Origin of the sequence: Corynebacterium aquatimens, assembly GCF_030408395.1 — a bacterium.
Taxonomy (GTDB): Bacteria; Actinomycetota; Actinomycetes; order Mycobacteriales; family Mycobacteriaceae; genus Corynebacterium; species Corynebacterium aquatimens.
Genome location: NZ_CP046980.1, coordinates 1,495,932 through 1,553,602, shown reverse-complemented (window position 1 = coordinate 1,553,602; position 57,671 = coordinate 1,495,932). Strand labels below are relative to the sequence as shown.

Here is a 57,671-nt window from a genome sequence, read left to right as displayed (position 1 = left end):
TTGCGAGAGCGTTAACGCGGAAAAATTGTTGTGAGAGGGATGCAGATGCCCAGGGTAATGGTGGTTGAGGATGAACAATACTTGGCCGAAGCGATCGCGAAAGTGTGCGCGCGGCAGGGGTGGGCGGTAGAGACCGCGCTGCGCGGCGATGACGCGGTGGCCTACCTTGCGCACAGTGGCATGGGAGTGGACGTGGTTGTGCTTGACCGCGACCTACCTGGCATTCACGGCGACGACGTATGCGCCACGATTACGCGTGAACACCCCCACATCAAGGTGCTGATGCTCACGGCCGCCGCGACCTTGGACGACAAAGTCGATGGCTTTGGCCTTGGTGCAGATGACTACTTAACCAAGCCTTTTGAGGTGCCGGAGCTCATCGCGCGCATTACCGCGCTGATGCGCCGCCACGCGCCCCGCCGGACGTCCGTGGTTGCTATCGGTGATGTGCGCGTGGACACCTCTACGCGGCAGATCACCCGCGCCGGGGAGGCGGTTCGGCTAAGCCCCAAGGAGTACGCAGTGCTGAGCACGCTTATCGACGCCGAAGGGGCGGTGATTTCCGCAGAGGAATTATTGGAGGAAGCCTGGGATGAAAACGCCGATCCGTTTTCCAATTCGATCCGCGTGACTATCTCCCACCTGCGGCGCAAATTGGGGGAGCCGTGGATCATCCACACCATGCCCGGGGCGGGGTACTACGTGGCGGAGGCGGCGTACCAATGAGCGTGGGGAGCGCGCGCCGCGACGAAGCGCTGACGGGGTCCGGCAACCGCTTGTCCTTGCGGGCACGCGTGACGCTGCTTTTCGTAGCGACGGTACTTGTGGTGGGCCTGTCATTGACCGCGATTGTGTACCTGTATTTGCGGCTTACCCCTGTGCCGTTTACCGCGGTGTTTCCGGGGGCGCCTGCGCCTGGTTCGTTTGACGGTCCGATTGATGGTTCGATTGATGTTCCGATCGATGGTCCGATTGATGGTTCGGTGGATGGTGGGGGAGTCCCCGCCGACGACGCGGTGATTGATGCGGCGGTGCCGTTCCCTGATGCGCTGCTGCGCGTGGTGGTGACGTCTTCACTGGTCACGCTGTTATTCATGACTGCACTATCCGGCATTATTGGGTGGTTTGCCGCCGGCTATGCGCTGCGCCCAGTGCGCGGCATGGCGGACGTTGCCCGCGGTGTGTCTGCTGGGGATATGTCCCACCGGATTAACTACTCCGGTCCCGCGGACGACATCGGTGACTTAGCCGTTGCGTTTGACGCGATGCTGGAATCCGTCGAATCACATGTGGAATCCCAGCGTCGCTTCGCCGCGAACGCGTCCCATGAACTGAAAACCCCGATTGCCACGATCCAGACCATGGCGGATGTGGCGCTATCTGATCCCGATGCCACCACCGACGAGCTCCGTGAGACACTCACCCGCGTGCGGGAAGTCACCGCCCACAATGGGGAAATGGTGAGCGCGCTGCTCGCGTTTTCCCAGGCCACCACCGGACGCATCCAACGCCAAACGGTTGACCTGTCTGCCTTGTTCCGTGACTCCGCCAGCGCCCACAGCATCCCCGCTGTTGTCCCGAACCACCCAATCACCGTCTCCGGAGACGCGATTTTGCTGCACCACGCCGTGGACAACCTCTTTGCTAATGCCGCCTCCCACGGGACCGCGGGTACCGCGCGCGCGGAACTGTCAACAGGGGATTCCGGCCCAGCGGTTATCACCGTCAGCAACGACGGCCCGGTCTTGGAAACCGCGGTGATCGCCCAGCTGACCGAACCGTTCACCCGCGCCCAGTCCCGTGTGGGCGACCGCGGCCACGGCCTAGGCCTAGCACTCGTGGACGCCATCGGCACCGCCCACAACGGCGCACTCACTCTCAGCGGGAAACCCGGCGGTGGGTTGATCGCGTCCCTTCAACTGCCCACCCGCGACTGAGCTGGGCCAGGGCCGGTCACGGGCCAGTCCCAGGTGAGTTCCGGGCTAGTCCCGGTCCTCAACGATCATGTCGCTAATCCGGTCGTGGGGAATCCAAGCCACGGCGGGTTCTCCGTACGGACCGCAGGATAGACGCATGTGCACGTGGGCTTCGGGATCACCCTGTAGGTGATAGCCCTTGTAACATTCCCACCCGTTGGGCGCTTCCCACCTCGCGCCGGACCCGAACGGCGGCTCGCCGGATGGGGATCCGAACAGGTAGTCCGTAAACGTTGCCATCGCGGCATCGCAATCGACTTCGTGTCGCACGGTCACAACCGCGTTTGTTTCACCAGTGACCTGATCTGTCACGTCCCCACACACCACACCGGACGGTGCATATTTTCGGTCGAATGCCGGGGCCGGCTCTGCCGCTGGTGCTTCGGAAACTTCTCCGCCGGAGTGGATGAACGCAACGCGGGTTCGGCTGTTCCAACAGTTCATGGTGTAACCGCCGGGTTCAACCTCGCCGACATCGACACCGCGGCCACACCGCCATCCGTTGATTGCTTGCCACGCTTCATCCCCGTCCTTGATCGCGCGCGAGTTTCCGGACAGGAAATCAGTGACCACCGTCATCGCCTCGTCGCAACGCGCCTCACCCCCGATGACCACGATGTCGTAGGTCTTCTGTGAGAAGTTTGAAAACGCCGTTCCGCACACGGTGCCCTGACCGTCCGCAGGGCTGCTTTCGCTCGTGTACTCCGTGACTGTTTCCTGCACTTGGGTGCGTGACTGCGTAGTCAATTCAGGTTCTTCCAGCGGCTCGCTGCGGGAGCAACCCACCATCGCAACAGTGGCCAGTGCACAAATGGCATAAAAGCGACGTCTCACAGTAAGAATGTTATCCTTTCGGCTATCTCGCGTAGGCTAGGCCACGATGAATAATGATGAGAACGCGCAGTTCGACGAGAGTGTGGATGTCGACAACGCGCAGGAGAATGTAAACGCTGCAGAAGCGACAGACACACCCGATGAGACCACGGAGCAGATTCTCACAGTGGACGATCTCGTCGGATCCGACTTGAACGATAGCTTGGCAGAAGAGACTGCCGATGGCACCGACGACAGTGCCGACTCGAGCACTAACGCCACCGAACTCCCCGAGATCCAGGTGGAGCCCGAAGGCCCCATCGTGGACGAAGCCGAAGCTGGCAAAGACTCCGAGACGCCGGAAATCCAGGTGGAGCCCGAGGGCCCGCTTATCGACGCCGAGGGCTACGACACTGCCGAGACTGTCGAGGGCGATGACGCTGCCCAGACTGTCGAGGGCGATGACGCTGGTGACGCCGATGATGACACCGATGACGATGACGCCGATGAATCTCGGGACGGAGACGGCGAGGGCTTTACTGGGTTAAGCCTGCCGTCGAATGTGCTTGCTGCCGTGGAGCGTGTGGGCTTTGAAAACCCGTCGCCGATCCAGGAACAGACGATTCCGCTGCTCATGGAAGGTCGGGACGTTGTTGGTCTGGCACAGACCGGTACGGGTAAAACCGCCGCGTTCGCGTTGCCGATTCTGTCCCGAATCAACAAGGATGAGCGCCACCCGCAGGCCCTGGTTCTGGCGCCGACGCGCGAACTTGCGCTCCAGGTCGCGGATTCCTTCCAGTCCTTTGCGGACCACTTGGGCAACATTTCGATCCTGCCGATTTACGGTGGTCAGGCCTATGGCGTGCAGCTGTCGGGGCTGCGTCGCGGGGCACAAATCATCGTCGGTACGCCAGGGCGCGTGATCGACCACCTTGAGCGTGGCTCGCTGGACATCTCTAACCTGCGCTTCCTCGTGCTCGATGAGGCCGATGAGATGCTCAACATGGGTTTCCAGGAAGACGTGGAGCGCATTCTGGAAGACACCCCGGATGAGAAGCAGGTGGCGCTGTTCTCGGCAACGATGCCGAATGCGATCCGCCGGATCTCTAAGCAGTACCTCGATGATCCGGCAGAGGTCACCGTGAAATCGGAGACCCGCACCAACACCAACATCTCCCAGCGCTACCTGTTCACGCCGGGCCGCAACAAGATGGATGCTTTGACCCGCGTCCTTGAGGTCGCCGAGTTCGAGGCAATGATCATCTTCGTGCGTACGAAGAACGACACCGAGGAAGTTGCGCAGAACCTGCGTGAGCAGGGATTCGCTGCCGCAGCCATCAATGGTGACATTCCGCAGCAGCAGCGCGAACGCACCGTCGATCAGCTTCGCGACGGCCGCATTGACATCCTCGTGGCCACCGACGTTGCCGCCCGTGGCTTGGATGTGGAGCGCATCTCCCACGTTTTGAACTACGACATCCCGCGCGATACCGAGTCCTATGTGCACCGCATCGGACGCACCGGTCGTGCCGGCCGCAGCGGTAAGGCGCTGCTGTTTGTCACCCCGCGTGAGCGCCGCATGCTGCGCTCAATTGAAAAAGTCACTGGAGCGCGCATCGAGGAAGTCGACCTGCCGACCGTGGACCAGGTTAACGACGCCCGCAAGGCGAAGTTTGCGGATTCCATCACGGCCTCCCTGGACGCAAAGCAGATCGACCTGTTTAAAGAACTAGTGCAGAACTACTCTGAGGCCAACGGCGTGGCCATGGAGGACATCGCAGCCGCCCTTGCCGCCCAGGCCCAGGGTGAGGCCGAGTTCTTAATGAAGGAGCAGCCGAAGTCCAAGAAGGACAGGCGCGATCGCGAAAAGTGGGACCGTGAGGATCGCTTTGACCGTGACCGTGGTGATCGCGGCGGCCGCGGCAAGCGCGACCGCTTCGACCGCGATGACAGAGGCGACCGTGGCGGCCGCAAGTTCGACCGCCAGCAAGACAGTGAGAACTTTGACACCTACCGCCTTGACGTGGGTAAGCGCCAGCACGTCCGCCCCGGCGGCATCGTCGGTGCGCTCGCAAACGAAGGTGGGCTGACTAACAAAGACTTCGGCCGAATCACCATCGGCGGCGACTTCTCCCTGGTGGAACTACCGAAGAACCTCGACCCGGCTGTGCTTGATCGCCTCAGCGATACCCGCATTTCCGGCCAGCTAATCAACATCAAGCGCGACACCGGCGCCCCGTCCCGCGACCGTGGAGGCTACCGCGATCGTGGTTACCGTGACCGCGATGACGACCGCCGTGGAGGCTACCGCGATCGTGGCTACCGCGACCGCGATGATCGCGACAACCGCGGCGGCAGAGGTGGCCACGGTGGATTCCGCGGGCGTGACGACGACCGCCGGGGCGGCTACCGCGACCGCGACGATGACCATCGCGGCGGCTACCGCGGTGGCCGGGACCGTGACTGGGATTCCCGCGATCGCGGGCGCAACAAGAAGAAGGGCTGGCGTGATTAGGGGTTCTCGGACGTCGGGTTGAATTCCAACTCGATGTCCCAGTTTCCATATGGGCCGGGTTGGCCCAGGAAATAAGAAAGGACCCTTCTACTGCGTATACATGCGGCAGAAGGGTGGGGGTTTTTGGGCTTGGACGCGGGATTTGCGCAGCTCCCCGGAGGTCCGACCAACCGAACAGCTCTGCTTCCACGGCTACCGCACGGGGCGAGGCCTTCGTCCAAGGCGGCAGGTTGTCCAAAATGTGGGCTTCCTAAGGTGCTGGGGCGGTGAGTGTCGGGTCGTCGTCAAGCTTTGCGGAGGGGTGATTCGCGAAATTTTGCTTTGCTGATGTGTTGCCAAAAACCCTTGACTCGGTGACCTGCGTGTTTAAGAAGAGTATCGATAGTTGGATACAAATTTCGCGAACGGGGGTTCATCTTGATCCCGCTGGTGCTTCAGCTGGGACGGCAGTTCCTTCGGTAAAACGTTAGCGTTAAAAAGGCCGACCGCATTGGCGGTCGGCTGAAGCTAAACGGGTGGGAAACCGCGTTTGGGTACTGTTGGGGGGGTCAGTTCTAGATGAACATCAAGACAAGAACGATCACCCACAGCAGGTTGAAGATTCCGGCGGCGATGGTGGCGGTCTTTTTGGACTTCTCAAAGTCGTCGGTGTAGTCCTTTTCCGGGTCGGCTTCGGACGGGTCAAGTTCACCAAGGGCGCCCATCAGTTTGCGCTGCTGCGGGATGACCACGAACAGCAAAAGGAGCCAGGCAATAAGCGCGAGGGCCAGGGAAGCGTGGAACTGGCCCTGGGACTTGTAGGTATCCCAGTCGAGGAACAGGACCGCAGCGCCGATCAGCGGCACCAGCATAGAAATCATGCCGTAGGAACGGGAGATGCGGTGCAGCAGTCGAGCTTGACCGACGAATCGCTGGCCGCCGCCGCGACCATGCTGGCCGTCGAACTCAGGTCCAGCGTTGCGGGCATCAGCCGCAGCACGGGGGAACATGGACACTGCCACGGCGACCGGACCCAGCAACAGGATCGCGGCACCGACGTGGAGGATTGTAAGAACGGTTTCAAACATGTTGGTCAGTGTATGCGAAGCAATTGTTTGCTGCCCGAGGGCAGGTTAGGTACGCGGTCAGGATAGAACGCATTGCGTAGCCCAGCGCACGAGCTCTTCATCACCGCGGCGTCGGCGCGAGACAGGGGAAGATCGTATTTGTTCGCGACCTTGGCCAACTGCTTGGAGTACGCGCACCGTGACGCCGCGCGCGGGGGCATCCATTCAGCGGGAAGCATGTCTTTCTTCGCTTGGTTGACCTCGCTTGCGGTGACAACCAGGTTGTCTGGGTCGTTGTAGAAAGCCAGGCGTTTTTCCGCAGGCCACGTGTTAGCACCCATGTCCCACGCGGCTGAGATGGGATAGAGGTGGTCCACTTCCACGTCCTTGGGTGGAAGGGGTTTGCCGGTGTACGGGTCTTTGATCGAATCCTTACCGCCTGAGGTCGTGGACCACGCTGAGTAGCGCTGCATGCACGACGGTTGGTCATAGGAAACAGCCATCACGTAATCGCGGGTGTTGCACCCGTTGGGTTGTGTTCCCCAGGTTTCCGCGAACAGAGCGCGTTTGTATCCCGGGACATCTGTGCGGACGGGGATGACGGTTGCGATCTCAACACCGTCGCGGCCGGGAAGAGGCCACGGGATGACGATCAGCGTTGCGATCATCAGGATGCCGAGGAGGAGCTTGTAAGGCGTCGATAAGCGTTCGCGTGCGCGCTTTCGTGCGCGACGCGGAACCGCGGTGCTGCCCCCGCGTGGCGCAATGAGTGGCGCGTGCGGGGGAGGCGCGGGAGGGGTTTCGAAGTGCGGTTGGAAGCGTGGGTCAGGACGGTACTGTTTCATACCTATTTAGACTTCGCGGGAGCCCCCAAGGTTCCCTTCGCCGGCAAGATTTTTCTGGGCGGTGCTTCCATTACCACTTCCTTTGTTACTGACGTGGAGCTCCTCGCCCGGGGTAGCGGTGGCGTTGAAAGCTTCCTCGAACGTGGCGTCAGGGTGTTCCATGGAGTAATCGGTGACCGCCAAGTGGCGGTCAAACTCCGTGTCCACGCCGGGCTTCGGCTGAGTCATAAGCGAGACCGCAACCATAGCGATGGTGGCCAGGATGAAGCCCGGAACCATCTCATAGATCAGGCCGCTCAGTGCATCGACGTTGCCCCACACCAGCACCGTGACCGCGCCGGTGATCATGCCAGCCATCGCGCCTTGTGAGGTCAGGCGACGCCAGAAGAGGGAGGCGATGATGATCGGACCGAACGCGGAACCGAAGCCGGCCCACGCGAAGCCGACCAGGTTAAGGATCGTGTCAGACGGGTTGGCCGCCATGATGATGGCGATGATTGCAACAACGATCACCATGCCGCGGGAGGAGATGAGAAGCATGCGTTGCGACGGCTCTTTTTTGCTGAATACCTTGAACAGATCCTCGACCAACGCCGACGAGGTGACCAGCAGCTGGGAAGACATCGTTGACATGATTGCTGCGAGCACAGCGGTGAGAACCAGACCGGCGAACAGCGGGTGGAACAGGATGCGGGTCATGTCCAAGAAGATGGTTTCAAACCCTTCGCGGTCCACAACGGAGTGCTGGGTTTGACCGAAGAAGCTTGCACCGATGATCGCGGTGAAGATGGCGCCGATGTAACAAAAACCCACCCAGATCAGGCCGGAATTGCGGCCGGATTTGGCCTCAGACGGGCTGCGCAGCGCCATGAAGCGGGTGATGATGTGCGGCTGTCCCATGTATCCCAGGCCCCACGCCAGGTTGCCGATGATTCCCGCCGCGGTGGTGCCAGCGATGATGTTGAAGAAGTCCGGGTTGCCATCAGGGTGCGGGCCGTAGGCGTTATCCACCGGGTAGGAGAAGATGTCGCCGGGATTGTCGATAGCAAACAGAGCCATGATCGGGACGATGAGAAGCGCTGCGAACATGAGCAGACCCTGCGCCACGTCGGTGTAGGACACAGCGAAGAAGCCACCGATGAAGGTGTAGACCACCGTGATTGCGCCCACGATGAGCATGCCGGTGAGGTAGTCACCTTGGAACGTGGATTCGAAGTAGCGGCCACCAGCCACCATGCCGGAGGAAACGTAGAAGGTGAAGAAGAAGATGATGATCAGCGCGGCAATGACGCGCAGCGCACGGGAGGAATCATGCGTGCGGTTTTCAAAGAAACTCGGCAGCGTGATCGAGTTATTGGCCACTTCGGAATACGCGCGCAAACGCGGTGCGATCCATTGCCAGTTCGCCCACGTACCAATGAACAGACCGATGACGATCCAGATTTCGCTCATGCCGGCCACGAACAGTGCGCCCGGCAGGCCCATGAGCAGCCAGCCTGACATGTCCGATGCGCCGGCAGAAATTCCCGCCACGAACGGCGGGAGGTTGCGTCCACCGATCACGTAGTCGTCATACTCGGAGGTTTTACGCCAGCCGTAGTACCCGATTGCGAGCATCACGACAAAGTACAAAATCACCGCGATGATGATCCAAGTGTTGTCTGTCATTCGGTTTCCCTTTCACGCTCCACGCGGAGCCTTACGCAAAAAGTTTCATTAAGCGTACCGAATGCCCCCGACATGCGTGACCATTATCGGGCAGGGATCGGATTTCCGCCCGCGCGGGCCCGTGGGCGGGTGTGAAAATTGGTTCCACCTTGTAGGGTCACAGACTATGCGGACTACGCGCGATGGAAAAGGCACGGATCGGGGCACGAGGTATGCCCGCCTCGCCTTTCTTTCCGGGGCTCTCACCGCCTGCACCGCCGCGACGGTGGCGTTTACCTTTGCCGCGACGCCATCGGATTCGCCTACTCCTACGCCACCGAGTACGGCCCACAGCACGCCCGCGGTGGTGACCACGGTGCAGCAGGCTCCGTCGACAAGCGTTGTGCCTGAAGTTGTTACCCCCGAACCGGACATGGCTGAGGGCACTGAGCTGGAAGCGCCGGTGGCGCCGGAACCTGCGGCCGCAGACGTTGATGCTTCCGCGTCCTTTGATGAAGCGAATGTGGATCAACTGGTTGATGATGGTGCTCCGGAGCCACCCGTGCGTTCGCGGAAGCAAACAGGACGCGCGCCGCTTCTGGTCCAGCAGGGAACGCGGTTTAGTACGCGCAAGCTTGGTGCGGAGCGCGCCAAATCCGCCTGCACTGTCGGTTACATCGACGCGGCCAACCGGAGCGGATACTCTGCTGCTCACTGTGGCAACAACGGCGATGCCGTGTACGTGAAGAACTCCAAAGGGGAGTGGGCGCTGGCCGGGAAATTCCAAGTGTCTTCGGCGTACGACAAAGCCACCAACACCAATGATTGGGCCCGCATTAAGTGGAACAGCCGCGTCACGTATGGCAAGAACGGCTTTTCTGGCGACGCGATTATCTCACCCGACTCACTCGATATCGGCGACAAACTGTGTCTGCGTGGCAGCGCGAGCCACAAGGAGACCGCCAACAATGTGAGCTGCGGGCGCTACGCAGGCCGCGTCCGCACAACAGTGTTCATGGACGGCGGCGGTGGTGTCCAAGGTGATTCCGGCGGCGCAGTGTACGCGCCGGGCAAAGGCTTCGTGGGCGTCTATTCCGGACACAACGAACACCGGAAGGTACACAACGGCGACCGCCGCCTCGAACGCGTCTCCATGATCGGCAACGGCGCTCCCGTATCCCGCGCCGAACAACGCGCCATCGCCGAGGCCCTAACCAAGTAGCGCCTTTAGCTCCCGGGGTTGGATTCGGGGATTGGGGACGGAGTTAGGGTGGCCAAATAGTGTGGTTTCACTAAGAGAAAAACTTGTTTTTATATTCGTTCACTGAGCGCGAAGTTCACAAGTCCAAGAAGCATCCAATAATTGCTTAAGAATATCCGGTATCCGCTGTTCAGCGGTGGTTTTTCGTGCGTTCCTACATATCATGAACCGGTAAACATGATGGTGACGGAAGGCAGTCAATGTCACGCGTGGGGGCGTCCGCAAGGACGGTACTAACTTTTTTAGCAACGGCGTCTATCGTGACACCGCTTATCGCTGTACCTGAAGCATCGGCAGGAATTGTTGACTGGGCGTCGCAGGCAACCAAGGTCACTATTGAAGCGCGGCAGGGTTATGACTTCTACAGCGCGGGCGGCACGGGGCGGTGCACGATCGCGTATAACGATCACGTGTCGCGGACCAGCCTTACCGCGGCGCACTGCGGGGTCTTCGGTGAAGATGTGTTCTTGAAAGATTCCAGCGGAAGGAAGGTGAAGGCGGGGACGCTGGAACCGTCGTTAAGCTTTGATCGCGATGCCACGTCAAACGATTGGGCCGTGATCAAATGGGATCCCAGCGTGAACCTTGGAGATAACTCCTTTTCTGGTGACGCGATCGTGCCCTTAGAGGATCTTGTCATGGGAGACACGCTGTGCGTTCGCGGCAGTTCGTCCCACGGCACGACCGACAAGGTGTCGTGCGCGCCGTATGTGGGCAACGTGAACAACTCGGTGTTTTTCGAAAATACTGCTGGAAAACCAGGTGATTCGGGCGGCACGGTTTTTGTTCCGGGTAAAGGATTTGTGGGCATCTACTCCGGGGCAACGGAGTTCTACGACGCCGAGGGGACTCGCCGGAAGATTGAACGCGCTTCACTGCCGAGCGACGGCCCGGACATCACAATGAGGCAGTTGAACCACTTCCTCGATGTGTACTTGGAGGGCGCATTCCGCATCAGCGCGACGGAGATGCGTGTGGTCCCCCTTGGTTCTGTGGTAGAGGCCGCTACCACGGCCAGTGACGAGGTGAATTCGCCGACAGTAGGCAGAGGCGGAATCGTGGGAATCGTCGTTGCGGTGCTCGCGATCGTTCTGATGGCTGCTGGTGGCGCGATGTTTATGGCAGCAGCGCGCTAACTAGGCGCTAACTAGATAAGCGCTTCTGATCCGCGGATTGTGTTGCGGATTGTGCTGTGAATTTTGTTGTGGATTTTCTTGTGGAAGATCCGGTGTCGGGGGCGGGTGGTAGAAAAGAATCTATGCCTAATTTCCTCCTGCACGGACTGCTGTTGAGCCAGTCTGGCTTTTGCGTGTGGGTGGAACGCGTGGAAGGCCACAAGCTGGTTCTGCCATCGCAGGTTCCGTCGGGGACGTTTCCACCGGGGATTGAGGCGATGCTCAATGATGCGAAGTTCCGGCAGCGCGAACCGGTGAAGCTGCGCACACCGCGTGGTAAAGAGCTCACTTTGCGGATCCCGTCGGCGGCGCTCTCACCGGAAGACACGGTGCGGTTTTTAGATCAGCTCGTCCACGTTGATCAGGCCGGCCCCGGGGTTACGGCGGTGCACAAGGGCTCGATCGCGCCGGATCTTTTGTGGTTCATCCACCTCTACCGGGGGCTCAACAGGTTCATCAACGCTGGGCGCGTGAGCGTGCACATGCCGAATGAATCGACGCAGTGGTACCCGCAGTGGAAGCTCGGCGCTGGTCTGGACGAACGGACCTGGTTGGCGGATATGGTCTCCGCCGCGCCGGGAGTAATCACTATCAACAACCCTGAGTTGATCGAAGATCTAGCGCACACTTTCGTGCACTGGATCGTGTCCACGCGGTTGGCGCCGCTGTTGGAGATGCGTCGGGCGTACCCATGGCATGAGTTCGCGGAATCGCTGTTGAAATCGGAGCCGCTGCGCCGTGGTAATTCGGACGTGGCGCGTGCGTTGAACCAGTGGAACGGGTCGATCACGGCGGTGAATACGCAGCTGGTGTTCATCGTGGAGGAGCCGTGGGAGGATTATGAGACCGCTCGTTGGCCAGTGCGTGCGCGCGTGCGCGCGGGTACTGATGCGCCGCAGCCGATCCGCTTGGACCGGTTGGATCCGGCGGTGATCGCGGCGCTGCGCGAGCAGCTGAATAAGGCGATTTCGATTACGAGTTTGCTGGACCCGATGGAGCACCCACGCATGCTGTGGGAAGAGGGGGTCGGTCCGGGCTTCGGTGCGGATGTGGGTGATGGTGGCGGTTCCCGCATTGATGTCGGCTACGCGGCGGGTCCGGCATCGCCGGAGGACGGGGACTGGGATTGTTACCTCACCACGGCGGAGGTCGCGGAGCTGGTGGCCACGCACGCGCCGAGACTTCGGGTGAACAATATCCCGTTGATGCTGCCGCGGTCGTGGTCGAAGGCGGAGACTACGGCGCGGCTGAAGATCAGCCGTGAGGCGGACGGGCCGGATTCGTTGAAGGCGCCGAAGCTTGGCTTTGACCAGTTGCTTACCTACGACTGGTCGGTGTCCGTGGGGGACATCGAGCTGAGCGAGGAGGAAATGAGGAAACTGATTGCCTCCAAATCCGGGCTGATCCGCTTGCGCGGCCAGTGGGTGATGGCGGATACGGACTCGCTGCGATCGTCGCGTAAGTACATGGAGGCGCTCGCCGGTAAAGAAGTCGAAGAAGGCGTTATCACCGCCCGGGAGTTGCGCCAGCTTGCGCTTGAATCAGCAGTAGACAACCCGGTGGAAATCACGGGGGATGCTGGCTGGATCACCAGTCTTGTGGGCGGGACTGATAGGCCTGCGCCCGAGCGCCAGGACATCCCGGAAACGGTGGAGGCGGAGCTGCGGGATTACCAACGCCGCGGGGTGGACTGGCTGTACTTCATGTCCCGCAACAACGTAGGGGCCGTGCTGGCCGATGACATGGGGTTGGGCAAAACCCTGCAATTGCTCATTCTTTTAGCAGTCGAGCGTGCGCACGGCACCAGCACCGGCCCGACGTTGGTGATTGCCCCGACATCGGTGGTGGGCAACTGGGCGCGAGAAGCGGCGCGGTTTGTGCCGGATCTCACCGTCGCGGTCCATCATGGGTCATCGCGGGCCAAGGGCAAGGCTCTCGTCGATAAGTGCGCTGGTGCTGATCTAGTGATCACGTCGTATGGCGTGGCCAGCCGTGATCACAAGGACCTGGCGCAGATTAGCTGGGACCACGTCGTTTTGGATGAGGCGCAAGCGATTAAGAATACGGCCACCAAGGCGTCGAGAAGCGTGCGTGCGATTCCGGCGCGGCACCGCATTGCGCTCACCGGAACGCCCGTGGAAAACCGCTTGAGTGAGCTGCGCAGCATCCTTGATTTTGTGAACCCGGGCCTTTTGGGCTCAGCGACGTTTTTCCGTAACCACTTTGCAAAAGCCATTGAGTCACGCAGGGATGAGCAGCTGGCGGACGCGATGCAGGAACGGTTGCGGCGGCTCACCGCGCCGTTTGTGATGCGCAGGTTGAAGTCTGATCCCGCGATCATCGATGACCTGCCGGACAAGATTGAACATGTTGTCCCGGTGGACATGACCAAGGAACAAGCGGCGCTTTATACTGCGCTCGTCGAGGACATGGAGGCGCAGCTCGGCCAGCGTGAGGGGATCGAGCGCAAGGGCTTGGTGCTGACGACGATTACGCGGATTAAGCAAATCTGCAACCACCCCGCGCACTTTTTGGGTGATGGGTCAGCTGTGACCGACAAGGGCAGGCATCGCTCGGGCAAGGTGGCCATGCTCATGGAACTCATTGATCAAGCGATTGAGACCGATCAGCGCGTGCTGGTGTTCACCCAGTACAAGGCGTTCGGCGATATTTTGCAGCCGTACCTGTCCCAGCGGTTGGGCCATGAGGTCCCGTTCCTTCACGGCGGCGTGACCAAGACGGCCAGGGAGAAAATGGTGGATGACTTCCAAGCGGGTGCTGGAGGCGGCGGCGAGGGCGTTACTACCGACGGGCCGCGGGTGATGATTCTCTCGCTGCGCGCGGGCGGAACGGGGATCAACCTCACCGCCGCATCGATGGTGATCCACATGGACCGGTGGTGGAACCCCGCGGTGGAAAACCAGGCGACAGATCGTGCATACCGCATAGGCCAGAACAAGAATGTGCAGGTGTACAAGATGATCACCAAGGGCACGCTGGAGGAGTCGATCCAGGACATCCTGGACGGCAAGCTCCAGCTCGCGGGCGCAGTTGTTGGTGAAGGTGAAGGCTGGATCACGGAGCTTGACGCGGAGGATCTGCGCCGCCTGATGACGTACAGGAAGCAGGGGTAAACGCTTATGCCTAAACGTCGACCGCCAAAACCCACGAAAGACTCAGAGACGAAAAAGCCCCAGCGCCCCAGCGAAGACAACGTCATCTACGCAAACTTCGGTCAACGCAAGCGCGTATCGACGGCGGAGGAGACGCTGTCTATCCCACGGGACGCTGCCGGGTCGGCACCGAACGCCTCCGGCGACACACTCGAGGCCCTGCACTCCAACGCGCCCGCCCGGCGCCTGCTTGACGCCATGATGCGCAAGGCTGAAACGGGCCGGTTATCCCGCGGCAGGGCGTATGCGGCGAAAGGCAACGTGTTAAGCGTCGCCGTCGAACCGGGAAAGTTCGTTGGCTCCGTGGCCGGCACGCAAAATGAACCGTTTACGCCCGTGGTTATCTTGCCCTACCGGACCACGGAGCAGGTCCAAGAAGCGGTGCAGCTCATGGCATCCAGCCGCGGTGAAGTGCGCGCGGCCCGCGCCGGGCGTTTTTCCGAGCCTTTGCTGAAGTTGCTCTTGGCGTCCGACCGGGAACCAGTGCGGTTCATGTGCGACTGCCCGGACAACACGGACGTGTGCAAGCACGCTATCGCGGTGACTTTCAAGGCAGCGGAGATGCTGGACGCAGATCCCACGGTGCTCTTCCGCCTGCGCAAACTGGATCCGCTCACGGTTGAACGCCAGTTGCTCGAGTCCTCGAAGAAGCGCGCGAACGTGAACCACAACGGCAGCACCGAGCTGTTCTGGGAGGGACGTGAGCTGCCAGATCTGCCTACTCCGAAGGTCGCACCGATGATTGAGGATTCGGACATTGACCTACTGCACCGCGCGATGCAGTCAATTTCATTCACCAACCTGGACCAGCTACGCGGGGTTGCGGACATTGAGGATCTGTACCAGGAGCTGACGCGCCGGGATTAGGGCACGCATGTTCGATTTCGTTGGTATTTTCCATTTCAATGTCGGGCAGCCCTGGTAAGTGTGTAAGGCATGACAGATAGATCGGTCACATTCATCCACAGTTCGGATTTTCAACTGGGAATGCGGCGCTGGTTCCTCGACGGCGACGCCCAGGCGCGGTTTGATGATTCGCGCCTGCGGGCCGTCGCTAAGCTTGGTGAGCTTGCTTGTTCGCACAACGCGGAGTTCATCGTGGTGGCGGGCGACGTGTTTGATGACAACGCGTTGTCGGAGCGCACGATGGGCCGCGCGCTGGATGCGATGGACGCGCTGCCCGTGCCGGTGTATCTTCTGCCAGGCAACCACGACCCGTTGGTGCCGGGTGCTGCGCTCGAGCGTGCTGACGAGCGGGAGAACATCTCCGTGTTGCGTGACACCACGCCGGTAGAACATCGCCCCGGTGTGGAGATCGTGGGTGCGCCACTTCTCGCGCGCTATTCGACGTGTGACTTGGCGGCACAGGCTATCGCTGAGCTTGCGCCCACTGAGGCGATCCGAATCCTTGTCGCCCACGGGCAATGCTTTTCCCGCTCGAGCGAGCCGAAGCCGGACTTGATCGATCTTCCCGGGCTGGAGGAAGCGTTGAAGCGCGGCACGATTGATTACGTTGCGATGGGGGACACGCACTCTGCAGGGCCGATCGGCCCGGGTGGCAAGGTGTGGTTCTCCGGCTCGCCGGAAGTCACGGATTTCCATGACCGCCGTGAGGAGGTTGAGGGCAATGAGACGAACTCCGGCAACGCTTTGGTGGTCACCATTACAAAACCGACTGTGACCACGGCCGACGTCACCGTGGAGGAGCAGCGAACAGGGGAGTGGGTCTTTGACGCGCTGCATTGGGACGTGGCGGACGCGGACGATGTTGACCGCGTGCTGGCGGATCTGGATGCCTACCCGGCGAAAGATCGCACGGTGGTGAAGTACTCCATGACCGGCACGCTGGGCTTGGAAGCCACCGGCGCGCTGGAAGAGGGTCTGGCCGCCCGGGAGGATATCTTCGGTGCCCTCTATGAGCGCGAATCGAAGATGGATCTGCACATTGAACCCGGTGATGATGAGCTGCTGAACCTCCCGCTGTCTGGTTACGCACGCGACGCGATGGCTGAACTTGTTGCCGCAGCCGCATCTGCACAACGCGACACTGGCTCCGGTGCTGGTGCCGCCGACATGACCGCCCGGGACGCCGTGAACCTGCTGTTCCGCCTGAGCAAGGAGGGCAAGTAAATGCGTATCCACTCCCTGATTCTGGACAACGTCCGGGCCGTGGAACACCTAGAGCTAAACGACCTGCCGGACACCGGCGTGATTCTTATCTACGGCGATAATGAGGCCGGCAAGTCCACCATCCTGGATGCCCTGGATGCAGTGCTGAACATCAAGCACACGGCCAACACCGTGAAGACGCGCGCGTTGAAGCCCGTGGGCAAGGATGTGTCCCCCGAGGTCACTCTCAGCGCCACTATCGGTCCCTACGAGTTCACCATCTACAAACGCTTCGGTGGCACGCGCGGAAAGGCCGAGCTGACCATCACTGCCCCCACCCGGGAGCAACTCAGCGGCGAGGAAGCGTACAACCGGCTCAACCAGATCGTGGAAGAGTATGTGGACACCCAACTCAAGGAAGCTTTGTTTGTCCGCCAAGGTCAGCTCGACCACGCAGTTGCCGCCGCTGGTATTCCAGCTCTAGCCAGCACCATGGAATCCAGTGCCCGCCGCACGGACTCCCACGGTCAGAGCCTTTCTGAGCGCGATCAGCCTGCGCGGGGCCAGGGAAACCACGAGTACGTCGACCGCGATGTGGATGACACCGGATTGATGGAACGCGTGCGTTCGGAGTATGAGAAATACTTCACCAAAAAAGGCGGCTCGACCAAGCTGATCAAAGATGCAGAGTCCGCGGTGGAATCGGCTGAAGAGGCCGTCCGCGAGGCGACGGAGAACAAGAAGGCTTACGAAGCCGACGTGGACGAGTACGCCCGCTGCCGCGATGAGGAAGCAGAAATCACGGCCGAGCTCCCCGAGGCACAGGAGGCGCTTGCCCGTCGCGAAGCTGACGCTGAGGCCGCGAACGCGCTGGCCGGCCAGTTGGAACAAGCACGGGAGAAAGTCGCCCGCGCGGAGCAGGACCGTGACCACGCCCGTACCGCGGTGGAGCTGCGCGCGAAACAAGTCGCTGAGCTTTCTACCCAAGAAGCGGAACTGGCTGCGATACGCAGCGGTCTTGAGGAGGCTCAGGAAAAGGCCGCGGCGGAGCAGGACACCATTACCGCGGCGGAAGAGGCCTACACCACAGCGAAAGAAGAGTCGCAGCTTCGTGCGCGTAACCTTGCGCACGCCAAAGAGCAGCTCGCGGCGGTTGACGCGCGCGAGCGCATCGCGGAACTTGAGGTCTTCGTGGACACGATCGACGGCTTGAACACGAAGATCCGCGGACTCGTCGCGGCACTTCCGCAGCGCGTGCTTAACGACGACGACGTGCGCGCACTGGAGAAACTAGCCAGCGATGTCACGGTGCAGCGCACGGTGGTGGACAGCGCCGCTGCTCGGTTTGAGATCACCCACCCGACCGGCGCAACGATCACGCTTGATGACACCAGGATTGACGTTCCTGCCGGCCCGGACACCACCTCTGTCCCGCTGGCGGACGGTGCCACGCTGGCAATCGCTGATTTTGCGCTGACCTACCGCGCAGCGCCCGGCACCGATACAGCAACCAGCAAGTTGCGCGACGCCGAACTAAAGTTCACAAACGCCCTGGCAGAACTGGGCTGCGACAGCGTTGAGACAGCGCGCGCGCTTCGCGACGAACACAGGGAGCGCACAGCCGAACTAGCCGCCATACGCCGCCAACGCACAGACGCCGCAGCCGGCCGCGACCTTGACGAAGCCCGCGAGGAACTCAAACGCCTCCGCTCTACCGCCGCCGAATCCCACAGCGACGACCACACGCACAGCGACGACAACGCGCACAGGCTCATTGCCCACGAGGACGCAAAGAACAACGTCGCCCTCGCGGAAAGTGCGTACGAGGACGCGCGTACCACCGCCCACGAAGCCGAAGTGAGGCTCATTAGTTTGAAGGCGATGCCGCACGCGCGGAGCCTCGCTGAGCTGGAGACGCGCATTGGGGATAAAGCTGCTGCGGTGGAGCGCGCCCGCGCCGATCTGACTTCTATGCGCGAGAAGACCGCCGATGATGAGTTGCACGGCGCCCTTACGTCCGCCGAGCAGAACCTGGACACCACACGCAAGGAACACGACGACATCGCGCAGCGCGTCGCTGCCGTCGATCCTGGCACGGCGGAGAAGTTGCTTGCGGGTGCCCGCAACCGCGTGAACAATCTTGACCAACGCCGGGTTAGGGCCCGCGAACGGCAGATTGCGTTGGACTCTTCCGTCCAGCGTGCTGAAGGTGAGGCGGAGAAACTCGACCGAGCCATGGCCCAACTGCAGCTGGCCACAACCCGACGTGACCGCCTGCGCCGGAAGGCTAAGGCAGCGCAACTGTTGTACGAAACCCTCGTTGCGCACCGCGATGCCGCACGTGAAAAATATGCGGCCCCTTTTGCCAAGGCGCTACAGCACTACGCATCGACCGTGTTCGGGCCCGGCACGCAGTTCGCGCTCGATGAGAACCTTAAAGTGACCACGAGAACTGTGGATGGCACGACGGTTGATCTGGACCAACTCTCTGGCGGGGCCAAGGAACAAATGGCGCTGCTTACCCGCTTCGCCATCGCGGACATGGTGGCCAGTGGCAGCGATGAGCCGATGCCCGTGCCCGTTGTTATTGATGACGCCCTTGGTGCAACCGATCCCCGCCGCCTGGACCTGATGAATGTGTTGTTCTCGCAGGTAGGGGAGTTCTCGCAGGTCTTTGTGCTCACCTGTTTCCCGCGCCGCTTCGACGGGATCGCTCCCGCCCGTCTCGCTTCCATTGAGAGCTTGAAAAACCATACAAATAACGCATAAAAACGCCGAAAATCAGCGATTGCGCGTGTAATATGTATGACATGGCAACGGGGACGCGCTGGCTAAACGATGAAGAACAGCAGCTCTGGCGGCTCATGCTGGCTACGGGCCGGCGTATTGATCGTTGCTTGGAAGATACCCTGATGCATAGTGGCGGTCTTTCCTCGTCTGAATTCGCTGTACTTATTGCACTCTCTGAGGCTGAGGACCACAGGATGCGAATGCGCGACTTGTGCATCGAACTTGATTGGGACCGTTCACGGATGTCCCACCAGATCACGCGTATGGATAAGCGCGGGCTGTTAAACAAGCACAAGAGTGAAGAGGATGCCCGCGGCGTGGTTGTTGTTCTTACGGACGAGGGAATGGCGCGCTTAGAGGCTGCCGTTCCGGACCACGTCGAAGTTGTTCGCCGACTTATCTTCGATCACATGAAGAAGGGTGAAGTCGCTCCTCTCAAGCGCTTCATGGAAGGCCTGATGAGCGCCAGCGACGAACTTGATGTGACTGAATTTTCCAATAAGGCAGGCTAGACACCAACGGTCGTGGCCCGTGCGACCGTGAAAACCTCATTGAGAAGGGACCCCACGATGTCGCAACCCAACCCCGATTACGTCCCAAACCCGAACGTGAACGTTCCGGGTGCTAATCCCATCCCGCCGCAGCCGGTACTTGTTCGTCCGCGGACGGACCGCATTATCGCGGGCGTGTGCGCGGGCCTTGCTGATCACTTCAACATTGATCACACGCTCATGCGCGTGATCTTTGTGTTTCTTACTCTCGCGGGTTTCTCCGGCGTACTGGCGTACCTAGTGTGCTGGGCAATCATCCCCGAGCAGAAGATCTAGGCTGCTAAGGCTTGAGCTTGCTGCGGTCCAGGTGCTCGATCGCGTAGCGTGCCTGCTCCGGGGTAAACTTGCCGCCAAAGTCGTGCGTCAGCTGGTCGAAGAGCTCTTCATCGCTCATGTCCAGTACCTTCACGTACTGCTCCGCCGCGCGTAGCGCCTGCTCGTTCCAGTCTGCGTCCACGTTGTCTACCGCGTAACGTGCGGCTTCAGGCGATGCCTGTGCGCCGTATTCACTAATGAGCTGATCATAAAGTCCTTCGTAGGAGAACGGAATCACGGCCAAATAGCGTTCTGCCTCTTCTAGAGCTTTCTTGTGGTCTGCAGGAACGTTTCCGTCCTTGGGCTTCGCCCCCGAGGTGGGTTCTTTCTTCGAGTCCTTGGCAGAACCCTGGCCGCGATCTTTGTCGCCGGATTTCTCGGACTTCGAATCACTCGACTTTGCCGGTTCTTCTGAGGGAGCGCCTCCCGTCTCCGATGTCGTGGGAGTGATCTTCTCCTCCGACGAAGCGGTGCCCTCCGAATTCTTGTCCTTATCCCCGCCAAGAACCAACGCGAGTGCAACGATTGCGACTGTGACGAGCACGGCGATGCCGATGATGATCGCCCACATCCGGCCCTTACCACCGCCTTGCTCCGTTGGTGGTTGCTCACCATATGGCGGCTGACCGCTAGAACCCTGCCCATACTGCGGTTGCCCGTTCTGCGGTTGCCCGAACTGCTGCTGCCCGAACTGGGCCTGCCCACCTTGCTGCGCGAAATTACTGCCTGGGCCGTTAGCCGGCTGGCCCCATTCGCTCGGCCCGACGGAAGGTACCTGCTGCAAAGATTCCCAGGAGGCGTTCGGATCCGGCTGGGACCAGCCGCCTTGCTCTTGCCCAAAAGGAGCTTGGGGACCCCAGCCCTGCCCAGACTGGTTGTTACCCGGGGTTGGATTATTGGGGTCGTAAGGGGAACTCATAGCTTTGTCTTCCGTGCTCAGTTCATTGCGAAATCTTTGGTTCGTTTTTAAGCATACGAGCGACGGAGAAATGGGGCAGTTCTTTGGTGGGTTTTCGCACTCTACAACACGAGAGTGGGGCGTAGATAGTGCGTCCTTCACCCGCGGCGGACTCAGCTGATTTGCATAAGCATGGATCCCGCAATAACAAGCGCTAATATCACATCACATAGTATGTGTCAAAACTTGTACTTGACATGCGGAAACATGTGGGCTTAGAGTTCATCTACGTCGAGATCGAATCGACTATCCAAACTATTTAAGGAGATGATGCTCTTGGGAGAGATTTTGGCTGATGGAATTTCGTGCATCGCTGTTCCGTCGTTGGAGTTCTATGAGAAGGACGTTCTTCAACAGATCGCCTTACACGCTGATGACTACACCGGTGAGACACTCGGGCGTGACGGGAACGTTCGACGCTCACTGGCTGGTTTTGTCGCTGACATTCACGGGCGCGAACTGCGCGTAGTCAATTGGATTAAACCCACAACTGTGGAGGAATGTGTGGAAGCGCTCATCGAAACTGGATGGCTTCAACCCGTCGATGAACCGTGTGCAGATGGGGCGTACTTAATCAACATCAACCGCGTCAAGCGCATGCTCGACGTGGAAGAGACAAAAGAAAAGTTCGACCTGTACGACGCGAACGACATGGATTTGACCGCTGAACAGCAACGCAACCTTGGAGTGTTCAATTACGACAATCCATTAGTGGACAGCTTTATCGAAATGGCTGACTGTTTCCACGACGGCGACTTTGAAACACAACTGGTTGTCGATCTCACGGACCAGATTGATCGTCTACTGCCCACAGTCGTAGACGAGGAACACAACTTCCCACCCGAGCGATGGACGAACGCGATCGACGATTGGGAATTGTGCGTGTGTGAGAAGAAAGTTCCTGCATCGTGGACGGTGAAACAAGATGAAGCACTTTAATGTAGTACCCGGTACGACCGCTGGGATGTTGCGCGAAGAGTACACGGTAGATCGCAAGACCAACCCAACGTTTTTGCTTCTGATCGACACATCACAAAATCTCAAGGCGTTGTACGAGCTAGCGACGTTGCACGCTCACGGGAAGCTCGACGTGGACTGTGATGCGACATACGGCCATGTGCCGGATGATTCACTGGACTATTACGCGGTAACCCACGACGGCACGCGCGATGGTTTCTGGCATGCGATCACTCGCCTGGCAGAACATCTCTTGCGTGATGCAGGAGAGCCTTGTGAGGCCTCGGGCGCGGAGCCTGGGATGCGCGAGTTCAACCGCATGGTGACCTCGTACGGACTTCCGCCGGTGCGCATGCTCACACCACCGGACGAGGCCGGCGATGGGGCGAGCGCGATGTAGATAAAGCTGGGACGACGCGAACGTCGTGTGTGCTTGAGAAAGGCGCGTCGTTCTCTGCGTAAGTGGAACACCTATCGGTTTACTAGAAAAGGGGAGACAGTTGACAGACCAGAAAGACATAAACCGCACAGCACGAAACGAGCACGGTGAATTAGATGTAGTGCGCTTCTCATGGGATTCATCGGCAGCGAAGGTGAATGAATACGGTTCCTCGAACTTCCTACCGGAGATTGAACGCCAACTCGAAGGACACGATTGGACGGATCTACCTGCCAAGGTCTCCGTCGGTGACAACCCGGATAAAACGTGGACGGTTTTCCTTCCGCCTGGAGTGGACTTGTCCATCTGGATTGCGAACGAGAAAGCGTTTTGGGTGGATTTCCTCATCTACATGGAGAGTGAATACCTAGACGGGGATGAAGAAAACTACCGCGCGAACGTCGCCTGGCTGGAAGGAGCTTTGTACGGCGGGGCGTAACGCGGTTGCATCGGACTGATCAACCTGGTTCTCAACACATCGCGCCTGATGCGCTTGATGGGCATTTTGAAAAACGGGTTGATAAACGAATGGCACCCCGCGAAGGGTGCCATTGTGGTGTTCGAGGAATTTTGCGAATCAGAAGGCGTTTCAAACGCTAAATCCTCCGCGCGGGGGCTTTCACGAAACTTTCTAACCAGTTATATCAGGTCCGCGGTTACACCCCGGCTACACCGGGTTCCGCCTCCGGTTACATGACATATGACCACTAACCCTGCCGGCCAGCGACTTCCTCGGCAGGCACGAGCACCACAAGCGGCAGCGCCCAGTCTTTGTCCCGGTCCCAGTCGAGCGAGAGGCCTTCTTCGTAATCTCGCACCGTGCCCCACGGCAAGTCCTCCCGCTTCCACACCCCGAGAATCTTCAAGTCGAGGAACCAGGCTCCGGGGTGCTCGTCTGCCCACTGCTCGACATCTTCCTTCGTCGTGAGCCAACGCGGCTCGGCACCGCGAGAAATTGCTTCTGCAATTCCTTCTGCTCCAACAAAGTCTCGGTGGCCGGTGGTCCAACTTTCCCCGTCTCGGGGCTCGTTACGGTATGCATAACGGAACTCGTCCTCGCCCAGCGGGACGGACCCCGCGACGGCTTGCTTTTCGACGGTCCATGAGCCGTTTTCGTTCTGGCTTGCCAGGACTGCTTTAGGAAGGGCGTTGTGGTTTCGGTAGTAGATCTTCTTCATGGTTTGGTCATTCTCCTTGTGTTGTACGTTGTCCGGGTTGCGCTGCGTTTTCGTGCCGGGTAAGTTCGGCTTCCAACTTCTCGTTGAGCTCAGCAAATTTGTTGACGTAGGCGGTCACAAAGCCGAGCGAGACCACCTCCGAGTGGAACAGGTCGCCTAGCGTTTTCTTCTTGCCCGCGTCCCATTCGGCGGCCAGCGCTTGCATTTCGTTGTTGCTCATAGGCTTCCGCTTCGTGACCCGCGACGTGCGCGAGATGCGCCAGTACCAGGCATGGCGCTCTTTCAACTCGTCGGAAGCAATTTCTTCTCCAACCAGCCAGTCGCCGTGAACGAGGAGGTTGCGCCGGTCTAACGGGTCTTTGACCTCTTTAGCGAGCTCGCTGCAAGTGGTGCATTTCTTCTGGTCCTCTAGCGTTTGCCGCATGTTTCCTAGCTTCTGCTGGGCGGCAACGCTGGCGCCGTGGAACTGTGGTTTGCCGAGGAGTACTTCGCACAGGTCGGCGACAAGGTTTTCGAGACGGCCTGCCGCGAGCACCAGGGAGGCGTACAAGACGAGGAAGTCGTTGTGGAACTGCTCTAAGTACGGCAGCGGGTCTTCTTTAACGCCGAGCTGTGCAACGAGGTCGGCGTACTGCTTGGAGACTTGCTGCGCTTCTTTGAGGGCAGAGGTGTCCACAACGCCGAGGCGGGCGAATGACTTCGCAATGTCCGCGTAGGTCTTGTCGAGCGAGCGCTGGAATTGCTCTCCTAGTTTGAGCGCGCCGTTGGACGCGAGCAGCTTCTGGGCGTCTATGACCGGGCCGTAGAACTTCTTCATGTCCACGGTTGGCGTTACCGCCGCGGCCGCGTCTAGGGCGTGCTGGCGAAGGTCGGGCGTGGCCCACTTCGACGGGTCGAGGTGTATGCCGGTGAACGTCCTAGCGACTTCTGGTTGCAGCAGCGGGGTAAGGCGGGGCGCTTCAAGACCTGCGAGCGACTTCCATGCGTCGGCGGTTAGCGCAGAGGCGAACTTCGAGGTGTCGACAACGTGGTGAAGAGGAGGCATGTCGATCTTCTTGAACAGTGAGCCGAGCGCCTTGCGGGCAGTCTCCTGGAACTTGGCGTAACCCTCAGGGTCGTGTTTGCGCCAGAGGTCGTCGAGATTTTCGTCTTTGAAGTCGGAAATGGGGAGGTCGAGGAAGTCGGGGTCGGGAGTCTGTTCGTTCGCTGTGTCGTCGGGGTTCTCGGGGCGGCCGTCGGCGTTGTCCGGCTGGTCTGGGGACTCGTCGTGTTCGTGTGACTCGGTCATAAGACCAGTGTGCATGACGGGTCGACACGCCGGTTGGGGACTAGAACGTAGCAGCTAAAGAGTGGTTTATGGACCGTGTTAGGTGGACTGGCCGTAAACGTAGTGTGGCCTGCACAAACACGGCTGCGTGCCCCGAAACCTTGACCGCGATACTTTTGGCGGTGTTTTTGGACCCGTCGACTTAGGCTGTGAAGAAACCGACTGGTCAGACGTCCAGGCCCGGTCAGTCTGAACAAGTTTGAGGAGTGTGAAACCACATGGGTTTTCTCTTTGGTCAAAAGACCGTAATGAAACACACGGTCGACGAAGCGACGTTGCGAAGAAGTCCGCTTCGGTACTCGCAGCGGTAGCCGTGGCGGGGGGCGCGGCGGTAGTAGGGATGCCGGCGACGGAGGCGGCAGCAAACCAGCCCGCGAAGTTCTACTTCGAGAAAGTTGATGAAGAGGGAAGTCGCATTGGCGGCTCAGAATGGCTCAATGAGTACCGGCACTTTGAGCATGGTGTTGTAAACGACTACGGAGAAACCATAAAAGTCATTGAAATTATATTGGACCGTGAACCAGCCAGTAAAGAGTCGAAGAAGAATGGCTACACACTCGCGGTGGATGAAGACCCCCGAGAGGGGCACATTCTGGTAGATGCCTCCAGTTTCGAAAACGGATTCAACCTTTGCAAGGAATTTTCCGAGCACGAGAGCCGAAAATTGGCTGAAAATTGCGTTTCAAGACAGAAAAATGACCCCTCCGAACGAGCGGAGCGGGTCATTTTCGTGTTCGTGGCCGTTTTCCTTCGGCCGGCCGGGGGTTTCGTGAAAAAATTGAAGATGTTTCGTGAGACCCCCGCGCGGGCGGTTTCCGAAATTTAGACTAGCAGCGTCATTGCCGCTGGCACTGCAACTTCAGTCCATGACAGAAAGTTCCTGAGTCCAATTCTGCCCCACCCTCAGCGGCCTGCAATTACCAGCACAAACGAGGTCGTAGGCCAATTCTTGGGGAGTTTTTCGAACATACTTCGAGGCTCGTGTCGTGCCGCTAGTTTACGATGGTGCGAAAGACCGGAAAGGAGACACAATGAGCGAGAATGAGGTTCTGTTCCCTGGCGTGCCGATTAGTGACAGCGAGCGCGAATCATGGGATCGCGAGACCAGAAAACTCCGCGAGGCTTGGGAAGTTGGTCGCGAAAGATTTAGTGAAGCCTCCCAGTGCTCTCCACGAACTCCTTTCCGTCCCGCTTTCACGGGTGGAGCTTTCGTCTAAACCATGAGTTACACTCCGCTTTTCTTCGCGCAAAATGCACACCGTTACGACCGACGTGAGCTAATAAATGCTTACGAGGAGAAGTACGACTGCAACCTGGCAGTGATGATCGACCAGGTAACACCCAACAGCATCACCTTACTGAACGAGTGTCTGCATTCTAAAGAGCTGGATAAGCCGTTGCATTTGATGCTGCGGTCACCGGGTGGTGACCCTGAAATTGCTATCCGCCTGATCCGCATGTGCCATGCTGCAAGTTCAGAGTTCGTCATTCTGGTCCCCGAGATTGCAAAGTCCGCTGCGACCATCATGGCTCTGGGAGCGGACTCCATTATCATGGGACCGACTTCCGACTTGGGGCCTATTGATCCCCAAGTGTTTGTCCCTGGAAGAGGGTTTATCAGCGCCAAAGATATGATGGCCGCTTACGACCGTGCGCTTGAAATGGTCGCTGCGGCCCCGGATACCGCTCAGCTTCATGCCGTACTACTTGGTGGAGTCGACGCTACGACGGTTCAGTTCGCCCGTTCGGCACTTGACCGGATTGCCGACATCGCACGTCAAGCTGTGGAGAGTAACGATAATCGCACTCCAGATGAAGTCGATGCCTTGTGCAATCAAATCCAGGCACCCTTGATTGACACACCGAAGATGCACGGAGCGGTAGTAGGTGCCCGTGAGGCGCTCGACGCAGGATTGCCGGTCAAACGATTAAATATGGATAACGAGCAATGGGTGGCTATCCAAGAATTGTGGGCTAGGTATTTCGCACTCGGACCTGTCGACCGAATGCAGGCTTACGAGGGTACGAAGGCATCTCAGGTTCACTTTTACGAATAGCATTAACGACTGGTTAATCGCCCCCGCCAGGCGTCTCCTAGCGCCTCTAACGATCAATAACATCCCACGGGCCTTAAAAGAGCATCTTCGTAGTTGTCCATCCGGTACGCGATTCGCCCCGGAGCGTGAACCGACTTAGGCCCCGGGATTCGACTTCCGCTTCAAGTCCTCCCACGACTCGGACGCTCGAATGTCCGACTCGTAGGCAATGACGTATCCCCACTTCTGGCCCTCGAAGCCGTCCTCGCCGAGCAGTTCGCGTACCAACACCCGGGCCGCGGCTCGTTTCGCTTGGACCGTTTCGTCATCTCGTCCCTTGTCGGACTTGCCCTCGATGATCCACATGGTGCCGGCGGCATCTTGGGCGACGAAGTCCGGGTAGTAGGTGTCGCGGGTGGTGTACATGTGCTGAGCCCGGTTGGTTGGTACCGGTGTTTTGCGTAGGTGGTACTGGTGGCTTCTGTGTTGTTGGTACTGGGGTGGCCGGCGCTGGTTGAGCGCCGGCTTGTGGGGGGTGGGTTAGTTGGTGGGGCGGCTGAGAGCTTTTCTCATGTCGTAGTCGCCGATGTCGATTCGTAGGCCTGTGTTGAGTCTGCTGACGAGGGATTCGGCCGCGATTCTGTTCGGCATGGTTTGCACCCAGTAGGCGGCGGTGGATTGTGAGGCGATGATGGTCGGCAGGCGCCCGTCTCGCTCGATTACGATTTTGGTGAGGTCCTCTTGTCCACGCAGGTCGATGCTCATGGTCAGAAAGTCGTCGATGATGAGGACATCGACGTTAATGAGCTTTCTCATCAAGGCGGTGTAGTCGGGGTGTGTGGTCGGGAGGACTGCGAGCTTCGCGGTGAGTTGGTCGAGCCGGAAGTAGGCGACGCTGTGCCCGGTGTGGCAGGCTTCGACGCCGAGTGCGCAGGCGATGTAGGTTTTTCCTGCACCAGTGGGTGCGAGGATGTGTATGTTGGTGGGCTCTTCGCGCCATTTGGTGGCCGCGAGGCGTTTGAGTTGCCGCTCGTTGATACCGCGTTCGCTCGGGCGGGAGATGTCTGCGATGGTGGCGTGCGGGTAGAACAGGTGGGCTTGAGCGATTGCTTTAGCCACGTTACGTTGCCGGCGTTGTTCGAGTGCCTCATCGACGGCGGCGAGGAAGATGTTTTCCGGAAGCTCATCTGCGTTGGCGTCGTCGTTGAGGAGGGCGAAGTAGATGTCGGCGAAGGTTGACAGCCGCAGGGCGCGTAGTTTCACGCGTGTGGTCTCGTCGATGTCGATCATGGTTTACTAGCCCTCCTTTGTGGTGTCGTAGTAGTCGGCTGGGCGGATGAACACCGAGTCGGCGACCGCGGTGATGTCGACGATTGCTGCTGCGGGTGCCGTGTGTGATGCAGTGGGCTCTGGCCGGTTGTGCGCAACGTCGGATTGGATGCGCTTGAGCACACTGATTGTTGGGGCGAGCTGTTTATCCAGCAGTAATTGGCAGGCTGGTTCCAACGTGGTCTTGTCGTGTTTCTTGCCGAGGTTGGCCAGGATGTTGCGCGCTTGGTGTAGTCCCCGGGCTGGTGCTGCCGAGTGCACATTCAAGACCTTGGTGATCACCGCCGCCGTCGCCGGCCCGTACGAGGACGCCCATGCGAGTAATTCATCATTGCTCAGCACAGCTGGGGCGTGCTGGCCCTGGGCAGGCCCGTGTGTGGGGTCGGTGGAATAGCGGTAGCGGTAGCCGGTTAAGCGGGCGTGCTCGGCAACGAGGGTGTCGCCGTCGTACAAGCTGACGAGTGTGCTGGTCAACCGCGCACGAAGGGTCTTGCCTACGAGCTGGAAGGGCACCGAGTAGTACTGGTAGTCGCAGCAGACATGCCAGTTGCGATCCACCTTCGGGCTTTTCCATTCCACGCTGGTGAACGCGTCTTTGGGCAACGGTCGCATCATCGGCAGCTCGTCGGTTTCGTACCGGGTTCTGCGCGTCGTGCCGTCAGGGTAGGACAACGCGGTGTTGATTTCCTCGACCCGCTCGGCGATTGCCTCGTTGAGCTCGTCGAGTGTGAAAAACGCCTCGTTGTCGAAATAGCCCAGGATCCGGGAATACACAATCTGCACCGCACGCTCCACTGAGGCTTTATCGCGCGGTTTGCCCGGCCGGGCCGGTACGATCGTGACCCCGTAGTACTCGGCGAACTCGGCGTACTTCGCTGTCACCGCCCGGTAAGCACGATTCTTCACCGGCCGGTACGTCGCTGTGGATGCGTTGTCGGCCACGATGACCCGGGGGCAGGCCCCGAGATACTCCAGGGCTTTGACGTGGCAATCAATCCACGAGCCCATCTTCTCGTCCGCGGCGGCGGTGACAAACAGCAACCCCGAATACGGGCACACCGCAACAAACAGCGAGGCTTTCAACCCGACTTCGCCGCTTGCCCGGTCAATGATGCCGACTTTGTCACCGGCCCAGTCCACGTACAGCTCTTCGCCTGGGACATGCTCAATGACCTCGCGTAGATCACTCGCGTCCACGTACGCTGCTAAGCCGTCGCAGAACTGGGAGTATTTGTATTTCTCCAACCCGGAAGCTGGCTCTTCGTCGAGGTACTCCAGCCACAATCTGTGGCGGGTCAGGTGCTTGTTGTGCTTCAACCGTTGTGCCAGCGCACGGTAGTCCGGCTGATCGAACTGCTTCGAGCGATCGCTGCGCCCATCGGGAAACATCTCATCGAACCATCCCGGCGACAACAACGCTAACGACTCACTCGTCAGCGAATGCTCCTTCACAACACGCTGCACACGCGAGACATCCCGACGCGAACACCCCACCACTTCGGTGATGTAGGAATAGCTGCGGCCTTCGCAAATCAACACCGCAATATCTTTGAAGTTGGCCATCTAGCCGTCCTCCTTCAAAACAGGTAAGACACGGCACCACCGAATTGCGATGCCGCCGAAATCCAACCTGCCCCAAAGCAGTACCAACTACACGGAAAACCAGTACCAACTACGCAGACACCCCGTACCAACTACACCAAATCGGCATACATGATCGACGCACGGTCAGAGACGTACAGCCGCTTCCACCAGACAATGTCCGAGGTGTAGTTCAGCAGCAGAGCCAGCAAGTACTCGCCGCCCCACGAATCGAAACTCGCTGCGGAGAACAGTCCGCGGTTCCATCCGTCGTAAAACTCGCGCGGCTGGAATTTCGCCTGCTGGTCCCGCGACAGTTGATCGAGGACCTCCTTACCGAACGGCAAAGTGACCACCTGGTCAATCGGCAGCTCCACCGGAACGATGGTCGTTTCGGTCTGCAAGTTGCTGGTGTGCTCTTTCGCTTTCGCGTTGACCAGGGCGACGAGTTCGTCAACAGCGGACTGCTTCGCCTTTTCTGTCCAGTGGTCGATACCGGCGTTCGCCATGAACGTCGGAAGGACGTATTGCGCCAGGGTGATCGCGTTCTTCTTGTCCTGGGTAACAACCCCGCTGACCGAATACGCGGCGGGTCAGTTCTTTGATGACAACGTCTTCCGCCACGGGAGCCAACTCGACCTCCGCGTCGGTGCTCCGTTTCGTGTCGAGCTTGTCTTTGCGGACCGCGATTTCTTCGCGGGTGAGCGCCTCTTTGGAGTCCGAGACACGCTTCGCAGCACGGATGATGTCCTCGTCGTCAACGTGGCTCAGGAGGAACGGTGACGTCGCCTTCGCCATCACAGTTGAGGGGAACAGGAAGGTTTTCCCTGCGAACTCGTGGTTGACCTTGATTACCGTCGCGGGAATGGGATTCTGGTTCTGCATGGTCTCGCTGTCGCCGACCCTGCGGAACTTCACTCCACCGTTTTCGCCTCCGGTGACCTGTGTCGTCTCCCCAGAGGTAGTATTAATCGAGTCCGGGAGATTCCCGAATCGATGCTGGTGAGAAAGCCGAAACCCTCGAAGCAAATGGTGTCCCCGACAGGATTCGAACCTGCGACCTTTGGTACCGGAAACCAATGCTCTAATCCACTGAGCTACGGAGACGTGTGCGCTTGCGTGTATGCGAAGCGCGCCCGAATGATGTTAGCACTCGGGCGCGCGGGCGCGGTAACCGGCTGCGCTGACGGGCCGGGGTGGTCGGTCGGCGGGGCGGTTACCGGTGGTGGTTAGTCCACCACGATGACGATCAGGTCGCGCGGGCCGTGGACGCCTTCGACGCGGACGAGCTCGATGTCGGAGGTGGCGGACGGGCCGGAGATCAGGGTTGCTGGTTTCTCCGGGTCGATGGCTGCGAACATCTCAGGCACGCCGTAGACGACGGTGTCCATGTCCACGATGCAGACGTGACGGTCGGGCACGAGTGATAGAGCGCGGCGGCCGCACACACCGGTGCCGTCGCCGGCGCGGTTGCTCACGTCGGATTGCAGCACGATGGTGCCGGTCTGAGCAGAGGACACCACGGAGCTGGTCACAACGGCATCCACGTCACCAAGGGTGCGCGGGTCGACGCTGGAGTCGTCGGGGGTTGCGGACACGGAGCCGTCGATAGCTGAGAAAAGCTCAGTGCTCAGGCCCGGCGCGTAGCGTACGTCGTGGCATTCGCGGTCGCGTAGAACCTCAGCGAGAGCCTGCGGGAGGCCCTGCTTGTCAGCGGTCTTGACGTCCGCCTTGTAGTCCACGAGGCGGTCGATGAGGATCTCCTTGAGCTCCTCACGGCTGTGCGTGGATTCCGTGCGGTAGTCGCGGGCGTGTTCAACGCTGGCGGGGGCGTCAGCGAGCTTTTCCGCGTTGCGGATGCGGGTCAGGATGTCCTGTTTTGCGTTAGTCATGGCTTCGATCCTTTCCCTTCTAGCTGTCGCGGCCCAAGTCGTCGCCCAAGGTGTCCTCCTGGGCGTCCCGGAAATCGTCCGTGCCGTTGTTGTCATCGGCCTTCGTGCTGGTGTGTGCGCCAGCACGGGCGTCGGCAAGCAGGCGCTTTGCTTCGTCGGACTCGAACCAGGAGCGGAAGGACTGCTTCGGCGGAACGGCGGTGTCGCGGTAGTCGGACCAGCCGGACATGAACAGCGGCAGTGATTCGATCACGCCGTTGAATCCGCCCAGCACGCGGCCCAGCGCCACCATGCGCACGGCGCGGTCCCAGATCGCTTGCTTGCCCCAGACCAGGCCGATGGTGCCAAACATGGAGGCCTCAATCGGCGGGCGGTGGTTGAGCACCTTCTGGTGGCGCATTTCCAGCAGCACGTCGGTGATGGGGATCTTCACCGGGCACACCTCGTCACAACGCCCGCAGAGCGAGGAGGCGTACGGCAGGGAGGCCGTGACGTCATCGGCGGAGTCCATGCCGGCGAGCTGCGGGGTGAGGATCGCGCCGATCGGGCCCGGGTAGACGGAGCCATAGGCGTGGCCGCCGGCGCGCTCGTACACCGGGCAGACGTTGAGGCACGCGGAGCAGCGAATGCACTTCAGTGCCTCGCGGCCGATGCCGTTGGACAGCGCGGCGGTACGGCCGTTGTCCACCAGCACGATGTGGAACTCCTGCGGGCCGTCATCAGGCGTTACGCCGTTCCAGATCGAGGTGTAGGGGTTCATGCGCTCACCAGTCGAGGAACGGGGGAGAAGCTGCATGAACACGCCTAGGTCTTCAAACTTCGGCAGGATCTTCTCAATACCCATCACCGTGATCAGCGTCTCCGGCAGCGTGAGGCACATGCGGCCGTTGCCTTCAGATTCCACGATGGAGACAGAGCCGGTTTCCGCGATGCCGAAGTTGCAGCCGGAGATGGCCACCTTGGCCTTCATGAATTGATCACGCAGGAACATGCGCGCGGCTTCCGCGAGCTCAGCTGGCTCACTCGTCAGATCCTTGCGCGCGCCGGGCATCTTATCGACGAAGATGTCGCGGATCTCCGCGCGGTTTCGGTGAATGGCGGGCACCACGATGTGGGACGGGAAGTCCTCACCCAGCTGGACGATGAGCTCAGCCAGGTCGGTTTCTTGGGCGTGGATGCCTTGGTCTTCCAAAACCTCGTTGAGGGCGATCTCCTGGGTGGCCATCGACTTGATCTTGACCACTTCGGTCTCACCGGTGGCTTTGACCAGGTCGGCGACGATCTGGCTAGCTTCCTTCGAGTCGCGTGCCCAGTGGACGTGGCCGCCGCGGGCGGTGACGTTTTCTTCGAACTGCTCCAGCAGCTCGGGCAGGCGGGCTAGGACGTCGCGCTTGATGGTCGAGCCAGCCTCGCGCAGCTCCTGCCAGTCCTCGCACTCATCGACGACGCGCTGGCGCTTGCCACGAATGGTCGTGGTGGCGTAGTTCAGGTTGCGGCGCTGCGTGGAGTTCTGCAGCTCGGTCTTAGCGGCCTTAGGAAACTTGGTTCCTTCGCGGAAGTGACCGGGCTCATGCGGGGCGTGGGGCGGGGCAGTGGGTGTGCCTAGTGCAACTTTCACAGCGCCTTCTCCTTCGAGTATGCGGCAGAGGTGGGGGTCCACGGGTTCTCGCGGGTGGATGCGAGGATTTCCGCGATGTGGATGGAGCGGATTCCGGTGTGCTGGCGCGACATTGCGCCACCGATGTTCATCAGGCAAGAGGAGTCACCGGCGGTGACGAACTCAGCCTGGGTGTCTTTGATGTGGCGCACCTTGTCGCTGACCATTGCCGAGGAGACATCGGAGTTCTTAATGGCGAAGGTGCCGCCGAAGCCGCAGCATTCTTCGACGTTTTCTAGTTCCACAAACTCCAGTCCGTCGACTGCCTTGAGCAGGTCAGTCGGGCGGTCGCCGACCTTGATGAAGCGGCGGGAGTGGCACGTGGAGTGGTACGTCACGCGGTGCGGGAAGAAAGCGCCGACATCGGTGGTTCCCATCACGTCGACGATGAACTCTGCTAAGTCCAGCGTCTTTTTCGCGGTTTTGTCCGCAGCAGCGGCCAGCGATGCGTTGCCGTAGCGCTCCGCAATGCGGTGGTGCTGTTCGCGAACCGCGCCGGTGCAGGAACCGGATGCCGCCACGACGTAGTCGATGGAGTCATCGGCGAATGCGTCAACGTAGTTCTTAATCATGGGCACCGTTTCTTTCTGGTACCCGGTGTTGATGTGCATTTGACCGCAGCAGGTTTGCTGCGTGGGGAAGACCACCTCGCACCCAAGGCGGGACAGCACGAGTGCTGAAGCCTTGTGTGCATCAGGGAAGAGGGCGTCACCGATACAGGTAGAGAAGAGGGCTACTCGCACTGGTGGCTCCTTTCTGGGTTAAGTTGCCGGCCAGTTGCCGAAACGAAGGGTCGGATTATGAAGTTGTGGGTAAGAAAATTGTGTAGAAAATCAGTTCGCGTGAATGACACACGCGTACACCAGTGAGACTACTCCGTTACCCGCCCCGAAGGGCGAGTGACGGGGGCATCCTAAATGACCATCTAGTGGTCAACTAGTTGACCACTAGTTGACCACTGGAGCGAGGAAGTCCAGCACGTTGGTCTGCAGGAAGATGAGGATGCAGACCGCGAGCAGGAAGCCGAAGGACCAGCCGACGACCTTCTTGAAGATCTCCGACTCCTTTCCTTCCATGTCCACTGCGGTGGCGGCGATCGCCAGGGACTGCGGGGAGATCATCTTGCCCACGACACCACCGGTGGTGTTCGCGGCCAGCATGAGGTCCGGGTTGAGCCCCAGCTTGTCTGCTGCGGTGACCTGCAGCTTGGCAAACAGTGCGTTGGCAGAGGTGTCCGAGCCGGTGACGGCCACGCCGACCCAGCCGAGCATTGGTGCGAAGAACGCGAACGCCGGGCCGAGGTTGGCAAAGAAGGAACCAATAGACACGGTCTGGCTGGAGTAGTTCATCACGAATGCCAGCGCCAGCACCGTCGCGATGGTCACAGCGGACCACCGCATGCGGTACGCCGTATCGACGAACTCCTTGCCCACTTCGCCCCAGGTGAGTTTGTAGCGACCGTTTTCGTTGAAGATCATGTACGCGATCGCGACGATGATGCCGGAGATCACAAGCAGGGTGCCCGGGTTGTTGAGCAGCTGCAGTTTGTACTCCGTGCGCTCCATTTCATCGCCGTTCGTGGAGAACATGTGGCCGGTGATGTACGGCCACGGAATCTTAATGTCGGTGGACTTGAGGAACTCCGGAACGGTTGTGCCAAGGTTGGCAATACCGAAGATGATCACAACGACGAGGTAGGGGAACAGAGCCCACCAGACGCGGGAGCCGGTCAGCTCGTCGCCGCCGTCGATAGCGTGCGGTTCTTCGATGCCGAGGCGATCGCGCAGCTCTGGAACACCAACCGGCTTCCAGAAGCGCAGCAGGACAAACGCCGCGCCCAGGGCCACGATGCAGGCGACCACGTCGGTGAGCTGGTACGCGAAGAAGTTCGAGGTTGCCCACTGAGCGATACCGAAGCTAAGACCAATCGTGAACGCAGCGGGGACGGTTTCGCGGACGCCGCGCCAGCCGTCGACAAGAAAAGCGATGATGAAGGGGACGAAGAACGCCAGGAACGGGGTCTGGTGACCGACGATCGCGGCGATGTTGGCGGTCTGCTCAGCGGTACGGCCGCCGACGTCACCCGCGGTGGTGATCGGAATAGCCACGGCGCCGAACGCGACGGGCGCGGTATTTGCAATCAGCACGATCGACGCGGCGCGGATCGGTGGGATTCCTAGCGCCAGAATCATCGTCGCGGTAATCGCGACCGGCGCACCGAAGCCAGCGAGAGCTTCCAAAAGACCACCGAAGCAGAACGCGATGAGCATCGACTGGATGCGCACGTCGCCGCCGCCCATTTTGTCGAAGACTAATCGCAGATCCTCAAAACGGCCCGATGCCACCGTGATTTGGTAGAACCAGATGGCCGTGAGAATGACAAAGACGATGGGAAGAAGGCCGTAGACACCACCGCGGAACGCCGCGGAAATTGCCATAACGGCGGGCATCTTGAATCCGAAGATGCCGATGAGTAGCGCCACGAGCAGCGCAACAGCGCCCGACGTGTGAGCGCGGGCTTTAACTCCAAGCAACATTACGAAAAATGTCACCAACGGCAGAGTGGACAAAAGCGCCGACAACGCTAGGCTGCCCGCGACCGCGTCCGGTTGAATTTGATAGGTCATGCGCAGCTCCTTGGTAATCAGCGCGAAATGTGGGTGAAAACACGCGGAGGGTGGAGCGAATACAAGCCTGCTTTGGATGAGCAACTTGTATATCTGTTTTCCGCTGCGAAAATTATCGCATTATGAGCGGGCGCGCGGGGCCAAAACTGGGCAATAAATTTGCGGATTTTTATGGAAGCGGATGTTCCTGCACGCCCGGGGGATTCTCCCAATGCGGCAGCTGTTAGATGCCCGACTAGACTCGTGCTCCATGACCCCAGCTGAGCTAGCTTCCACTGTGCGCGCGGCCACCACGACAGTGCTGCGTGATCATGATTTGCCCACCGACGTTGTCCCCGAGGCGGTCACCGTTGAACGCCCACGCAACCCAGAGCACGGCGATTACGCCACGAACATCGCGCTCCAAGTTGCCAAGAAAGCGGGCACAAACCCGCGAGAGCTGGCGGGATGGCTGGTAGAAGCGCTGGAGGCGCGTCCCGAGATCGATAGCGTTGAGGTCGCTGGTCCCGGATTTATCAACATTCGTTTGTCCTCCGCCGCGACGGGCGCGATCGTCGAAGACATCATGGCCAAGGGTGAGAACTTCGGAGCATTATCGCTTCTCGACGGCGAGGTCATCAACCTAGAATTCGTTTCCGCGAACCCGACGGGCCCCATCCACCTGGGCGGAACCCGCTGGGCGGCGGTGGGTGATTCCCTTGGCCGCGTCCTTGAGTTTGCTGGCGCTACGGTCACCCGCGAGTACTACTTCAACGATCACGGTGGGCAGATCGATCGCTTCGCCCGTTCCCTAGTCGCGGCCGCGAAAAACGAGCCGACCCCGGAGGACGGGTACGGCGGTGATTACATCCGCGATATCGCCGGTGACATCGTTGCGCAAAACCCCTCGGCCTTGGACGGGAGCGATGCCGAGGTGCAAGAAACCTTCAGGCGCGAGGGAGTAGAGAAGATGTTTGCACACATCAAAGACTCCCTCCACGAGTTCGGCGTGGATTTTGACGTGTATTTCCATGAGAACTCACTGTTTGAGACGGGCGCCGTGGATAAGGCGATCGAGGAGCTCAAAGCCAACGGCAACCTGTACGAGTCCGAGGGAGCGTGGTGGCTGCGCTCCACCGACTTCGGTGATGACAAAGACCGCGTGGTAATCAAATCTGACGGTGACGCCGCGTACATCGCCGGTGACATCGCGTATGTCGCGGACAAATTCGATCGTGGTCACTCGCTGGCGATTTACATGCTCGGCGCCGATCACCACGGCTACATCGCGCGTTTGCGTGCGGCGGCGGCAGCCCTTGGGTACGAACCGGCGCGCGTGGAAGTCCTCATTGGCCAGATGGTGAACCTGGTGCGTGACGGCGAGACCGTGAAGATGTCCAAGCGCGCCGGAACAGTGATCACGTTGGATGACCTCGTTGACGCGATCGGCCGTGACGCAGCGCGCTACGCGATGGTGCGCTCATCGGTGGACTCCACGCTGGACATCGACCTAGACCTGTGGGAGAAGCAATCTTCCGACAACCCCGTCTACTACGTCCAGTACGGCCACACGCGCCTGTGCTCGATTGAGCGTCGCGCTGCCGAGATGAATGTCATGGGGGCATCCCCAACGGCCGACCTGTCGCTGCTCACGCACGAAAAGGAGGGGGATCTCATCCGTACGCTGGGCGAATTCCCGGCCGTCGTTAAGGCAGCAGCTGAGCTTCGGGAGCCGCACCGCATTGCGCGCTACGCCGAAGAACTGGCGAGCGTCTTCCACAAGTTCTATGACTCCTGCCAGATTCTGCCCAAGGCTGGTCAAGACCCAGAGCCGATCCACGCTGCGCGCCTCGCGTTGTCGCAGGCGTCGCGACAGGTCCTGGCTAACGCGCTGCGCCTGCTGGGCATCTCTGCGCCGGAGAGGATGTAGCGCGCATGCTTGATCCGGTTTTAAACACAGCGAACCTGTCCCGCGACGATCGCGTACGCGAATCCCGCACGCGCGATGAAACGGATGCTTTCAATGATGTGCCGGCGCACGTTTGGCCGCGTAACGCGAAGCGCGAGGACGACGGCAACATCTCCATAGCGGGCGTGAACCTGGCCGACATCGCCGCCGAGTACGGCACGCCCGTCATGGTGGTGGATGAGGAAGACTTCCGTTCCCGGTGCCGTGACATGGCCCGCGCGTACGGCGCAGCCGCGAACGTTCACTACGCATCCAAGGCGTTTCTTACCACCCACATTGCGCGCTGGGTCAATGAAGAAGGCCTGTCCTTGGATGTGGCCAGTGAGAACGAGCTGCTGATCGCGCTCGCCGCCGATTTCCCGGCCGAGCGCATCACCGCACACGGCAACAACAAGTCCGAGTCCTTCCTGCGGCGCTGCGTGACCAGCGGCGTTGGGCACCTGGTGATTGATTCCCACCTTGAGCTGGAAACCCTCGAGCGCGTCGCTGGGGAAGAGGGCGCAGTCCAAGACGTGTTCATCCGCGTCAAGCCGGGCGTGGAGGCGCATACGCACGAGTTCATCGCCACCAGCCACGAGGACCAGAAGTTCGGCCTCTCGCTGGCCAGCGGGTCTGCCTTCCGCGCGGCGGAGACGGCCCGCAATGCCTCTAACGTGCGTCTGAGCGGCCTGCATTGCCACGTCGGTTCGCAGGTTTTTGACGCGGAGGGCTTCAAGCTGGCCGCCGCGCGCGTGCTGGGCCTGTACGCGCGGATCTACAACGAGCTCGGCTTGGAGCTCGGCTACCTTGACCTAGGCGGTGGTTACGGTATCGCCTACACCGATGAGGAACAGCCCCTTGACGTTGACGCTGTGGCTAAAGACCTGCTGCGGGCGGTTGCGGACAAGGCTGAAGAGCTTGGCATTGCGCCGCCGGAGGTCATCGTGGAACCCGGTCGCGCCATCGCCGGCCCCGCCGCGGTCACCGTGTACTCGGTGGGCACCGTCAAGAACGTCCACGTTACGGACGAGGCCACGCGGCGCTACATCGCCGTCGATGGCGGCATGAGCGACAACATCCGCACCGCTTTGTACGGCGCCGACTACGACGCCCGCGTGATCAACCGCCGCGTGGAAGGCACCCCTCACGCCACGCGCCTAGTGGGGTCCCACTGTGAATCCGGGGACATTTTGATTAACAACGCTTTGTGGCCCGATGACATCAACAGCGATGACTTCATCGCTCTGGCCGCAACGGGGGCGTACTGCTACTCAATGTCATCGAACTACAACTGCTTCGGCCGCCCCGCCGTGGTGAGCGTCAAAGACAACACTGTCACTCCGATGGTGCGCCGAGAGACGGTAGAGGATTTGCTCGCGCGCGAGGTTTTGTAGACTTTTACACCATGACTGCAGTGAGCACGGAAAGCCTCCAAGGCGCGGAGGGTCGGAACGGAAACTACCCAGGCAAAGGCATTGGTGCGCCAGTGGGCGTCGCCGTGTTGGGAATGGGAACAGTGGGCACCGAGGTTCTGCGCCTCATCCACGAGTTTTCCTCCAGCTTGGAAAATCGCATCGGCGGCCCGATTGAGGTTCGCGGCGTTGCGGTATCCGACCTGACCAAGAAGCGTGACGTCCTGGACAACTTCCCGGGCATCACTCTTACGGACAACGCTCACGAGCTGGTCGAACGCGAGGACGTCGATGTCGTCGTGGAGGTCATCGGCGGCATTGACTACCCGCGTGAGCTGGTCCTGTCCGCACTCAAGCACGGCAAGTCCGTCGTCACCGCCAACAAGGCGCTCATCGCCGCGCATGCCGACGAGATTTCGGACGCTGCCAACGCGGCCGGTGTTGACCTGTACTACGAGGCAGCGGTCGCCGCTGCAATCCCGGTCGTCGGCATGCTGCGTCGCTCTCTCGCGGGCGACCAGGTGCAGCGCATCTCCGGCATCGTCAACGGCACGACCAACTTCATCCTCGACGCGATGGCCTCCACCGGCGCGAGCTACGAAGAAGCGCTCGCCGAAGCCACCCGCCTGGGATACGCCGAGGCCGACCCCACCGCCGATGTGGAGGGCCACGACGCCGCATCCAAGGCCGCAATTTTGGCGTCCATGGGCTTCCACACCCGCGTGACCTACAACGACGTTCACGCCGAGGGCATCACCAACATCACCGCCGACGACATTGAGGCCGCCCGCTTGGCTGGCTACACCATCAAGCTGCTCGCCATTTGCGAAAGGCTTGTCGACGACGAGGGTGCGACCACCGTGTCCGCCCGCGTGCACCCCACTTTGGTGCCGAATGAGCACCCGCTGGCGACCGTCGATAAGTCCTACAATGCTGTGTTCGTGGAAGCGGAAGCTGCTGGCCGCCTGATGTTCTACGGCAATGGTGCCGGCGGCGCCCCCACGGCGTCCGCGGTGCTCGGTGACATCGTTGGTGCTGCGCGCAACAAGATCCACGGCGGCCGCGCCCCGGCTGAGAACCCGTACGCGCACTACCCGGTCGCCGATTTCGGCGACGTGCCCACGCGCTACCACATCGACATGGCCGTGGTGGACCGCGTCGGCGTCCTCGCCGAGATCTCCCGCCGCTTCGCTGACCAGGGCATCTCCATCTCCGCCGTCCGCCAAGAAGAGCACGGCGACGACTCGCGCCTCATCGTGGTCACCCACGCCTCCCTCGAGCGCAAGCTCGCCGCAATCGTCGAAGAGCTCAAAACGCTTGACGACGTCCGGGCGATCAACTCCGTCATCCGCCTCGACGGCTAAGACGCGCAAGGAGAAGCACCATGACCGTTGATTTGGAAGTAGGCAAACGCGCCCGCGTCACCGTTCCGGGTAGCTCCGCGAACTTAGGCCCCGGTTTTGACACCCTCGGTTTGGCCTTGGGCATTTACGACGTGGTTGAGGTGGAAGTCACCCCAAGCGGGCTTGAGGTGGAAATTTTCGGCGAAGGGTCCGAAGACCTGCCGCGCGACGCATCGCACCTCGTTGTGAAAGCGATCCGCACCGCACTTAAAGCCGCTGGCGCACGCGCGCCGGGATTGAAGGTCAGGTGCACGAACGACATCCCGCAATCCCGCGGCCTTGGCTCTTCCGCGTCCGCCGCGGTCGCCGGCGTGGTTGCGGCGAACACGCTGGCCGGCAACCCACTGTCCGCCGAAGATATCGTGCAGATCTCTTCGTCTTTTGAAGGCCACCCGGACAACGCCGCGGCGTCGGTGCTCGGTGGGGCAGTGGTGTCGTGGACGGAGATTCCCGTCGACGGCGTTTCCCAACCGGAATACCGCGCGGTGACCATCCCCGTGCACTCGTCGATCCGCGCCACCGCAATAATTCCGGATTTCCACGCGTCGACCGAGGCTGTTCGCCGCGTCCTGCCGGAGCAGGTCACGCACCTAGATGCACGTTTCAACGTGTCCCGCGTCGCCGTGATGACAGCCGCGTTGCAGAACCACCCGGAAATCCTCTGGGAGGGCACCAGGGACCGCCTCCACCAGCCCTACCGCGCTGACGTTTTGCCCGTCACCGCCGAGTGGGTCAACCGCCTCCGCAACCGTGGGTACGCGGCCTACCTGTCCGGCGCTGGGCCCACCATCATGGTTCTGCACACGGAGCCCGTTGATCCAAAAATCCTCGACGACGCACGGGAAGCTGGCCTGCGCGTCCTTGAACTAGATATTGCCGGTCCGGTCAGCGCGGAGCTGGTCTGATGGTGAACCAACCCACGCCACCGTCGGCGCAGCAGACCCCGAGCCAGCCCCCGCACCCACCAGCCCGGCCGCAGCGCACCGCCGCAAAAGTGCGTTACATCGCCCCTGACGTAGCGCGCGGCGCGGCCCTATTGGGTATCTCGCTGGCGAATCTGCCCACAGCGTGGCTGACCATTGACGCGGAGCATTCCACGCACTTCGGCGGGTTCAATGGCTCGCCAACTGTGCTTGAGCAGATCCTGATCATGTTCCAGGCGATGTTTGTTCACGTTCGTGGCCTGCCGATGTTCTCCACCCTGTTAGGCGTCGGCGTGGGCATGATCCTCGCGAGCTTGTACCGACGCGGTTATACGGAGGCCGGGGCACGCCGCGTGATTGCCAGGCGGTATGCCTTCTTGGCGCTCTTTGGCTTCCTCCACATGGTCTTTTTGTTCTACGGCGACATCATGACCACCTATGGCCTCTGCGCGCTCTTGCTGTCACTGATGATCGGATTGAGCGACAAACTGCTCAAGATCTTTGCGTGGGCACTGCTGGGTCTATGGACGCTGTTCACCACCGTCACGGCCGTAGCAGCAACATTCTTGGGGCCTGAAGCGTTTGAGGACGAAGCGCTCTTCGTGGGCGGGCCTCACAATTATCTTGAAGTGCTCAGCATGGGTGCTATGGGCCTGGTCATGCAGCCGTTCACCGTGGGCAATTTGTTGCCGCTAGTGATCTTCGGATTCATCTGGGGCCGCAAGGATGTCTTTGCCAACATCGACGCGAACAAAAAGATGCTGCAAGGATGGGCGGCGCTCACGATCGCCGTCATCGTGTTCATCGGCGTGCCGTGGGGCTTGAGCGCCATCGGGGTTCTGCCGTACGAGTACGAGGTTCTCTTCCAAGGCCTCAACTCCGGCTTCGGCTTGTGGACGGGCCCCGGCACCGTCGCCATCATCGCGCTTGCTCTCCAGCCGATTCAAAAGAAGCTTAACGACGAAACCCTCGCCGGCCGCCCCGCCCGAATCCCGTTGTGGCTTGCACCCTTCAACGCCTTGGGCAAACGCTCCATGAGTGGCTACCTGGGCCAGTCGATCATCTACTTCATTCTGGTCATGCCGTTCACTTTGAACCTGTTCAATGGTGCATCGATCCCCGTGCAAACGCTGCTGGCCTTCGCGGTGTGGCTGGTGACGCTACTGGGCGCATGGGCGCTTGAAATCGCCGGCAAACCCGGTCCGTTTGAGAAGCTCCACCGCCGCCTGTCCTACGGCAAGGACGGTCTACCAGAGCGCTACACGCTCACGCCCTACGAGATCGCCAAGATGCAAGCAGCGCAGGCCGCGATGCTTCCTGCGCAGAGTCAGTCGAAGCCAGCGCAGATTGGTGAGCCGCCTGCGCAGGCTCAGTCGAAGCCTGCGCAGGCTCAAGAGAAGCCTGCGCAGGGGAACTAGTCTTCGCCTGGGCCTGGGAGCTCGATGACGGAGAGCTCGTTTTGCGCGAGGTGCTCGCGCAGGTCGATCTTGTCAAACTTGCCCACCGATGTCTTATCAATACTGCCCACGAAGGCCCAGTACTCAGGCGCCATCCACGAGGGCAGTTCCCGAGAGAGGTTCTTGCGCAACGTGCGGGCGAGTTCTACCGACGGAGTGACATCCTCGTGGAGCACAGTCACGGCCAAGGGGCGCTCGCCCCACTTTTTGTCGGGGTACCCGATCACGGCGCATTCAACGACTTCAGGTTCGGCCATGATGAGGTTCTCCAGCTGCGCTGAATAAATCCATTCACCGCCAGAACGGATGACATCACGGGCGCGGTCATACAAAGTCATAAAGCCTTCCGACGTCACGGATGCCACGTCACCCGTGCGCAGCCAGCCGTCGTCCGTGAAGCTTTCTGCGTAATCCGGCACGTCTTCGCCGCGGAAGGACTGCACCCCTTCGTCGGCAAGCGGGGGCTGATAGTAAGACCCAGTGACCGTGTTGCCGCGGACCTGAATTTCACCATCGTTGCGGTCGGTGTTGGAAACAACCTTGCCCTCATTGACCACGCGGTACTGAAGATTCGGTGCGAAGCGACCTTGGCTGATGCGGTGCTCCCAGCGGTTCTTGCCGGACGCTCCCGACGGCGGACGCGCAACCGTTCCCACGGTGGACGTTTCCGTCATGCCCCAGACGTGAACGATGTCCACACCGTAGCGCTCCTCCCACACCTTGATTAGCGCCGGGGGAGCGGGCGAACCGCCAACGTAAATTTCCACCAAGGACATACGTTCCGGCGGGAAGTTCAAGTAATGGACCATCAGCTGGATCCACACGCTGGGCACGCCGTGCGCCACCCGTGGGTGGGTTTCCGCGATGATCTTGGCCAAAGTCGGTGCCGACACATCGGAATCAGGCAGGACCATCGGCGTGCCGGTGAGAAACGCCGCGAAGGGAACTCCCCAGCTCAAGACGTGGTAAATCGGGATTCCGCAGAGGAACGTTTCGCCGTGCGTGATCGCCAAGGAATCCGTGGCGCGCAGTTGCATTGCTTCCAACCAAATAGAACGATGCGAATAGGCAACACCCTTCGGTGCACCGGTCGTGGCAGTCGAATAACACAACGCAGCGGCTGTGTTTTCGGGAAGTTCCGGCCAATCGTAGAGCGTGGACTGGCCGTCGAGAAGCGACTCGTAGCTGAAAACCTCAACCTCTAGCGGGACGTCGGTCTCCGCAAGGCCGATGAATGCGAGCGCGCGCACTTTCGGGCATGAGGGAAGAATACGCGCGAGAGTTTTTGCCAACCGCGGGTCCGCAACGATCACCTCCATGCCGGAGTGGTTGATGATGTAGGCGATCTGGTCATCCATGAGAGCCATGTTGAGCGGCACAAACACCGCACCCTTGCCGGAAACCGCGAAAAGAACCTCAAGGTGCTCCGCGCAGTTAAACATCATCGTTCCCACGCGCTGGTCCGCGGTGACCCCCAAACGAGATTCCAAGGCATGCGCAAACGCTGCCGCGCGGGCGCCGATTTCATAAAACGTCGCCTCTTCCGCCTCACCCTTGCGCCACGTAGTGACCTTTGTTGCACCGTGCGCACCTGTGCCGTAGCGGATGATCTGACCGATAGAAAACGGCACTTCCTGCATGGTAGAACGCATGAATTCAACAATAGTCTGAGTAGTAACCCGCTACGTTGAGCGCGTGACGGCTGCGTTTGTGCGGGTTTGTGCGGGTTTGTGCGGGTTTGAGCAAGTTTGTGCAGGCGCATTACCGCAATCGGCACCAGTGTGGGTTACAATGGCCCACTAGGATCGCGCAGGAGCGTTGTAGCCGCAGCAGATGTGGCTCGCTTACACAGGGGTGCGAGACCTAATTTCTAGGGCCACCACCTTCAACTCCACGATTCCTCCACGTGCATGATCGGCACTTTTACTGTGCCCGCGTTGCTAACCGTGAACCGCTTTGATCGCATGCACTTGCCGTGAAAAGGCTAGAAATACGAAAGGACATCCGTGACCACAACGGGTACTACGGCGAGCGACCTCGCCGCGCTCAAACTTCCTGAGCTGCGCAAAATGGCGGCCGACCAAGGGCTGAAGGGGATTTCCACGCTGCGCAAAGGCGAGCTGATCACCGCCATCACCACCGGCTCCGTTCCGAAGAAGGCGCGCAAAGCCGCTGAAGCAGCCGCCGAGGGGGCAGAAAACACCGCAACCGCCGCAGCAGCAGAATCTGCAACTCCTGAGGCTTCAGAGTCCGGGGATCAGGCACAGCGCTCCACCGCCCGCCGCACGCGCCGTCACCGCTCCCGCAGCTCCGAGGACATGCAGGAGAACACCTCGAACGACCACGGTGACAACGGCGAGCAGGATCGCGGCGGCGACAAGAACGACCGCGGCGGGCAAGACCGCCGCGAGGAGAAGAACAATCGCGGCGAGCAGGACCGCCGCGAAGAGAAGCACGACCGTCGCGACGACAAGAACGACCGCGACGGGCAGGACCGCCGCGAGGACAAGAACGACCGCAGTGATAGCGGTGAGCGTGACGGCGAGGACCGCGACGAGCAGCGGGGGAACCGGAACAACCGTCGTGACGGTGGAAACAACCGGGACAATAACCGGGACAACAACCGGGACGGTGAAGGCGGGGGTCGCCGTGGGCGTCGTAACCGTAGGAACCGTCGAAACCGGGACAACAACCGGGGCGATAACGGCAACGGCAATGGCAATGGCGGTGGCAATGGCAACAACCGCGGTGACAACCAGAACCAGAACTTCGACCCGGAGGAGCTGGCGGAGGTCGCGGGCATCGTCGACATTGTGGATAACAACGCCGCGTTCGTGCGTACGACGGGCTACCGTTCCAACTCCGCGGACGTGTTCATTAACAACCAGCTGGTGCGCCGCTGCGGGCTGCGCTCCGGTGATGCGGTGATCGGCCAGGTGCGTGAAAACGGCCAGGGCCACACGCACGGTTCGGGCCGCAACCGCCACCGCTACAACCAGCTGGTGCGCGTGGATTCCGTGAACGGGATGGACGTGGAGGCTGCCAAGCAGCGCCCTGAGTTCCACAAGCTCACGCCGCTGTACCCGAACCAGCGTCTGCGCCTGGAGACGGAGCCGAACATTTTGACCACGCGCGTGATCGACTTGGTCATGCCGATTGGTAAGGGCCAGCGCGCGCTGATCGTGTCCCCGCCGAAGGCTGGTAAGACCACGATTTTGCAGAACATCGCCAACGCGATCGCGCACAATAACCCGGAGTGCTACCTGATGGTCGTGCTTGTCGACGAACGCCCCGAGGAAGTCACGGACATGCAGCGCAGCGTCGCCGGAGAGGTCATTGCCTCAACCTTTGACCGCCCGCCGAGCGAGCACACCGCTGTGGCGGAGCTGGCGATTGAGCGCGCGAAGCGCCTGGTGGAGATGGGCCAAGACGTCGTGGTCCTGCTCGACTCGATTACCCGCCTGGGGCGTGCGTACAACAACTCCTCGCCGGCGTCGGGACGAATCCTGTCCGGTGGTGTGGACTCCAACGCGCTCTACCCGCCGAAGCGTTTCCTGGGCGCCGCCCGCAACATCGAGGACGGCGGGTCGCTCACCATCATCGCCACCGCAATGGTGGAAACTGGCTCGGCCGGTGACACGGTGATCTTCGAGGAATTCAAGGGCACCGGTAACGCGGAACTCAAGCTGGACCGCAAGATCGCGGAACGCCGCGTCTTCCCGGCGGTGGACGTCAACCCGTCCGGCACACGCAAGGACGAGCTGCTCCTCGCCCCGGAGGAAGCCCGCGTTATGCACAAGCTGCGCCGCATCCTGTCCGCGCTTGACCCGCAGCAGGCGATTGACCTGCTGATCAAGCAGCTGAAGAAGACCAAGTCCAACGGTGAGTTCTTGGTCGGTGTGGTCAACTCGGCGCCGATGGCCGCGGACGTTGAGCCGGAGGAGTTCGAGTAAATGGCATCAACCGTTTCGATCGTCGATGACTACGTAGCGGAATACGAAGGCATCCAGGCGCAAATGGGTGACCCGGAGGTGGTCGGGGACCAGGACCTGTTCCGCAAGCTGTCCAAGCGCTACGCGGAACTCCAGCCGATCATCACGGCCAACAATGAGCTGGTGCAGGCCCGTGAAGACCACGAAGCGGCGAAAGAAATGGCCGCCGAGGACAAGGAATTCGCCGAAGAGGCCACGCGCCTTGAGGGTGAGATCGTGCGGCTTGAAGAGGTCCTTGCTGACTTGCTCGCGCCGCGCGATGAGCACGACGGCGACGACGTCATCATGGAGATCAAGGCCGGCGCCGGCGGCGAAGAGGCCGCGCTGTTCGCGGGCGACCTCGCGCGCATGTACCAGAAGTACTGCGACAAGAACGGTCTGAGCTGGGAAGTTCTGGACGTCGCTGAGTCTGACCTTGGCGGTATCAAGGACACTACGGTTGCCATCAAGTCAAAAACCCCGTCGCGTGACGGCGCGTGGAGCATGCTTAAGTTCGAGGGCGGCGTTCACCGCGTCCAGCGCATCCCGGTGACTGAGTCCCAGGGGCGTATTCAGACCTCCGCCGCGGGTGTGCTGGTCTACCCGGAGCCGGAGGAGATTGGTTCCGTGGACATCGATGAGAAAGACATTCGCGTTGACGTCTACCGTTCTTCGGGTAAGGGCGGCCAGGGCGTGAACACCACGGACTCCGCGGTGCGCCTTACTCACTTGCCCACGGGAATCGTCGTGACCTGCCAAAAGGAGCGTTCCCAGATCCAGAACAAGGCGCGCGCCATGCAGGTTCTTCAGGCCCGCCTTGACCAGATGGAGCGCGATCGCGCGGAGGAAGAGGCCGCCGAAGGCCGCGCGTCCCAGGTCCGCACGATGGACCGCTCCGAGCGCATCCGCACCTACAACTGGCCGGAGAACCGCATTTCTGACCACCGCATTAATTACAAGGCCAACAACTTGGACTCTGTTCTTGACGGCGGCATGGAGGACCTGATCACGGCTCTTCAAACCCACGAACGCCAGGAACGCCTTGAGGCAGAATCCTAATTTTTTGCGGATGCTTATCGACGACGCGGCGCGCACATTGCGCGCCGCGGGCGTCGCGTCGCCTGACGTGGATGCGAAAATCCTGGCGGCCCATCTTCTAGGCGTTTCTCCTCTGCAGCTCACGTTCGTCAGTGAGGCGCCGGAGGATTTTCAGGAAAGCTACGGTGGGCTCGTCGATAAGCGAGCTGCGCGCGTACCGCTGCAGCATGTGATTGGCGTGGCGCCGTTTGGTCCGCTGGAACTCGAGGTCGGGCCGGGGGTGTTCATTCCGCGCCCGGAGACCGAAGTCTTGGCGGACTGGGCTGTGCGTGCGTTGACGGGTGCCGCCGCGGAGGCGCCCGTGGTCGTGGATCTGGGCACGGGTTCGGGCGCGTTGGCGTTGTACGTGTTGCACCACGTGCCGAACGCGCGCGTGGTGGCGGTGGAGCGATCGCGAGACGCAATTGCCTACGCGAAGCGCAATGGTCAACGTTTAGGCCTTGATATTGAGGTAGTGGAGGGCGATATCACCGACCCTGCGCTTCTGCCGGAACTTGCGGGGCGTGTTGATCTCGTGGTGTCCAACCCGCCGTACGTCCCAGACACCGATGACTTGGACCCAGAGGTCTACGCGGATCCGCGCGAGGCTGTGTTCTCCGGTGCGGATGGAATGGAGGCGATTCGCGGACTCGTCCCGGTAGCCGCGCAGTTGTTGGCGCCCGGTGGAAAGCTGGGCATTGAGCATGATGATACGACCAGCGACGACGTGCTGGCCGTCGTCGAAGGTATGCCGACGCTGAGTGGTGCGACCGTGCTCCACGACATGACCGGGCGGGCCCGGTTTGTGACGGCGAGTAAGCTAACGGCCTAAAGCAACTTTTAAGAAAGGGCACACCCATGCCGAGCAGAATCTACGATTGCCTCGATCCCACCGCGCGGGTGGAAGGAATCCAGGCAGCGGCGGAATCCGTCCGTGCTGGTCAGTGCGTTGTGCTGCCCACGGACACGGTCTACGGGATCGGTGCTGATGCGTTCAACCCGGATGCCGTAGCCAAGTTGCTGGCCACCAAGCGCCGCGGCCCGGACATGCCGGTGCCCGTTCTGGTGGGGTCGTGGACCACGATCCAGGGGCTCGTACGCGAGTTCACCGACACCGCGAAGACGCTGGTGGAGGCGTTCTGGCCGGGTGGCTTGTCCATCGTGGTACCGGAGGCGCCGTCACTGCCGTGGAACCTAGGCGACACCCGGGGGACCGTGCTCCTGCGGATGCCGTTGCAACCGGTGGCGATCGAGCTACTCCAGGAAACTGGCCCGATGGCCGTGTCCTCGGCGAACATTTCCGGCGAAGCGCCGCCGGTGAGCGCTCTGGGGGCGCGCAACCAGTTCGGCGAAGCGGTGCCCGTGTACCTCGACGGCGGGACGTCTGAAGTGGGTACGCCGTCGACGATCATTGATATCTCTGGTCCGGCGCCGGTGGTGTTGCGCGAAGGCGCTGTCCCCACCGAGCGCATCGGCGAAGTTCTTGGCATCGACCCAGCAGAGCTGAGGCGCAGCTAGGACAGGGGATCAACGTGGCTGGTGCAGGTGTTCCTTTACGGGAACTCGGGCTGATCATTCTGGTGGCGGCGGTGCTGACGTATCTGTCAACAGGGCCGGTGCGCAGCATCCTCGTGCGCACGGGACAGATCGCCGAAATCCGGGAGAGGGACGTCCACACTCAACCCACCCCGTCGCTCGGCGGGCTGGCGATGTTCACGGGATTCATGAGCGCCGTTTTCTTAGCGATGCAGCTCCCCGCACTGACCCGCGGGTTCGCCCCCGTCACGCCGGAGATGACCGCGGTGGTCGCCGGCGCGTTCATCATCGTGGTCGTTGGGGCTATCGACGACATGTTTGAGCTCGACGCACTCACCAAATTCGCCGGGCAGGTTCTGGCCGCCCTGGCTATGTCATTGCTGGGGCTGTCTTTTTCCCAGTTCTATGTGCCGTTTGGCGGGGGCACGACCTTGATCTTGGACCCGGTGCAGTCCGTCATCGTCTCCACGATCTTCATCGTCGCCTTGGTTAATGCGTTCAACTTCGTCGACGGCATTGATGGACTCGCGGCTGGGCTGGGGCTCATCGCGGGCGCATCAGTGCTGATCTACGCGCTGACCGTGCTCCACGACCAGGGCGGCACGGTCTCGGCCTACCCGCCGGCGATCATCTGCGCTGCTCTCGTTGGTATGTGCGGTGGTTTCTTGCCGCACAATTTCGAGCCAGCACGAATCTTCATGGGCGACTCCGGCGCCATGCTCATCGGTCTGCTTCTCGCAGCCGTCTCCATCTCCGCGTCGGGAAAGATCAACCTGTCCTTGTACGGGGCCGCCGACGTGGTCGCACTGATGAGCCCCGTGATCGTGGTGCTGGCTGCCATTGCGCTTCCTGTCATCGACTTGGTCATGGCCGTCATCAGGCGCGTCGCAGCTGGCCAAAGCCCGTTCTCTGCGGACCGGAAACACATTCACCACCGGCTACTAGCGCTAGGCCACACCCACCGCCGCACCGTGCTGGTGCTGTACATGTGGGTCTCAGCCTTCGCGTTCGGTGCCGTGAGCTACTCCGTGTTCCCGGCCGTCGTGGCAACAGGGATCTTGGTGTCCCTGATCGTGATCGCGGCGGTCGCGACGACGATCCCCCTCATGGAGGGCAAGATCGGGCCGGTGGGTGAGGACCTGGACGATGCAGCGGAGCTCGCCGACCACGGTCGCGGCACAGGCTAGCGGCACTGGCCAGCCGCACTGGGTAGGATGAAACGCCGTGAATGCTCGGAATACTGAAAATCCCGCCGTCGATAAGCTTGCTGAGTACGACGACCCGCAGGCCCCGTTGAAGCGCGCGCTGAAGCTTGGGGCGTTGGCCTTGGCGGCGGTGACGATCGTCTCGCTGATCGGATGGTTCGCAGCACGCGGCATGCCGGGGCTATGGGGGGTAGTTCTTGGGGCTGGAATCGGCGGTGGATTCGTCCTTCTGACTGTGATTTCCGTCCTACTCACCTCTAAGACTGACCCCGCCACGACCATGACCGTGGTCCTAGGTAGCTGGCTGGTGAAAGTGGTTGTCCTGCTTGTTGTACTGCTGATTCTCCGCGGAATGACGTTCTACGACACCCTCGCTTTGGGCGTCACTCTCATCGCCGCTCTGGTGGTAGTTCTGGGCAGCGAAACGTGGGGAGTAATGACGACGCGATCCCGTTACGTCTGATACGCTTATCGCGGGTTCCACAGCATCCGCCATGCTGTTTTACAGCGGCTGCAATGCTTGTGAACATCCCCTGCACCGCGGACGCTGACGTGCGACGGAGTCAGTCGCGGAAGGCAGATTGAGACGTCCATCGCACCGCGTGCATTACGCTCGCGGCCCGAGAACGGGAGAGAACGCTTGAGCGTTACAACTTTGGCCCTAAAGGGTAGTTTCCACACACCCGAACTTGGACCAGAATTTTTCCCGGGGCAAACCTTCGGCCACATCATTGGAGAAGACTTCCTCAATGGGTGGTTCGCGCTGGACCGCATCATGATCGTCCGCCTGCTCATGGCGCTCGTTCTTGTGGTCCTTTTTGCTATCGCCTTTAGAAACCCAAAGCTGGTTCCTTCAGGTCTGCAAAACCTTGGTGAGATTGCCGTGGACTTCGTCCGCGTCCAGATCGCCGAGGACATCTTGGGCAAGAAGGAGGGTCGTCGATTCCTCCCAGTTATCGCCACGATCTTCTTCACAATCCTCTTCATGAACGTTGCGACGATCATTCCGGGGCTGAACATCTCGCCAAACTCACGCATCGGTATGCCGATCGTGCTGGCGATTGTCGGCTACATCACGATGATCTACGCAGGCGCCTCCCGCTACGGGTTTGGCAAGTACGTGAAGCACTCGGTTGTGATTCCTAACTTGCCTCCGGCGCTCCACTTACTTGTGGTGCCCATCGAGTTTTTCTCGACCTTCATTCTGCGCCCAGTGACCCTGGCTCTTCGTCTTATGGCGAACTTCCTGGCGGGCCACATCATTCTAGTCCTGCTGTACTCGGCCACGAACTTCTTCTTCTGGCAGTTGAACGCATGGACGACGGTGAGTGGTCTAACGCTGATCGCAGCGATTCTGTTCACCCTGTATGAGTTGATCATCATCTTCCTGCAGGCGTACATCTTCGCCCTTCTGGTCGCGGTGTACATCGAGCTGTCGCTGCACGCAGATTCGCACTAGCCGCCTAGCGGCTAACACCAGCGCGAACAACACTGGCCAACTGAATAACCCCACTCACTTTTCAACTCGTCCGCCTTCAACAATCTCAATCACGGCGGACACCAAGAAAGGGAACGACTTTCAATGAACGACATCATCCTCGCCCAGGCAGCAGACGCTACCAAGTACACGGGTCTTGGCACCATCGGCTACGGTATCGCCACCATCGGCCCGGGCCTGGGCATCGGCATCCTGGTCGGCAAGACCGTCGAGGGCATGGCACGCCAGCCTGAGATGGCCGGCCAGCTCCGTACCACGATGTTCCTGGGTATCGCCTTCGTCGAGGCTCTTGCCCTGATCGGCCTCGTCGCCGGCTTCCTGTTCTAAAAGAACCCACGTTAAAGAAAAACTTTCGTAAAACCTTTTTGAACAGGAGCCCACATGACGAACGTCATTTTTTACCTAGCAGAGGGAGGCGAGAAACTGCCTTTGGATGGTGAACCCCAAGGTGCAGGAGCTCCGAACATCCTTCTACCTGCGCCGTACGACATCGTCTGGTCTCTCGTTGTCTTCCTCATTGTCTTCCTGCTGTTCTGGAAGTTTGTGCTTCCGAAGTTCCAGGAAGTCCTCGCAGAGCGCGAAGACCGCATCAAGGGCGGCATCGAGCGCGCTCAGGCCGCCCAGGCTGAGGCTAAGGCTGCCCTGGAGAAGAACAACGCACAGCTCGCTGAGGCACGCGCTGAAGCTGCACAGATCCGTGAAGATGCCCGCGAAAAGGGCAAGGAAATCGAAGCGGAGCACCGTGCAAAGGCTGAAGCTGAGTCCCGCCGCATCATCGAAGCAGGCGAGAAGCAGCTCATGGCTTCCCGCGAGCAGGTCGTGGCAGAGCTGCGCAACGAGCTTGGACAGAACTCGATCAACCTGGCCGAGGAACTCCTTGGCCACGAGCTGTCGGATTCCACCCGTCGCTCGAACACGATCGACCAGTTCCTGTCGCAGCTTGACTCAGTTGCACCAGCCGGTTCGAGCGGAAAGTAGGCGAGATGAAAGCAGCTAGCCGACAAGCACAGGAAAACGTCGCAGACAAGCTCGAGCAGCTAGTTGGCGCGTCCGAGAATGCAGTCGCTGATGCGGCGCAGATTGGCACCGAACTCTTCATGGTTGTCGATCAGCTCGATTCCGAAAGGTCCCTGCGTGTCGCAGTGGCCGACACAGCGCTCGACGCTGAGCAGCGCGTGGGCATCATGAACGACGTCTTTGGCTCCAAAGTCGCCGAGCCCACCGCCCAGATCCTGCGCGAAGCAGCGCAGCAAGAGTGGTCCAACCCGCGTGAACTGCGCACCGGCCTGGTCAACCTTGGCCGCCGAGCGCTTCTGCGCGGAGCTGAGAAGCAGGGCCAGCTCGAGCAAGTGGAAAACGAGCTGTACCAGCTCTCCCGTATCATCGAACGGGAGCCCGAGCTCGGGCAGCTGCTATCGGATCGCACAGCCCCGGCCGACCAGAAGCGTTCGCTGCTTGCGAGCGTTCTCTACGGCAAAGTCACGGTTATCACCGAGGCCCTGGCCCTTCAGGTCATCGGCCGTCCGGAGAAGAACCCCGCGGACGACATCGCAGCCGTTGCACGCGACGCCGCCGCTTTGACAGGCAAGGCGGTGGCTGAAGTTGTTACCGCGGAAGAGCTTTCCGGCGAGCAGCGTGACGCTCTCGCAGCCAAGCTTGGACACATTTACGGTCGCGAGATGGCCATTCACTCCGAGGTAGACCCCAGCCTCCTCGGCGGCATGACCATTCGAGTTGGAGACGAGATCATCGACGGGTCGACGCGCGGGAAGCTTCAGCGCCTGCGTGCAGACCTGGCGAACACGACTTTCTAACTTTTTTTAAGAAGTGACCGAGAAGAACATATTGAACACAATGCTGGAAGAAACTACCGAGAGCAGGAAGAACATGGCGGAGCTGACGATCTCCTCCGATGAGATCCGTAGCGCGATAGCGAACTACACCTCGAGCTACTCCGCGGAGGCCTCCCGTGAGGAGGTCGGCGTGGTGACGTCGGCTGCAGACGGTATTGCCCAGGTTTCTGGGCTGCCGGGTTGCATGACCAACGAGCTGCTTGAGTTCCCGAACGGCGTCATCGGCGTCGCCCAGAACCTAGACACCGACTCTGTCGGTGTGGTGGTCCTGGGTAACTTTGAGACCCTCACCGAGGGTGACCAAGTCAAGAGGACAGGCGAAGTCCTGTCCGTGCCGGTTGGGGATGACTTCCTCGGCCGCGTGATCAACCCACTGGGCCAGCCGATCGACGGCCTTGGCCCGATCGAGTCAGATGAAGAGCGCGCCCTGGAGCTCCAGGCAGCAGGCGTTCTCGACCGCCAGCCGGTCGAGGAGCCGATGGCGACGGGTATCAAGGCTATTGACGCCATGACCCCGATCGGTCGCGGCCAGCGTCAGCTGATCATTGGTGACCGTAAGACCGGTAAGACCGCGGTCTGCATCGACACCATCCTGAACCAGAAGGCAGCATGGGAGTCCGGCGACGAGACCAAGCAGGTGCGATGCATCTACGTGGCAATCGGCCAGAAGGGCTCCACCATCGCTGGTGTGCGCCAGACCCTCGAGGAGAACGGCGCCCTGGAGTACACCACCATCGTGGCTGCTCCGGCATCCGACTCCGCAGGCTTCAAGTGGCTGGCACCGTTCACCGGTGCAGCGCTTGGCCAGCACTGGATGTACCAGAACAAGCACGTTCTGGTTATCTACGATGACCTGACCAAGCAGGCTGAGGCCTACCGTGCGATCTCGCTGCTGCTGCGCCGCCCGCCGGGCCGCGAGGCATACCCCGGTGACGTGTTCTACCTGCACTCCCGTCTGCTTGAGCGCGCCGCCAAGCTTAACGACGAGCTGGGCGCCGGTTCGCTCACCGCACTGCCGATCATTGAGACGAAGGCGAACGACGTCTCCGCCTTCATTCCGACCAACGTGATTTCTATTACGGACGGCCAGTGCTTCCTCCAGTCCGACCTGTTCAACCAGGGTGTCCGCCCGGCTATCGACGTTGGTATCTCCGTCTCCCGTGTTGGTGGTGCCGCACAGACCAAGGGCATGAAGAAGGTCGCGGGTAACCTGCGTCTGGACCTGGCCGCATACCGCGACCTGGAGTCCTTCGCAGCGTTCGCGTCCGATCTGGACGACGCATCGAAGAAGCAGCTTGAGCGTGGCCAGCGCCTGGTTGAGCTGCTGAAGCAGCAGGAAAACTCGCCGCAGCCGGTGGAGTTCCAGATCATCTCCATCTACCTCGCTAACGAGGGCGCATTCGACCCCGTTCCCGTCGAGGACGTTCGCCGTTACGAGGCTGAGCTGCACGAGACGATCCGCGCCGAGGCCCCCGAGGTCTACGAGCAGATCGACGGCGGCGCTGCGCTTTCCGAAGAGTCCAAGGAGACCCTCAAGGCCGTCAACGAGCGCTTTGCCCAGACGTTCCAGACCACCGACTCCGACCACACGGTCCGCGAGCCGGAGGCCAAGGCTCTCGACGAATCCCAGGTAGACAAGCACCGTCTCACCGTTTCCCGCAAGTCGGCCAAGAAGGACAACTAGTTTCACATGGCACTGTTCACGGGCAATGCGGGATCGGCGGCAACGATCCGTCGTCAAGCGTGCTCGTGCGCCAGAGAAACTAGCTACCGAAACTACAACCGACTTATAAGGAAGGGAGGAGAGTAAACCATGGCAACACTTCGCGAATTGCGTGACCGCATCAGGTCCGTCAACTCAACGAAGAAAATTACCAAGGCCCAGGAGCTGATCGCGACCTCGCGAATCACCAAGGCCCAGCAGCGCGTGGAAGCGGCACAGCCGTACGCCACGGAGATGCACGACGTCATGGAGCGGCTGTTGGCTGCGAGCAACTTGTCCCACCCGATGCTCCACGAGCGCGAAAACGGCAAAGTTGCCGCCGTGCTGGTGGTCACCTCGGACCGTGGTATGGCAGGTGGCTACAACCACAACGTGTTGAAGAAGACCGCGGAACTCGAGGCGATGCTCAACCAAGCTGGGTACGACGTAGTCCGCTACGTCACCGGCGGCAAGGGCGTCACCCACTTCGACTTCCGCGACCAGGAGATCGCAGGCGCGTGGACCGGATGGTCCCAGGACCCGGATTGGGACAAGACGCACGACGTGCGCCACCACATGATCCGCGGGTTTGCTGCGAGCTCCGAGGGAACCGTCGATTGGCGTGAAGGCCTACGCGGCGCCGAAGGCGAATCCGTCCGCGGGTTCGACCAGGTGCACGTGGTCTACACCAAGTTCGTCTCGATGCTGTCTCAGGAGGCCACAGCATTCCAGCTGCTGCCGATCGAGCCGGTCATTGAGGAATACGAATTCGAGCAAGAAGACCTGCTGACCACGTCCGGTGACGTGAAGCCAGACATGGAATTCGAGCCGGACCCGGAAACCCTCATGGACGAGCTGCTGCCAGCGTACGTGTCCAGGATGCTGTACTCGATCTTCCTCGAGGCGTCCGCGGCGGAGTCCGCTGCGCGTCGTACCGCGATGAAGAACGCGACAGACAACGCGACCGAGCTGGCCAACGATCTTTCGCGTGAGGCTAACCAGCTGCGTCAGGCGAAAATTACCCAAGAAATCACAGAGATTATCGGCGGCGCTGGTGCGTTGTCCGGTAGCGGAGAAAGCGACTAAAACATGACTACAGCTCTAACCCATGAAGAGCAAAGCGAGCCGACCGGGGCTGTGACTGAAGCCGCCTCCGGTGCCGCGAACAACCAAGAAGAGCGTCGTGAGGCGGGCTCCGAAAACGGCCGCGTCGTGCGCGTCATCGGCGCCGTCGTGGACGTGGAGTTCCCGCGCGGCGAACTGCCAGAGCTCTACAACGCCCTGAAGGTGGACATCGAGCTCGAGGCAGTGGCGAAGACCATTACCCTCGAGGTCGCCCAGTTCCTGGGTGACAACCTCGTGCGCACCATCGCCATGGCGCCGACCGACGGCCTGGTGCGTGGCGCGAAGGTGTCCGACACCGGCAACCCGATCTCGGTGCCGGTCGGTGACCAGGTCAAGGGCCACGTCTTCAACGCCCTCGGCGACTGCTTGGACGACCCGAGCGTCG

General features: G+C 60.7%; 51 protein-coding genes and 1 tRNA gene (1 of these 52 only partly in view). 34 read left to right on the top strand and 18 right to left on the bottom strand.

From position 1 onward, the window contains the following. Window positions 1-45 precede the first annotated feature (45 nt). Together CAQUA_RS07045 and CAQUA_RS07040 are read left to right on the top strand one after the other, a co-directional pair. Window positions 46-726, top strand: coding sequence for a response regulator transcription factor (locus CAQUA_RS07045; protein ID WP_231375343.1), 681 nt, complete (start codon window positions 46-48; stop codon window positions 724-726). Further along, window positions 723-1,937 carry a sensor histidine kinase gene (locus CAQUA_RS07040; protein WP_196823905.1) on the top strand — a complete coding sequence of 405 codons (1,215 nt, stop codon included), beginning with the start codon at window positions 723-725 and terminating at the stop codon, window positions 1,935-1,937. Before CAQUA_RS07045 ends, CAQUA_RS07040 begins: the two co-directional genes overlap by 4 nt. A 45-nt stretch (window positions 1,938-1,982) precedes the next feature. Here CAQUA_RS07040 and CAQUA_RS07035 read toward each other — a convergent pair whose 3' ends face one another. Then, window positions 1,983-2,810 (bottom strand): hypothetical protein, encoded by an 828-nt coding sequence (locus tag CAQUA_RS07035; RefSeq protein ID WP_196823906.1) that lies wholly within the window; start codon window positions 2,808-2,810, stop codon window positions 1,983-1,985. A gap of 46 nt (window positions 2,811-2,856) precedes the next feature. On the opposite strand from CAQUA_RS07035, the gene CAQUA_RS07030 reads away from it, so the two are divergent. Continuing rightward, the gene (locus CAQUA_RS07030; RefSeq protein ID WP_231375344.1) at window positions 2,857-5,304 is read left to right on the top strand and encodes a DEAD/DEAH box helicase; all 2,448 of its coding nucleotides are present in this window, start codon (window positions 2,857-2,859) and stop codon (window positions 5,302-5,304) included. A 554-nt stretch (window positions 5,305-5,858) separates the two neighbouring features. Here the strand turns inward: CAQUA_RS07030 and CAQUA_RS07025 are convergent. Genes CAQUA_RS07025 through putP form a run of 3 tightly spaced genes read right to left on the bottom strand, consistent with a single transcriptional unit; the run spans window position 5,859 to window position 8,863 of the window. Then, window positions 5,859-6,371 (bottom strand): DUF2269 domain-containing protein, encoded by a 513-nt coding sequence (locus CAQUA_RS07025; protein ID WP_196823907.1) that lies wholly within the window; start codon window positions 6,369-6,371, stop codon window positions 5,859-5,861. Window positions 6,372-6,376: 5 nt separating this feature from the next. Continuing rightward, window positions 6,377-7,195, bottom strand: a complete 819-nt coding sequence (locus CAQUA_RS07020) for a GmrSD restriction endonuclease domain-containing protein (RefSeq protein WP_196823908.1) — start codon at window positions 7,193-7,195, stop codon at window positions 6,377-6,379. Window positions 7,196-7,201: 6 nt separating this feature from the next. Continuing rightward, window positions 7,202-8,863, bottom strand: coding sequence for a sodium/proline symporter PutP (putP, locus tag CAQUA_RS07015; protein WP_196823909.1), 1,662 nt, complete (start codon window positions 8,861-8,863; stop codon window positions 7,202-7,204). A gap of 166 nt (window positions 8,864-9,029) precedes the next feature. Between putP and CAQUA_RS07010 the strand changes: the two genes are divergently transcribed. The 8 genes from CAQUA_RS07010 (at window position 9,030) to CAQUA_RS06975 (ending at window position 20,177) form a co-directional block, all read left to right on the top strand. Next, window positions 9,030-10,064, top strand: a complete 1,035-nt coding sequence (locus CAQUA_RS07010; RefSeq protein WP_196823910.1) for a trypsin-like serine protease — start codon at window positions 9,030-9,032, stop codon at window positions 10,062-10,064. A 299-nt stretch (window positions 10,065-10,363) separates the two neighbouring features. Continuing rightward, the gene (locus tag CAQUA_RS07005) at window positions 10,364-11,239 is read left to right on the top strand and encodes a trypsin-like serine protease (protein WP_196823911.1); all 876 of its coding nucleotides are present in this window, start codon (window positions 10,364-10,366) and stop codon (window positions 11,237-11,239) included. A 122-nt stretch (window positions 11,240-11,361) separates the two neighbouring features. After that, window positions 11,362-14,412 (top strand): DEAD/DEAH box helicase, encoded by a 3,051-nt coding sequence (locus CAQUA_RS07000; protein ID WP_196823912.1) that lies wholly within the window; start codon window positions 11,362-11,364, stop codon window positions 14,410-14,412. 6 nt (window positions 14,413-14,418) lie between these two features. Further along, complete coding sequence (locus tag CAQUA_RS06995; protein WP_196823913.1) at window positions 14,419-15,318, top strand: SWIM zinc finger family protein; 900 nt, start codon at window positions 14,419-14,421, stop codon at window positions 15,316-15,318. Window positions 15,319-15,387: 69 nt separating this feature from the next. Continuing rightward, the gene (locus CAQUA_RS06990; RefSeq protein ID WP_196823914.1) at window positions 15,388-16,581 is read left to right on the top strand and encodes a metallophosphoesterase family protein; all 1,194 of its coding nucleotides are present in this window, start codon (window positions 15,388-15,390) and stop codon (window positions 16,579-16,581) included. Further along, window positions 16,582-19,329, top strand: a complete 2,748-nt coding sequence (locus CAQUA_RS06985; RefSeq protein ID WP_196823915.1) for an AAA family ATPase — start codon at window positions 16,582-16,584, stop codon at window positions 19,327-19,329. A gap of 41 nt (window positions 19,330-19,370) precedes the next feature. Then, window positions 19,371-19,862, top strand: coding sequence for a MarR family winged helix-turn-helix transcriptional regulator (locus tag CAQUA_RS06980; RefSeq protein WP_196823916.1), 492 nt, complete (start codon window positions 19,371-19,373; stop codon window positions 19,860-19,862). A gap of 57 nt (window positions 19,863-19,919) precedes the next feature. After that, the gene (locus tag CAQUA_RS06975; protein ID WP_196823917.1) at window positions 19,920-20,177 is read left to right on the top strand and encodes a PspC domain-containing protein; all 258 of its coding nucleotides are present in this window, start codon (window positions 19,920-19,922) and stop codon (window positions 20,175-20,177) included. 4 nt (window positions 20,178-20,181) lie between these two features. On the opposite strand, the gene CAQUA_RS06970 is transcribed toward CAQUA_RS06975, so the two are convergent. Next, entirely contained in the window at window positions 20,182-21,135 is a 954-nt protein-coding gene (locus CAQUA_RS06970; RefSeq protein WP_196823918.1) for an Ltp family lipoprotein, read from the bottom strand. A 315-nt stretch (window positions 21,136-21,450) separates the two neighbouring features. Between CAQUA_RS06970 and CAQUA_RS06965 the strand changes: the two genes are divergently transcribed. From CAQUA_RS06965 to CAQUA_RS06955, 3 genes are all read left to right on the top strand, one after another. Next, a complete protein-coding gene (locus CAQUA_RS06965; protein WP_196823919.1) occupies window positions 21,451-22,113 on the top strand; it encodes a hypothetical protein in 663 nt (220 codons plus the stop codon). Continuing rightward, window positions 22,100-22,531: a hypothetical protein gene (locus tag CAQUA_RS06960; protein WP_196823920.1), complete on the top strand. Its 432-nt coding sequence runs from the start codon at window positions 22,100-22,102 to the stop codon at window positions 22,529-22,531. The genes CAQUA_RS06965 and CAQUA_RS06960 overlap by 14 nt, the downstream gene beginning before the upstream one ends. 100 nt (window positions 22,532-22,631) lie before the next feature. Continuing rightward, the gene (locus CAQUA_RS06955; RefSeq protein WP_196823921.1) at window positions 22,632-23,009 is read left to right on the top strand and encodes a hypothetical protein; all 378 of its coding nucleotides are present in this window, start codon (window positions 22,632-22,634) and stop codon (window positions 23,007-23,009) included. A 268-nt stretch (window positions 23,010-23,277) separates the two neighbouring features. Here the strand turns inward: CAQUA_RS06955 and CAQUA_RS06950 are convergent, their stop codons facing one another. Both CAQUA_RS06950 and CAQUA_RS06945 read right to left on the bottom strand, forming a co-directional pair. Next, window positions 23,278-23,748: a hypothetical protein gene (locus CAQUA_RS06950; protein ID WP_196823922.1), complete on the bottom strand. Its 471-nt coding sequence runs from the start codon at window positions 23,746-23,748 to the stop codon at window positions 23,278-23,280. Between the two features lie 7 nt (window positions 23,749-23,755). Further along, window positions 23,756-25,036 carry a hypothetical protein gene (locus CAQUA_RS06945; protein ID WP_196823923.1) on the bottom strand — a complete coding sequence of 427 codons (1,281 nt, stop codon included), beginning with the start codon at window positions 25,034-25,036 and terminating at the stop codon, window positions 23,756-23,758. 247 nt (window positions 25,037-25,283) lie between these two features. On the opposite strand from CAQUA_RS06945, the gene CAQUA_RS06940 reads away from it, so the two are divergent. Both CAQUA_RS06940 and CAQUA_RS06935 read left to right on the top strand, forming a co-directional pair. Further along, a complete protein-coding gene (locus tag CAQUA_RS06940) occupies window positions 25,284-25,901 on the top strand; it encodes a hypothetical protein (protein ID WP_196823924.1) in 618 nt (205 codons plus the stop codon). A gap of 394 nt (window positions 25,902-26,295) precedes the next feature. Beyond that, on the top strand, window positions 26,296-27,132 hold the full coding sequence (locus tag CAQUA_RS06935; protein WP_196823925.1) for an SDH family Clp fold serine proteinase: 837 nt from the start codon (window positions 26,296-26,298) through the stop codon (window positions 27,130-27,132). A gap of 135 nt (window positions 27,133-27,267) precedes the next feature. On the opposite strand, the gene CAQUA_RS06930 is transcribed toward CAQUA_RS06935, so the two are convergent. The 10 genes from CAQUA_RS06930 to CAQUA_RS06885 all read right to left on the bottom strand — a co-directional run bounded on the left by CAQUA_RS06930 (window position 27,268) and on the right by CAQUA_RS06885 (window position 36,197). Beyond that, complete coding sequence (locus CAQUA_RS06930) at window positions 27,268-27,537, bottom strand: hypothetical protein (RefSeq protein WP_231375347.1); 270 nt, start codon at window positions 27,535-27,537, stop codon at window positions 27,268-27,270. A gap of 114 nt (window positions 27,538-27,651) precedes the next feature. Then, entirely contained in the window at window positions 27,652-28,401 is a 750-nt protein-coding gene (locus CAQUA_RS06925; protein WP_196823926.1) for an ATP-binding protein, read from the bottom strand. 6 nt (window positions 28,402-28,407) lie between these two features. Continuing rightward, window positions 28,408-30,003, bottom strand: a complete 1,596-nt coding sequence (istA, locus tag CAQUA_RS06920) for an IS21 family transposase (protein WP_196823927.1) — start codon at window positions 30,001-30,003, stop codon at window positions 28,408-28,410. Window positions 30,004-30,134: 131 nt separating this feature from the next. Then, window positions 30,135-30,530, bottom strand: a complete 396-nt coding sequence (locus CAQUA_RS06915) for a hypothetical protein (protein WP_231375348.1) — start codon at window positions 30,528-30,530, stop codon at window positions 30,135-30,137. Next, the gene (locus tag CAQUA_RS06910) at window positions 30,475-30,939 is read right to left on the bottom strand and encodes a hypothetical protein (RefSeq protein ID WP_231375349.1); all 465 of its coding nucleotides are present in this window, start codon (window positions 30,937-30,939) and stop codon (window positions 30,475-30,477) included. The genes CAQUA_RS06915 and CAQUA_RS06910 overlap by 56 nt, the downstream gene beginning before the upstream one ends. A 112-nt stretch (window positions 30,940-31,051) precedes the next feature. Then, window positions 31,052-31,128 (bottom strand) — tRNA-Arg (locus tag CAQUA_RS06905). A gap of 122 nt (window positions 31,129-31,250) precedes the next feature. Continuing rightward, a complete protein-coding gene (locus CAQUA_RS06900; RefSeq protein WP_196823928.1) occupies window positions 31,251-31,913 on the bottom strand; it encodes a LutC/YkgG family protein in 663 nt (220 codons plus the stop codon). A 19-nt stretch (window positions 31,914-31,932) separates the two neighbouring features. Continuing rightward, window positions 31,933-33,531, bottom strand: a complete 1,599-nt coding sequence (locus CAQUA_RS06895) for a LutB/LldF family L-lactate oxidation iron-sulfur protein (protein ID WP_196823929.1) — start codon at window positions 33,529-33,531, stop codon at window positions 31,933-31,935. Continuing rightward, window positions 33,528-34,313 carry a (Fe-S)-binding protein gene (locus CAQUA_RS06890; RefSeq protein ID WP_196823930.1) on the bottom strand — a complete coding sequence of 262 codons (786 nt, stop codon included), beginning with the start codon at window positions 34,311-34,313 and terminating at the stop codon, window positions 33,528-33,530. Before CAQUA_RS06890 ends, CAQUA_RS06895 begins: the two co-directional genes overlap by 4 nt. A gap of 204 nt (window positions 34,314-34,517) precedes the next feature. Continuing rightward, window positions 34,518-36,197, bottom strand: a complete 1,680-nt coding sequence (locus CAQUA_RS06885) for an L-lactate permease (protein ID WP_196823931.1) — start codon at window positions 36,195-36,197, stop codon at window positions 34,518-34,520. A gap of 250 nt (window positions 36,198-36,447) precedes the next feature. On the opposite strand from CAQUA_RS06885, the gene argS reads away from it, so the two are divergent. From argS to CAQUA_RS06860, 5 genes are read left to right on the top strand one after another with little or no spacing between them, the layout of a single operon-like run. Then, window positions 36,448-38,106, top strand: coding sequence for an arginine--tRNA ligase (gene argS, locus CAQUA_RS06880; protein WP_196823932.1), 1,659 nt, complete (start codon window positions 36,448-36,450; stop codon window positions 38,104-38,106). Between the two features lie 5 nt (window positions 38,107-38,111). Beyond that, window positions 38,112-39,518, top strand: a complete 1,407-nt coding sequence (gene lysA / locus CAQUA_RS06875) for a diaminopimelate decarboxylase (protein ID WP_196823933.1) — start codon at window positions 38,112-38,114, stop codon at window positions 39,516-39,518. 11 nt (window positions 39,519-39,529) lie between these two features. Continuing rightward, complete coding sequence (locus CAQUA_RS06870; RefSeq protein ID WP_196823934.1) at window positions 39,530-40,900, top strand: homoserine dehydrogenase; 1,371 nt, start codon at window positions 39,530-39,532, stop codon at window positions 40,898-40,900. A gap of 20 nt (window positions 40,901-40,920) precedes the next feature. Continuing rightward, window positions 40,921-41,844, top strand: coding sequence for a homoserine kinase (thrB, locus tag CAQUA_RS06865; protein WP_196823935.1), 924 nt, complete (start codon window positions 40,921-40,923; stop codon window positions 41,842-41,844). Next, the gene (locus CAQUA_RS06860) at window positions 41,844-43,280 is read left to right on the top strand and encodes a DUF418 domain-containing protein (protein ID WP_196823936.1); all 1,437 of its coding nucleotides are present in this window, start codon (window positions 41,844-41,846) and stop codon (window positions 43,278-43,280) included. Before thrB ends, CAQUA_RS06860 begins: the two co-directional genes overlap by 1 nt. Here the strand turns inward: CAQUA_RS06860 and CAQUA_RS06855 are convergent. After that, a complete protein-coding gene (locus CAQUA_RS06855; RefSeq protein WP_196823937.1) occupies window positions 43,277-44,971 on the bottom strand; it encodes a long-chain fatty-acid--CoA ligase in 1,695 nt (564 codons plus the stop codon). The genes CAQUA_RS06860 and CAQUA_RS06855 overlap by 4 nt on opposite strands. Before the next feature lie 417 nt (window positions 44,972-45,388). Between CAQUA_RS06855 and rho the strand changes: the two genes are divergently transcribed. From rho to atpD, 13 genes are all read left to right on the top strand, one after another. Continuing rightward, window positions 45,389-47,272, top strand: coding sequence for a transcription termination factor Rho (gene rho / locus CAQUA_RS06850; protein WP_231375750.1), 1,884 nt, complete (start codon window positions 45,389-45,391; stop codon window positions 47,270-47,272). Continuing rightward, on the top strand, window positions 47,273-48,349 hold the full coding sequence (gene prfA, locus CAQUA_RS06845) for a peptide chain release factor 1 (protein WP_196823939.1): 1,077 nt from the start codon (window positions 47,273-47,275) through the stop codon (window positions 48,347-48,349). 10 nt (window positions 48,350-48,359) lie between these two features. Beyond that, a complete protein-coding gene (prmC, locus tag CAQUA_RS06840; protein ID WP_196823940.1) occupies window positions 48,360-49,199 on the top strand; it encodes a peptide chain release factor N(5)-glutamine methyltransferase in 840 nt (279 codons plus the stop codon). Between the two features lie 26 nt (window positions 49,200-49,225). Continuing rightward, entirely contained in the window at window positions 49,226-49,885 is a 660-nt protein-coding gene (locus CAQUA_RS06835) for an L-threonylcarbamoyladenylate synthase (RefSeq protein WP_196823941.1), read from the top strand. Between the two features lie 14 nt (window positions 49,886-49,899). Next, window positions 49,900-51,090, top strand: coding sequence for an MraY family glycosyltransferase (locus CAQUA_RS06830; RefSeq protein WP_196823942.1), 1,191 nt, complete (start codon window positions 49,900-49,902; stop codon window positions 51,088-51,090). Window positions 51,091-51,127: 37 nt separating this feature from the next. Next, window positions 51,128-51,571, top strand: coding sequence for a Cg1360 family ATP-synthase-associated protein (locus tag CAQUA_RS06825; protein ID WP_196823943.1), 444 nt, complete (start codon window positions 51,128-51,130; stop codon window positions 51,569-51,571). A 192-nt stretch (window positions 51,572-51,763) separates the two neighbouring features. Then, on the top strand, window positions 51,764-52,567 hold the full coding sequence (gene atpB, locus CAQUA_RS06820) for a F0F1 ATP synthase subunit A (protein ID WP_196825534.1): 804 nt from the start codon (window positions 51,764-51,766) through the stop codon (window positions 52,565-52,567). 123 nt (window positions 52,568-52,690) lie between these two features. Continuing rightward, window positions 52,691-52,933 carry an ATP synthase F0 subunit C gene (locus CAQUA_RS06815; RefSeq protein WP_196823944.1) on the top strand — a complete coding sequence of 81 codons (243 nt, stop codon included), beginning with the start codon at window positions 52,691-52,693 and terminating at the stop codon, window positions 52,931-52,933. A 54-nt stretch (window positions 52,934-52,987) separates the two neighbouring features. Next, a complete protein-coding gene (locus tag CAQUA_RS06810) occupies window positions 52,988-53,584 on the top strand; it encodes a F0F1 ATP synthase subunit B (RefSeq protein ID WP_196823945.1) in 597 nt (198 codons plus the stop codon). A gap of 5 nt (window positions 53,585-53,589) precedes the next feature. Next, window positions 53,590-54,420 (top strand): F0F1 ATP synthase subunit delta, encoded by an 831-nt coding sequence (locus CAQUA_RS06805; protein ID WP_196823946.1) that lies wholly within the window; start codon window positions 53,590-53,592, stop codon window positions 54,418-54,420. 40 nt (window positions 54,421-54,460) lie between these two features. Then, the gene (atpA, locus tag CAQUA_RS06800) at window positions 54,461-56,143 is read left to right on the top strand and encodes a F0F1 ATP synthase subunit alpha (protein ID WP_196823947.1); all 1,683 of its coding nucleotides are present in this window, start codon (window positions 54,461-54,463) and stop codon (window positions 56,141-56,143) included. 129 nt (window positions 56,144-56,272) lie between these two features. Continuing rightward, on the top strand, window positions 56,273-57,247 hold the full coding sequence (locus CAQUA_RS06795; protein WP_196823948.1) for a F0F1 ATP synthase subunit gamma: 975 nt from the start codon (window positions 56,273-56,275) through the stop codon (window positions 57,245-57,247). 3 nt (window positions 57,248-57,250) lie between these two features. After that, window positions 57,251-57,671, top strand: partial view of a F0F1 ATP synthase subunit beta gene (gene atpD, locus CAQUA_RS06790; RefSeq protein ID WP_231375351.1) — the 5' end (the start) only. It continues 1,091 nt past the right edge of the window; only the first 421 of its 1,512 coding nucleotides appear in the window; it begins with the start codon at window positions 57,251-57,253; its stop codon lies off the right edge, out of view.

Coding starts and splice junctions, on each gene's coding strand:
- CAQUA_RS07045 (WP_231375343.1), top strand. CDS start 46: ATGCCCAGGGTAATGGTGGTTGAGGATGAACAATACTTGGCCGAAGCG.
- CAQUA_RS07040 (WP_196823905.1), top strand. CDS start 723: ATGAGCGTGGGGAGCGCGCGCCGCGACGAAGCGCTGACGGGGTCCGGC.
- CAQUA_RS07030 (WP_231375344.1), top strand. CDS start 2,857: ATGAATAATGATGAGAACGCGCAGTTCGACGAGAGTGTGGATGTCGAC.
- CAQUA_RS07025 (WP_196823907.1), bottom strand. CDS start 6,371: ATGTTTGAAACCGTTCTTACAATCCTCCACGTCGGTGCCGCGATCCTG.
- CAQUA_RS07020 (WP_196823908.1), bottom strand. CDS start 7,195: ATGAAACAGTACCGTCCTGACCCACGCTTCCAACCGCACTTCGAAACC.
- putP (WP_196823909.1), bottom strand. CDS start 8,863: ATGACAGACAACACTTGGATCATCATCGCGGTGATTTTGTACTTTGTC.
- CAQUA_RS07010 (WP_196823910.1), top strand. CDS start 9,030: ATGCGGACTACGCGCGATGGAAAAGGCACGGATCGGGGCACGAGGTAT.
- CAQUA_RS07000 (WP_196823912.1), top strand. CDS start 11,362: ATGCCTAATTTCCTCCTGCACGGACTGCTGTTGAGCCAGTCTGGCTTT.
- CAQUA_RS06995 (WP_196823913.1), top strand. CDS start 14,419: ATGCCTAAACGTCGACCGCCAAAACCCACGAAAGACTCAGAGACGAAA.
- CAQUA_RS06990 (WP_196823914.1), top strand. CDS start 15,388: ATGACAGATAGATCGGTCACATTCATCCACAGTTCGGATTTTCAACTG.
- CAQUA_RS06985 (WP_196823915.1), top strand. CDS start 16,582: ATGCGTATCCACTCCCTGATTCTGGACAACGTCCGGGCCGTGGAACAC.
- CAQUA_RS06980 (WP_196823916.1), top strand. CDS start 19,371: ATGGCAACGGGGACGCGCTGGCTAAACGATGAAGAACAGCAGCTCTGG.
- CAQUA_RS06975 (WP_196823917.1), top strand. CDS start 19,920: ATGTCGCAACCCAACCCCGATTACGTCCCAAACCCGAACGTGAACGTT.
- CAQUA_RS06970 (WP_196823918.1), bottom strand. CDS start 21,135: ATGAGTTCCCCTTACGACCCCAATAATCCAACCCCGGGTAACAACCAG.
- CAQUA_RS06960 (WP_196823920.1), top strand. CDS start 22,100: ATGAAGCACTTTAATGTAGTACCCGGTACGACCGCTGGGATGTTGCGC.
- CAQUA_RS06950 (WP_196823922.1), bottom strand. CDS start 23,748: ATGAAGAAGATCTACTACCGAAACCACAACGCCCTTCCTAAAGCAGTC.
- CAQUA_RS06945 (WP_196823923.1), bottom strand. CDS start 25,036: ATGACCGAGTCACACGAACACGACGAGTCCCCAGACCAGCCGGACAAC.
- CAQUA_RS06935 (WP_196823925.1), top strand. CDS start 26,296: ATGAGTTACACTCCGCTTTTCTTCGCGCAAAATGCACACCGTTACGAC.
- CAQUA_RS06930 (WP_231375347.1), bottom strand. CDS start 27,537: ATGTACACCACCCGCGACACCTACTACCCGGACTTCGTCGCCCAAGAT.
- CAQUA_RS06925 (WP_196823926.1), bottom strand. CDS start 28,401: ATGATCGACATCGACGAGACCACACGCGTGAAACTACGCGCCCTGCGG.
- istA (WP_196823927.1), bottom strand. CDS start 30,003: ATGGCCAACTTCAAAGATATTGCGGTGTTGATTTGCGAAGGCCGCAGC.
- CAQUA_RS06915 (WP_231375348.1), bottom strand. CDS start 30,530: ATGGCGAACGCCGGTATCGACCACTGGACAGAAAAGGCGAAGCAGTCC.
- CAQUA_RS06900 (WP_196823928.1), bottom strand. CDS start 31,913: ATGACTAACGCAAAACAGGACATCCTGACCCGCATCCGCAACGCGGAA.
- CAQUA_RS06885 (WP_196823931.1), bottom strand. CDS start 36,197: ATGACCTATCAAATTCAACCGGACGCGGTCGCGGGCAGCCTAGCGTTG.
- argS (WP_196823932.1), top strand. CDS start 36,448: ATGACCCCAGCTGAGCTAGCTTCCACTGTGCGCGCGGCCACCACGACA.
- lysA (WP_196823933.1), top strand. CDS start 38,112: ATGCTTGATCCGGTTTTAAACACAGCGAACCTGTCCCGCGACGATCGC.
- CAQUA_RS06870 (WP_196823934.1), top strand. CDS start 39,530: ATGACTGCAGTGAGCACGGAAAGCCTCCAAGGCGCGGAGGGTCGGAAC.
- thrB (WP_196823935.1), top strand. CDS start 40,921: ATGACCGTTGATTTGGAAGTAGGCAAACGCGCCCGCGTCACCGTTCCG.
- CAQUA_RS06860 (WP_196823936.1), top strand. CDS start 41,844: ATGGTGAACCAACCCACGCCACCGTCGGCGCAGCAGACCCCGAGCCAG.
- CAQUA_RS06855 (WP_196823937.1), bottom strand. CDS start 44,971: ATGCGTTCTACCATGCAGGAAGTGCCGTTTTCTATCGGTCAGATCATC.
- rho (WP_231375750.1), top strand. CDS start 45,389: ATGGCGGCCGACCAAGGGCTGAAGGGGATTTCCACGCTGCGCAAAGGC.
- prfA (WP_196823939.1), top strand. CDS start 47,273: ATGGCATCAACCGTTTCGATCGTCGATGACTACGTAGCGGAATACGAA.
- prmC (WP_196823940.1), top strand. CDS start 48,360: ATGCTTATCGACGACGCGGCGCGCACATTGCGCGCCGCGGGCGTCGCG.
- CAQUA_RS06835 (WP_196823941.1), top strand. CDS start 49,226: ATGCCGAGCAGAATCTACGATTGCCTCGATCCCACCGCGCGGGTGGAA.
- CAQUA_RS06815 (WP_196823944.1), top strand. CDS start 52,691: ATGAACGACATCATCCTCGCCCAGGCAGCAGACGCTACCAAGTACACG.
- CAQUA_RS06810 (WP_196823945.1), top strand. CDS start 52,988: ATGACGAACGTCATTTTTTACCTAGCAGAGGGAGGCGAGAAACTGCCT.
- CAQUA_RS06805 (WP_196823946.1), top strand. CDS start 53,590: ATGAAAGCAGCTAGCCGACAAGCACAGGAAAACGTCGCAGACAAGCTC.
- atpA (WP_196823947.1), top strand. CDS start 54,461: ATGCTGGAAGAAACTACCGAGAGCAGGAAGAACATGGCGGAGCTGACG.
- CAQUA_RS06795 (WP_196823948.1), top strand. CDS start 56,273: ATGGCAACACTTCGCGAATTGCGTGACCGCATCAGGTCCGTCAACTCA.